Origin of the sequence: Ruixingdingia sedimenti, assembly GCF_031432425.1 — a bacterium.
In the GTDB taxonomy this organism is placed as follows: Bacteria; Pseudomonadota; Alphaproteobacteria; order Rhodobacterales; family Rhodobacteraceae; genus Ruixingdingia; species Ruixingdingia sedimenti.
The window spans coordinates 53,651-107,687 of sequence record NZ_JAVKPH010000013.1 but is presented as its reverse complement, the minus strand read 5'-3'; the positions used below and the strand labels follow the sequence as shown (position 1 = coordinate 107,687).

Sequence of the window (54,037 nt, the reverse complement as noted above, 5' to 3'; positions counted from 1 at the left end):
CCGGCACGATTTCCGACGAACCGGGGGCAAAGGTGATCTCGCCGCGCGACAGAACGGTATTCGCGCGTTCCACGCAGTCGTTCGGCGTCGGCAGCGCCAGCGAGGCGTCCAGCCGTTCCTCATAGGCCACGTCGACCTCGAAATCCGCGCCCTGACCCAGCCGTTCCGACAGGATCCGCGCAATGATTTCCCGTGTTTCCTGCGACCCGGTGGCGCCGCGCACATCCATCCGGTCGGGCTGCACCAGCACCGCGCCGTTGTGCAGTTCCGCCAGCGCCGCCAGCGCCGCCAGCACCCGGACGGACCAGCCCTCGGGCAGCCCCTCGGGGTCGAGCCGCGTGGCCGTGAACACCCGGTCCGCCCCGAACCGCGCGCGGGCATAGGCGTCGACCGCCGTCCGCATCGGCGCATCCGACAGCCGTCCGCGCAGTTCCACCCGCCCGTCCTCTGCCAGAACGGCGGTGAACTGCGCCGGGCCGGGGCCCGCCGTCGCCTCCGGCGGCGGGGTCAGCGTTGCCTTGAGCGAAAAGACCCGCGGCAGCCGCGTCGTCAATTCGCCCACCACGCGGTCGAAACGGTCCTGCGGCACGCCCGCCGCGCCGATCAGGGTCATGTCGGCATCGGTCATGGTCAGCGTGCCCTGGCCCATTTCGGCCAGCGCGGCGATCCCCGCCGCCGCGGCATCCGCCCAGGTGGGCGAGGGCACGCCGAGCCCGATGGTGCAACTGCCCCGCCCCGCCATCCCCGCCGCCGTGCCCGCGCGCAGGATCCGGTCGCGCGCGCGTTCGCTGTCGGCGGAACAGGCATCGAACCGCGCGCCCTCCTCGTCGATGACGAAACGCAGCACGAAGGGCGTGATCACCGGCCGGGGGGCCGAGATGCTGGTTTCCACCACCAGCCCCTCGGGCGTGGCGCGCGTCAGGTCGGCCTCGAACTTGTGTTTCTGCGCCAGACTGTCGGCGATGGCCGTCACCGTCACCTTGCCCGCGTCGATCGAGATCTTGGACCGCGGCAGCAGCCGCAGCGCCTCGATCCCGTAGGTGACGGCGCGCGTCCAGCCCTCGGGTTCCGGGAAGCTCGCGGTCTGGAGCATGTCGGTCACGTCGCCCTCGCTGACCAGCGCATGGATCGCCGCCAGCGCCGGCCGGCTGTCCCAGGACGTCGGCACCAGCCCGATCAGCGAGATGCCGTCGTCGTTGCGCAGCAGCTCGACCGAAAACCGCGGCGCGGTCAGCGCCTTCACCGGCGCGACCTCCATCCCGTCGCGCACGCGGCCCGCATCCACCACCCGCCCGGCGATGGAAATGGCGCGGAACCGCAAGGCCTCGGTCGGTGCGGTGCCGGTCAGGACCACGGTCAGCCCGTCCGCCTCGACCGCTGCCCAGTCAAGGCCGGCGCCGTCCAGAAGCCGCGCCACCGCGCGTTCCGACCGGCCCTCGATCCAGTGGGTGGCCATGGTGGCGGACAGCACGGCAAGCGCCGCGGCAAGGGCAAAGGCGGCAATGACATAGAATATGGATGTGGGGCGCATCCCGTCGGTATCCTCTCGAACGGTCGCCCTTCACTAGGCGAGCACCGCCGGCCGCGCAATCACAGCGCGGCCGCAACGGCAAGAAACAGCGCAAGGATCAGCCCCGCGTCGCGGTTGGACCGGAACAGCCACAGACAGTTGGCCGGGTCGTCGATGTCGAGCCGCGCCAGTTGCCAGCCCAGATGCGCGCCGAAGATCCACACCCCCGCCAGCCCCGCGACCATCGCCGCCACGCCCTGCGCCGCCAGCAGGACCGCCAGCATCAACAGCAGTACCGACACCGCCATGAACCCGCGCAGCCACGCCACCGTGCGGTCGCCGAACAGCCGGGCGGTGGACCGCACGCCGATCAGCGCGTCGTCCTCCTTGTCCTGATGGGCATAGATCGTGTCGTAGAACAGCGTCCAGGCGATCCCCCCCAGCCAGGCCAGCAGCGCGGGCCAGCCGGCCCTGCCGTCATGCGCCGCATAGGCCAGCAGCGCCCCCCAGTTGAAGGCGAGGCCCAGAAACACCTGCGGCCACCAGGTGAACCTTTTGGCGAAGGGATAGACCGCCACCAGCGCCAGCGAACCCACGCCGAGCATGATCGCCAGCTGCGGGAACGTCAGCAGGATCAGCCCGGCCACCAGCGCCTGCGCCACCATCCACGCCACCGCGCCCCGCAGCGTCACCTGACCGGACGGCAGCGGGCGCGACCGGGTGCGCGCCACGGCGGCGTCGAAGTCGCGGTCGGTGATGTCGTTCCAGGTGCAGCCCGCCCCGCGCATCAGCATCGCGCCCAGACCGCAGCCGAGGACGACCCACAGGTCCCACCACCCCCAGCCCGCCGGATCGCCCGCCGCCGCCAGCGCCACCCCCCACCAGCAGGGCAGCAGCAGCAGCCAGGTGCCGATGGGCCGGTCCGCCCGCGACAGGCGCAGATAGGGCCGCGCCCGGGCCGGGGCGTAAAGGTCCACCCAGTTGCCGCGCGGGGCATCCGCGACCGTGCCGGGGCCGGGGCCAGATCCGGGGCCGGTTCCGGGGCGCGCGGGCTCTGGCGTTCCTCCGGTCTCGGGCATAGATTTTCCTCATGGATGCGAAGATACGGCTTCATCTAGACCAGCACCTCGCCCCGGGGCAACCGCTTCCGCTGACGCGGGATCAGGCGCATTACCTGTTCGGGGTGATGCGGCTGGCAGAGGGCGCGCGCGTGCTGGTGTTCAACGGGCGCGACGGCGAATGGCTGGCAGAGGTCACGGGCACGGGCAAACGGGGGGGCGAACTGACCTGCCGCGAACGCACCCGCCCGGTGCGGATGCCGCCCGACCTGTGGCTGGTCTTCGCCCCGATCAAGAAGGCGCGCACCGATTTCATCGTGGAAAAGGCGACCGAACTGGGCGCCGCGCGCATCCTGCCGGTGCAGACCGATTTCACCAATGCCGAACGCATCCGGCAGGACCGCCTGCAAGCCCATGCGGTCGAGGCCGCCGAACAATGCGGCGGCACCTATGTACCCGAGGTCGAGGATCTTCAGCCCCTGTCCCGCCTGCTGGCGGGCTGGAACCCGGCCCGCCGGATCCTGTGGTGCGATGAATCGCGCGTCGGCGCCCCCGCCGCGCTGCACGGCGCCGAACCCGGCCCCTGGGCGATCCTGATCGGGCCCGAGGGCGGGTTTTCCCCCGCCGAACAGGCCCGGCTGCGCGCACTGCCCTTCGTGCTGCCCGTCAGCCTCGGCCCCCGGATCCTGCGCGCCGATACCGCCGCGGTGGCCGCGCTGACGCTGTGGCAGGCCACGCTCGGGGATTGGGGGTGAGCCTGATCCGGCCCGAACTGCGTGCGGCCTTTCACCGCTGGCGCGAGGTCATCGCGGCCGGCGCGGTGGCGGCGGCGGGGCTGTGGCTGATCGGGCTTGGCGGCTATCTGTTCCACACGCTCGGCGTGCTGGTGGTTCTGGGGGGCCTTGCGCTGGCCCGGGGCGGCTGGCGGCGGCTGCGGTTCGCCCGCGCCGCCACCGCCCCCGGCGTGGTCGAGGTGATCGAGGGGCAGGTGGGCTGGTACGGCCCCGGCATCGGCGGTTTCGCCGCCCTGCCGGAACTGGCCGAACTGGGCCTCGTCACCGTTGCGGGGCTGCGCTGCTGGCGGCTGCGCCAGCATGACGGGCAGGTGCTGCTGATCCCCGTCGCCGCCACGGGGGCCGAAAAACTGTACGACGCCTTCGGCGCCCTGCCCGGCCTCGACCCCGCGGTGCTGCTGGCGGCGCTCGACGATCCCGCCGACCGGCCGGTGATCTGGCGCCACCACCCGCGCCCGCTGTTGCCGCGACAGCCTTGACTTGCCCGTTTCCAGCCTGCACCTGTGTCAGCCGGAAGTTTCGGCAGATCGGAGAAGCGCATGTCCATCCCCCAATCCGGCGGCGGCCCGATCGAGCATTTCGATCAACTGGCGGAATATATCGCCTCGGGCTGCAAGCCGGCGGCGGATTGGCGCATCGGCACGGAACACGAAAAGTTCGGCTTTCTGGCCGACACGCTGGCCCCCCTGCCCTATGACGGCCCCCGGTCGGTGCGCGCGGTGCTGGAAGGGCTGCGCGACCGCTTCGGCTGGACCCCGGTTCTGGAACAGGGGCATATCATCGGCCTCACGCGGAACGGCGCGAATGTCTCGCTCGAACCCGGGGGGCAGCTGGAACTGTCGGGCGCGATGCTGGACGACATCCACACCACGCGGGCCGAAATCGACAGCCATCTGGCAGAGGTGCGCGCGGTGGCCGATCCGCTTGGCGTGCGGTTCATGGGCCTTGGCGCCGCGCCCATCTGGCGGCACGAGGACATGCCGGTGATGCCCAAGGGCCGCTACCGGCTGATGACCGACTACATGGGCCGCGTCGGCACGCATGGCACGCAGATGATGTACCGCACCTGCACGGTGCAGGTGAACCTCGACTACGCGTCCGAGGCCGACATGGTGAAAAAGCTGCGCGTGGCGCTGGCGCTGCAACCCGTGGCCACGGCGCTCTTCGCCAATTCGCCGTTCTTCGAAGGGCGGCCGAACGGGCATCGGTCGTGGCGTTCGCGCATCTGGCGGGGGCTGGACGATTCGCGCACCGGCATGCTGCCCTTCGTGTTCGAACCGGGCTTCGGGTTTGAGCGCTATGTGGACTACGTGCTCGATGTGCCGATGTATTTCGTCTACCGCGACGGGCATTACATCGACGCGCTCGGCCAGTCGTTCCGCGATTTCCTCGCCGGCCGCCTGCCCGCCCTGCCGGGCGAGGTGCCGACGCTTTCGGACTGGGCCGACCACATGACGACGGTGTTCCCCGAGGCGCGGGTGAAGAAATACATCGAGATGCGCGGGGCCGATGGCGGGGCGGCGGACCATATGACCGCGCTGTCGGCGCTGTGGGTCGGGCTGGTCTACGACACCACCGCGCTGGACGCCGCCTGGGACATAGCCAAGGGCTGGGATACCGCCACGCGCGAGGGGCTGCGCGTCGCCGCATCGGAACAGGGGCTGGCCGGGGTGGTGGACGGCATCGCGCTGCGCGATCTGGCCGCCCGGGTGCTGGAGGTGGCAGAGACCGGGCTGAAGGCCCGCGCGCGCACCGGCGCGGGCGGGGACGAGACCGGCTATCTGGACGTGCTGCGCGAACGTGTCGCCAGCGGCAAGACCGCGGCGGACCGGCTGCTCGACCATTATCACGGCGACTGGCAGGGCGATCTGACGCGCATCTACGACGCCTGCGCCTATTGAAAAAGGGGGCCCGAGGGCCCCCTTTCCGAGTCGTGGGAAACGGGTCAGGTGAAGTACTGGCCGCCGTTCGCGCTGATGGTCGATCCGGTGATGAACCCGGCCTCGTCCGAGGCGAGGAACACCACGCAGCGCGCGATTTCCTCGGGTTCGCCCAGACGGCCCACGGGGATCTGCGGGATGATGCGTTCGTTCAGCACCTTTTCGTCGATGGCCTTCACCATCTCGGTCCCGATATAGCCGGGGCAGATCGCGTTCACGGTGATACCCGCGCGCGCGCCTTCCTGCGCCAGCGCGCGGGTGAAGCCCAGGTCGCCCGCCTTGGCCGCGGAATAGTTCGCCTGGCCCGACTGCCCCTTCTGCCCGTTGATCGAGCTGATGTTGATCACCCGCCCGAACTTGCGGTCGCGCATGCCCGACCACAGCGGATGGGTCATGTTGAACACGCCCGACAGGTTGGTGTCGATCACCTCTTTCCACTGCTGCGGGGTCATGCGGTGGAACATCGCGTCACGGGTGATGCCGGCATTGTTCACCAGCACCTCGACCGGGCCCAGGTCGGCCTCCACCTGCTTGATGCCGGCGGCGCAGGCGTCGTAATCGGCCACCGACCATTTGTAGGTCTTGATCCCGGTTTCGGCGGTGAAGGCGGCGGCGGCCTCGTCATTGCCGGCATAGTTGGCGGCGACGGTATAGCCGGCGTTCTTCAGCGCGACGGAAATGGCGGCGCCGATTCCCCGCGATCCTCCGGTGACAAGGGCGACTCTGGGCATGACTGTTCCTCCAAGGACTTGCTGTTGAAATAGCGTTACCCAACCCGGTTACGGTGCGCAAGATTGTTGCGCACCGTTTTTCGCCGGATCAGCGTTCCAGACACATGGCGACGCCCATGCCCCCGCCGATGCACAGCGTCGCAAGGCCCTTCTTCGCGTCGCGCCGCGCCATTTCGAACAGCAGCGTGTTGAGGATCCGCGCACCCGAGGCGCCGATGGGATGGCCGATGGCGATGGCGCCCCCGTTGACGTTCACGATCGACGGATCCCAGCCCATGTCCTTGTTGACCGCGCAGGCCTGCGCCGCGAAAGCCTCGTTCGCCTCGACCAGATCGAGGTCGCCGACCTTCCAGCCCGCCTTTTCCAGCGCCTTGCGGCTGGCATGGATCGGCCCCACGCCCATGATCGCCGGGTCGAGCCCCGCCGTGGCGTAGGATGCGATGCGGGCCAGCGGTTTCAGGCCGCGGCGTTCTGCCTCTTTGTCCGTCATCAGCAGCACCGCCGCCGCGCCGTCGTTGATGCCAGAGGCATTGCCCGCCGTGACCGACCCGTCCTTGGCGAAGGCCGGGCGCAGCTTGGTCATCGCGTCGATGGTCGCGCCGTGGCGGATGTATTCGTCGGCATCCACCACCACGTCGCCCTTGCGGGTCTTGATGACGAAGGGAACGATCTCGTCGGCGAACCTGCCCGCCTTCTGCGCGGCCTCGGCCTTGTTCTGGCTGGCCAGCGCGAATTCGTCCTGCTGTTCGCGCCCGATCTGCCACTGGTTGGCGACGTTTTCGGCCGTCTGGCCCATGTGATAGCCGTTGAAGGCATCCCACAAACCGTCCTTGATCATCGAGTCGATGAAGCTCAGGTCGCCCATCTTCTGGCCAGCGCGCAGATGCGCGACATGGGGGCTGAGCGACATGTTTTCCTGCCCGCCGGCGGCGATGATCGCGGCATCGCCCAGCTGGATGTGCTGCGCGGCCAGCGCGACCGACCGCAGGCCCGAACCGCAGACCTGGTTGATGCTCCACGCCGCGGATTCCTGCGGCAGGCCGGCCTTGATATGCGCCTGGCGCGCCGGGTTCTGGCCCTGTCCGGCGGTCAGCACCTGGCCGAGGATGGTTTCCGACACCTCGGCCCTGTCGATGCCCGCGCGGGCCACCACCGCCTCCAGCACCGCCGCGCCCAGGTCATGCGCCGGGGTATTGGCGAAGGATCCGTTGAAGCTGCCGACAGCCGTCCGCGCCGCCGATACGATCACCACATTGGTCATGGGTTCCCTTCCCTTCCGCTGGCGCGGCCCCTGCCGCCGCCGCACCCTCTTGGCCTAAGCAATGCGGCGGTGCGGCGCAAGGAAATAGCGTCACCCGCCGGGGGGACAGGCCGAAAGCGCCGCGGCCCCTCAGGCCCGGCGGCGTTCGCCGGTGCGCCAGGGCGGGTGCACGGTGGGCATGCCGAACAGATAGCCCTGAAGGCAGTCCACCCCGTTCGCGGCCAGCCAGGCCGCATCCTCCGGCGCCTCGACCGATTCCGCGACGGTGAACATGTCGAAATGCCGCGCGATCGACACCAGCGCGGCGGTCAGCACCTGATTGTCGGGGTCGCGGGAAACGCCGCGGATGAACTGGCCGTCGATCTTCACGATGTCGAAGAAGAATTCGCGCAGATAGCGGAAGGCGGTGAACCCCGCCCCGAAATCGTCCAGAGCAAAGGCGATGCCGCGCCGCTGCAACCCGTCCATGAACACGGTGACCAGATCGGGCATCAGCATGGCGGAGGATTCGGTGATTTCCAGGATCAGCCGTTCGGCCACCGTGGGGTCGCGGTCCAGCCCCGCATCCAGCACCCGCATCCAGCGCGGATAGCCGATGGACCGCGCCGACATGTTCACCGACAGCCGCAGCCCCGGTTCGTCCGCCAGCGCCGCCAGCCCCAGTTCCAGCGCCGCGCAGTCGATCAACCGGCCGGTTTCGGTGGTTTCCGCCGCCCCCATGAAATCGCGCGCGGGGATCGGGCGGTTGGCCTCGTCCAGAATGCGGATCAGCCCTTCGTGGAACGCCACGCGCCCGGCATCGCCCGCCGTCACCACCGGCTGGAACGCCAGCGCCATCCGCCCCCGCGCCAGCGCGTCGCGCACCATGGCCAGCGTGTCGCGGTCGCGTTCGGCCACCGCGAAGGACAGGGGATCCCCAAGCCCGGCTATCAACTGCGTCTCGTCCATCGCCCGCTCCTTCGCCGACCGGCGACAGAATGCGGCCACAGGGATGAAGGCCGGGTTAACGCGCGCAATTCGCGCTATCGCGCCAGCAGCGCCTCGACCAGCGCCACGGCCGAGGGGCCGGCCCAGTCGGCCTCGCCCACCATCCGCCCGATTTCCCGCCCCTCGGGGTCGAGCACCAGCGTCACCGGCAACCCCAGCACCCCCGAATCGCGCGCCAGCGCCGATTTGGCATCCAGCAGCACGGGCAGGTTCTTCACCCCCGCCTCGGTGAAGAACTTGTCGATGCCGGGCAGGGTATTGCGCCCGGTGGCGATGGTCAGCACCGCGAACCGCCCGCCCCCGTACCGCGCCTGCAACGCATCGAGCGCGGGCATTTCCTTGCGGCAGGGCGCGCACCATGTGGCCCAGAAGTTCACCACCAGATGCCGCCCGCGCCAGTCCGCCAGCCGGTGTTCGGCCCCCTGCGGATCGGTGAAGGCCACATCCGACGCCGGGCGCGGGTCGGCATGCAGCACCAGCTTGCGCATGTCGCCTTCCAGCAGCGCGGCAAGGGCCGGGTCGGCATGTGCCGTGTTTGCACCCAGCAGACCTACCGTGTAGACCACGGCGAACAGAAAGCGCAGCATCACCCCTCCGAAGGCAGAGCCATGACCGACACGACCAGCAAGTCCGCCAATGCGATGTGGGGCGGGCGTTTCGCCGCGGGGCCGAGCGCGATCATGCAGGCGATCAACGCCTCGATCGGGTTCGACCAGCGGCTCTATGCCCAGGACATCCGCGGCAGCCGGGCCCATGCCGCGATGCTGGCGGCGCAGGGCATCCTCTCTGATAGCGACGCGCAGGCGATCGGGGAAGGGCTTCTCACGGTGTTGTCAGAGATCGAGGCGGGCGGGTTCGACTTCCGCGCCGATCTGGAAGACATCCACATGAACGTGGAAAACCGCCTGCGCGAACTGATCGGCCCCGCCGCGGGGCGCCTGCACACCGCGCGTTCGCGCAACGATCAGGTGGCGGTGGATTTCCGGCTGTGGGTGCGCGACCAGTGCGATGCGGCGGTAGAGGGGCTGACGGAACTGATGCGCGCCTTTGTCGCGCAGGCAGAGGCGGGCGCGGACTGGGTGATGCCGGGCTTCACCCATCTTCAGACCGCGCAGCCGGTGACTTGGGGCCATCACATGATGGCCTATGTGGAAATGTTCGCCCGCGACCGGTCGCGATTCGCCGATGCGCGGGCGCGGATGAACGAATGCCCCCTCGGCGCCGCCGCACTGGCGGGAACCTCGTTCCCCATCGACCGGCACGCCACCGCCGCCGCACTGGGTTTCGACCGGCCGACGGCGAACAGCCTCGATTCCGTCAGCGACCGCGATTTCGCGCTGGAATTCCTGTCGGCGTCGTCGATCTGCGCCATGCACCTGTCGCGCTTTGCCGAGGAACTGGTGATCTGGTCCAGCGCGCAGTTCCGTTTCGTGCGGCTGTCGGACGGGTTCACCACCGGGTCCAGCATCATGCCGCAGAAGAAGAACCCCGACGCGGCCGAACTGATCCGGGCCAAGATCGGGCGGATTCTCGGGGCAACCGTGGCGCTGTTCACCATCATGAAGGGCCTCGCGCTGACCTATTCCAAGGACATGCAGGAAGACAAGGAACAGGTTTTCGACGCCGCCGACAGCCTGATGCTGTCGCTGGCCGCGATGACCGGCATGGTCACGGACATGAGCGCGAACCGTGCCGCGCTGGCCGCCGCCGCCGGGTCGGGCTTTTCCACCGCCACCGATCTGGCCGACTGGCTGGTGCGCGAACTGGGCCTGCCGTTCCGCGATGCCCATCACGTCACCGGCACGCTGGTGAAGCTGGCGGAGGACAAGGGCTGCGACCTGCCGGACCTGACGCTGGCCGACATGCAGGCCGTCCATGCGCGGATCACCGCCGAGGTGTTCGGGGTTCTGGGGGTTGAAAATTCCGTGCGTTCGCGCACTTCTTACGGCGGCACGGCGCCCGATCAGGTCCGCGCCCAGATAGCACGTTGGAAGGAACTTCTCGCATGAAACTGATCCGCATCGCCGCCTTCGCCCTGCCGCTCGGCCTTCTGGCCGCCTGCGGCGCCGAAGGGCCGCCGACCCATCCGCAGGCGCAGGATGGCGTGACCGTCAGCGGCGAGGCGCGGATGGGCGTCCAGATCCGCAAGTGATCCCCCGGCTGCGCCCGGTCTGGCTGGTCTTGGCCGCGGCGGGCGCGGCGCATGCATGGTGGCTGTGGGCCCAGGGCGGCGAATGGGCCCCGGCCGGCGGCGACATGGCGATCGCGGCACTGACGCTCAGCCTCTGGGCCCTTGCCGAAACCGCCGTCCGCCGCAACTGGGAGGCGCTGGCCGCCATCCCCGCCGTCTGGCTGATCGGCCCGGGATGCGGGCTGCCGCTCTATCTGTTCCTGCGCGCGCGGCCTGTCCGGTAGGGTGGTTCGACCCTGGACAACGGCCCGATCCACCGGGCGCACCTAATTGCACCCCCTTGCGCATCTGCTATACCGCCCCCGGCCGACCGCAGCGAAAGGGGCGCGTGATGGATCATTTCCTGTACCGGGGCGGTATCCTGCATGCCGAGGACGTGGCCATCCCCGACATCGCGGCGGTGGTGGGTACGCCCTTCTACGTCTATTCCGCCGCCACGCTGACGCGCCATTACCGCCTGTTCACCGAGGCGCTGTCGCCCCTGCCCCATCTTGTCTGCTTCGCCATCAAGTCGCTGTCCAACGTCGCGGTGCTGAAGCTTCTGGGCGATCTCGGCGCGGGGATGGATGTGGTCTCGGGCGGCGAATACCTGCGCGCCAGGGCCGCGGGTGTACCGGGCGACCGCATCGTCTTTTCCGGCGTCGGCAAGACGCGGGCGGAAATGCGGCTGGCGCTGGAAGGCGGGATCCGGCAGTTCAACATCGAATCCGAACCCGAAATGCGCGCCCTGTCCGAAGTCGCGGCCGCGATGGGCGTCACCGCCCCCGTCACCGTGCGGGTCAACCCGGACGTGGACGCGAAAACCCACGCCAAGATCGCCACCGGCAAGTCGGAAAACAAGTTCGGCATCCCCATCGCCCGCGCATCCGAGGTCTATGCCGAAATCGCCCGCCTGCCCGGCCTGCGCGCCGTCGGCATCGACGTGCATATCGGCAGCCAGCTGACCGACCTCGCCCCGTTCGAGGCCGCCTTCACCAAGCTGCGCGAAACCACGCTCGCCCTGCGCGCCGAAGGGCACGACATCCGGCGGCTCGACCTCGGCGGGGGTCTGGGGATCCCCTATACCCGCGGCAACGAGGCGCCGCCGCTGCCCACCGACTATGGCGCGATGATCCACCGCGTGCTCGGCGATCTGGACTGCGAGATCGAGATCGAGCCGGGGCGGCTGATTTCCGGCAATGCCGGGCTGCTGGTCGCCGGGGTGATCTATGTGAAGAACGGCGAGGGACGGGATTTCCTGATCCTCGACGCCGCCATGAACGATCTGGTGCGCCCGGCGATGTACGAGGCGCATCACGACATCGTGCCGGTGATCGAGGGCGCCCCCGGCGGCCCGACGCAGCCCTTCGACGTGGTGGGCCCGGTCTGCGAAACCGGCGACACCTTCGCCCGCGCGCGCGAACTGCCGCTGCTGGCCGAGGGCGATCTGGTCGCCTTCCGCAGCGCGGGGGCCTATGGCGCGGTGATGGCCAGCGAATACAACACCCGCCCGCTGGTGCCCGAGGTGCTGGTGCAGGGCGATCACTTCGCCGTCATACGGGCACGGCCGACGTTTGACGAAATCCTCGGGCGCGATACGATCCCGGAGTGGCTGTGACCCGGCAGCCCGCCCTTAGGGGAAGGCCGCATGACCGCTGACACGTCCCATATCCGTCCGCCTGCCCGCCTGCGCCGTGCGCTGGCGTTGACGCGTGCGGGCATGGTGGCGGAACGGCTGGCGCGCGCCTTCTGGCCGGCATGGACGGTGGCGGTGGCGGCGCTGGCGGCGCTGGCCTTCGGCGCGCAGGATGCGCTGTCGCCGCAGGCGGGAACGGCGGTGTTCGGCGCGGCGGGGCTGGTGGTGCTGGTGCTGGCGGCGCGCGGGGCGTGGCGGTTCCGCTGGCCCCGGGCGGCAGAGGCGCGCGCGCGGCTCGATGCCACGCTGCCGGGCCGGCCGCTGGCGGCGATGGCCGACCGGCAGGCGATCGGCGCGGGCGATGCGGCATCGGCCGCCGTCTGGCAGGCACATGTGGACCGCATGGCCGCCCGCGCGGCGCAGGCCCGCGCCCCCGCACCCGACCTGCGGCTGGCCCGGGCCGACCCTTTCGCGCTGCGCTATGTCGCGCTGACGGCGCTGGCGATGGCGGCGCTGTTCGGGGTCTGGGGCCGGGTGGCGGCGGTCACGGCGCTGGCCCCGGGCGCGGGCCCCGCGCTGGCCGGCGGGCCCGCATGGGAAGGCTGGATCCAGCCCCCCGCCTATACAGGGCAACCGACGCTCTACCTCAATGAAGTCGCGGCGGGCGGCCTGCACCTGCCGCAGGGCAGCCGGGTGATGCTGCGTTTCTACGGCGCGCCGGGGGCGTTCGACCTGACCGAAACCGTGTCGCCCCCCGCCCCCGCCGCCACGGATACCCCTGCCACCTCAGCGGCAGAGTTCGACGTGACCCGCCCCGGGCGGATCGAGATCGACGGCCCCGGCGGCCGCGCATGGGACATCGCCCTGCTGCCCGACACCCCCCCCGACATCGCCCCCGAAGGCGTGGCCCATCGCGGGCCTCGGGGGGAATTGCGGCAGGGCTTCACCGCCCGCGACGATTACGGCGTGACCGGGGGCCGGGCGGAAATCGCGCTCGATCTGGCCGCGGTGGACCGCCGCTATGGGCTCGCGGCGGACCCCGAACCGCGCGCGCCGCTGGTGCTCGACCTGCCTCTCCCCTTCCGCGGCGACCGGCGGGATTTCACCGAAACCCTGTCGGACGACGTGTCCAAACACCCCTTCGCCAACCTGCCCGTCACCATCCGCCTGATGGCCGAGGACGCGCAGACCCAGACCGGCATGGCCGACCCCCTGTCCGCCACCCTGCCCGGCCGCCGCTTTTTCGACCCGCTGGCCGCCGCCATCATCGAGGCCCGGCGCGACCTGCTGTGGACCGCCGCCAACGCCCGGCGCACCGCCCAGATCCTGCGCGCCGTCACCAACCGGCCCGAAGGCTTCATCCGCAACGAACGCGCCTTCCTGCGCCTGCGCGTGGCGCTGCGCCGGCTGGAGGCCGCCTCCGACCCGGTGCTCGCCCCCGAGGTGCGCGACGAGATCGCCGAGGTGCTGTGGGACATCGCCCTGCTGGTCGAGGAAGGCGATCTGGCATCCGCGCTGGAACGGCTGAAGCGCGCGCAGGACCGGCTGGACGAGGCGATGAAGAACGGCGCGTCAGAGGACGAGATCGCCGACCTGATGCGCGAATTCCGCGAGGCGCTGGACAACTACATGCGCCAGCTGGCGCAAGAGGCCGAACGCAACCCCGATTCCCAACTGTCGCAGGACATGCAGGGCATGCAGATGACCGGCGACCAGTTGCAGCAGATGCTCGACCGGCTCCAGCAGCTGATGGAGGAAGGCCGCATGGCCGAGGCCGCCGAACTGATGGAGATGCTGCGCCGCCTGATGGAAAACATGCAGGTGACGCAGGGCCCCGGCGGGCAGGGCCAGGGCCAGGGCAACCAGGCGATGCGCGACCTTCAGGAAACCCTGCGCGACCAGCAGGGCCTGTCGGACGAGGCGTTCCGCGACCTGCAGGAGGATTTCAACGGCCAGCCCGGCGAGGGCGAAGGCGAGGGTGCGGACCCCGGCGATCTGGCCGACCGCCAGCGCGCGCTGCGCGACCGGCTGCGGGGCCTCGATCAGGGCCGGCTGCCGGGCGAGGGCAGCGACCGCGGCGATGCGGGCCGGCGCGCCCTCGACCGCGCGGGCCGCGCGATGGAAGAGGCCGAGGAATCGCTGCGCCAGGGCGACCTGCCCGGCGCGCTCGACCGTCAGGCAGAGGCGCTGGAGGCCCTGCGCGAGGGCATGCGCGAATTCAATCAGGCGCTGGCAGAGGATCAGCAGGGCCAGCCCGGCCAGCCGGGGCAGGATTTCGGCAATGCCGACCCGGCGGGGCCGCGCGATCCCCTGGGCCGCCGCGCGGGCGAATCCGGCCGCATCGGCACGGACGAGAACATGCTGGGCGGCGAAAACCCGCACCGCCGGGCCGAGGACCTGCTGGACGAGCTTCGCCGCCGTTCGGGCGAACGCACCCGGCCCGAGGAGGAACTGGATTACCTCCGCCGCCTGCTGGACCGGTTCTGAGGGCGGGGCAGGAAACGCACTGCGCTTCCGCGCCCGTCGCGCGCGGGTGCCGTGAAAATCCGCGATCACATGCGCAAAGGCCAGGCCAGCGCCCGCCCCGCTCCTGGCTGGGGCAGTGGTACCGGGGTCGCGCTGGCGAAGGCACGCGCCTTCGCCAGCCACACGGTAGGGGTGAAAGACTATCCGGCCCTATTCCGCCCGCGGCGCCTCGATCGGCGCCACCAGCCGCCGCACCGCCGCCCGGCCCTGATCCACCGCGCCCACATAGGCCGCCAGCGGCCTGGCCACCGCCGGCACCGTGGCGGCGATGCGCGGTGCGGTCACGTAAAGCACCGCCAGCAGCACCGCGATCAGCACCACGATCAGAAAGCCGCTGCGGAACCCGCTGCGCGCCTCTGCCTGGGTTTCGGGCAGGCGCATCGCCGCCCCCGCCGCGCCGTCACCCGCCGGGCGGGGTTCGGAACTGGCGCGCAGGGTGGAATTGATCTGTTCGATATCCGGCAGCAGGTCGCGCCGTGCCGGGCTGCGCACCGCCGCGGCCGGGCGCGGATGGGCGGGATCCTCGGCCGGAACCGCCCCGCCCCCGGCAGCCATCGCCGCATCCAGCGCCGCCGACACCGCGATATCCGCATCGTCGATGGTCGCGCGCGGCGGGGGTGCGGCGGGGGGCAGGCCCAGATCGGGCTGGATTTCCAGACCCCGGGCACCGGCGCGTTCGGCCTCTGCCCGGCGGGCCTCGGATTCGCGCTCCGCCTCTTCGCGCAGCACGGCCAGCAGGCTTTCATCCAGCGCGCGGCGCACCGGCGCGGGTTCCGGCTCGCCTTCGGCTGCGGGCGGCGGGGCGGGGGGCAGGTCGTCGCGGTCCCATTCCGCCTCGGCCCATTCGGCATCCTCGTCGCGCGGTTCGGCCCCCGGGGGATACTGATACCAGCCATGCCCGCAGTTCGAACATTGCACATCGCGACCCTGCGCCGGGATGGCGCTGTCGTCGACTTCGTAATGCGCATCGCAATTCGGGCAGATCAGCCGCATACCGTTACCATCCTGCGCCCCGCTGCGGCGAGGCAGACCCCACACCTGATCTTGTAACAATTCGCCCCGCATTCTCCAAGTCTTTGTGTCGCCGCCTGCCGCGCCCGATTGAATCCGCCCCCGCCTTTGGCCAGAATGCGCGCCGGAGATTCGGAGACCGCCGTGATCGCATTCGAAAACGTGGGCTACAGCTACGGCGGGGGCGAACTGCTGTCGGGCATCTCGCTGCATCTTGCACCGGGGTCGTTCCACTTCCTGACCGGGCCTTCGGGGGCGGGCAAGACCACCTTCCTCAAGCTCTGCTACGCCGAACTGCTGCCCAGTTCCGGCCGCCTGACGCTGTTCGACCACGAGGTGCGCGGGCTCGACCGCGACGGGGTGGCGGAACTGCGCCGCGAGATCGGGGTGGTGCATCAGGACTGCCAGTTCCTCGACCATCTGCCGATCGCGGCCAATGTCGCGCTGCCGCTGACCGTGGCGGGGCGCGAACCGGATGTGGCCGACCTGTCGGACCTGCTGGCCTGGGTCGGGCTGCGCCCCATGGCCGACGCGCTGCCGCCGCAACTGTCGGGGGGCGAACGCCAGCGCGCGGCGGTGGCCCGGGCGGTGATCATGTCGCCGCAGCTGATCATCGCGGACGAACCCACCGGCAACCTCGACTGGGACATGTCGCTGCGCCTGCTGACGCTGCTGGTGGAACTCAACCGCATGGGCAAGACGGTGATCGTGGCGACCCATGACATGAACCTGATCCGCGCCGCCAAGGCGCAGGTGTCGGCCCGGGTGCTGCGGATCCAGAACCGGCGGGTGCAACTGGCGGGGGCGGACCTGTGAACCTGATGGACCGCCTGCGCACCACCGACACCCCCGCCGACCGGGTGGTGCCGCCCTCGGGCCATACCGCATGGCTGACCAGCTTCACCGCCGGGGCGATGGCCTTTCTGGCGGTCTTTGCGCTGGCGCTGTCGATGGCGTCGGGCCGGCTCGCCGACCGCTGGTCTGAGGCGCTGAGCCGCACCGCCACCATCCGCATCTCGGCCCCGGGCGAACAGATGGAGGCGCAGACCCGCGCGGTGCTGGACCTGCTGGCGACGACCCCGGGCGTGGCCCGCGCCCGCGCGCTGTCGGATGTCGAACAGCGCGCGCTGCTGGAACCCTGGTTCGGCCCCGACCTGCCGATCGAAAGCCTCGCCCTGCCCCGGCTGATCGAGGTGACGGAAGGCGACGGCGGCTATGACGCCGAGGGGCTGCGCCTGCGGCTGGCGGCAGAGGCCCCGGGCGCGGTGCTGGACGATCACACCCGCTGGCGCCGCCCGCTGGCGGTGGCGGCGGGGCGGCTGCGGCTGATCGGCACGGTGTCGATGATCCTGATCGGCACGACGATGGCGGCGATGATCACGCTGGCGGCCAATGCGGCGCTGGCCTCGAACGCGCAGGTGATCCGGGTGTTGCGGCTGGTGGGCGCGCGCGACGCCTTCATCGCCCGCGCCTTCGTGCGCCGCTTTACCCTGCGCGCCTTCGCGGGGGCGCTGGCGGGGGCGCTGGCGGGGATGCTGGCGGTGGCGCTTCTGCCGTCGGCCGATGCGGCGGGCGGGTTCCTGACCGGGCTCGGCTTCCACGGATGGGGCTGGCTCTGGCCGCTGGTGCTGCCGTTTGCGGCGGCCGGGGTCGCATTTGGTGCCACGCGGGCCGCGGCGTTGGCCAAGCTGCGGGAGTTCCAGTGATGTTTCTGGCGCTGCAATATGTCCGCTCGGCCATTTTCATCGTGCTGATGTATGCCACGATGGCGCTTTACGCCGTTTTCTTCACCCCCTGGGCCGTCTTCGACAGGCGCGGCGCCTTTGCCGCCGTTCACGCCTACTGCCGCACGGTGCGGTTTCTGGCGCACTGGCTGGTGGGGCTGCGATCCGAAATCCGCGGCCCCGTTCCGCAGGACGAGGTCATCATCGCCGCCAAGCACCAGAGCTTTTTCGACATCATCCTCATCTGTTCGGTGGTGCCCCGGCCCAAGTTCATCATGAAGAAGGAACTTGTCTGGGCCCCGATCCTGGGCTGGTACGCATTGCGCATCGGCTGCGTTCCGGTGGACCGCGGCCGGCGCGCGATGGCGATCAAGATGATGATGGAGGGCGTCGCAAAGGGTGCGACACTGCCCGGGCAGCTGATCATCTATCCCCAGGGCACCCGCGTCGCCGCGGGCGCGCGGCGCCCCTACAAGATCGGCACCGGCCATCTTTACGCGCAACTGGGCCAGACCTGCGTGCCCGCCGCCACGAACGTCGGCGTGTTCTGGCCCCGTCACGGGATCCTGCGCAAACCGGGCCTTGCGGTGATGGAATTCCTGCCGGGCATCGCGCCGGGAATGCCGGTCGACCGCTTCATGGCCGAGATCGAGCACCGCATAGAGACCGCATCGGACCGGCTGATGGTCGAAGGCGGAATGACGATCCGCCCTCAGTCCTGATCGTCCACCATCTGCGCAGAAAGGATTCGGCCCGGCGCGGCAACGATGACAAGGCGCAGCCCCGTGTAGGGCAGATCGCCGTCGCGCACCCAGCCGATCACGGTCGGGCCATCGACCGGGGCAGGGTTCTCGGGTTTCAGGCCGGTGCCGGCCAGCGCCTCGGTCAGGCCAGTCACCAGCGACCCCGGCGGCACGGCAAAACCGTCGGTTTCCGCGGCCGTTATCAGGCAGAGCCGGCTTGGCACCCAGGAGTCGGTGGTTGCACCCCAGGCGGCCTCGAACCGGCCGTCGGCGATGCGCCGCGCGCCGATGCTCCACTTGCGCATCGGGTCATCGATCAGCATCATTTCGGCGGGTGAGACCGGCTGGCCGACATCGGCAAAGGGCGTCACCGCGTCGGTGACCCATGGCAGGCAATGATCGCGCAGCAGTCCATGCAGCAGCGTGGCCTCGTCCGGTCCGTTAAAGGCGCGGAGGGCCCAGACCCCGGCCAAGGCCACACCGGCACCCGTCGCAAAGGCGACGCCGCGGCGAAGAACCGTCTTCAGGAGATCGGGCAATCCATGACCTCGTGCGCAGGGCAAAAGGGAAACACCGCCACGTTCGCCAACCCCGCTGCCGGGGTCAGCGCCGGATCACGCCGCCAGGCCCTTGCTGCCCATCCCGAGGAATTTCTGCCGGCGATCCTTGACCAGCGCCTCGGGCGTCTTGCCGGCAAGATCCTTCAGCATCGCCTCGATCGCCTTGCCCACGGCCTCGACCGCGGCCGCCGGGTCGCGCTGCGCACCGCCAAGCGGTTCCTTGACGATACGGTCGATCACCCCAAGCTTGAGCAGATCCTGCGCCGTCAGGCGCAGGGCCTCGGCGGCTTCGCGCATCTTTTCGGCGTCCTTCCACAGGATCGACGCGCAGCCCTCGGGGGTGATGACGGAATAGACGGAATGTTCCAGCATCGCGACACGGTTCGCCGTGGCAAAGGCCACCGCCCCGCCCGATCCGCCCTCGCCGATGATGACCGACACCAGCGGCACCCCGATTTCAAGGCATTTCTGGGTCGACCGCGCAATCGCCTCGGCCTGGCCGCGTTCTTCGGCGCCCTTGCCCGGATAGGCGCCGGGGGTGTCGACCAGCGTGATCACCGGCAGGCCAAAGCGATGCGCCAGATCCATCAGCCGGATCGCCTTGCGATAACCTTCGGGGCGGGCCATGCCGAAATTCCGCTCGATCCGCGACTTGGTGTCGTGGCCCTTTTCCTGCCCGATCACCACCACCGGCTGGTCATTGAACCGCGCCAGCCCGCCCATCACCGCATGGTCATCGGCAAAGTTCCGATCACCGGCAAGGGGGGTGTATTCGGTGAACAGCGCCTCGATGTAGTCCTTGCAGTGCGGCCGTTCGGGATGGCGGGCGACCTGGCATTTGCGCCAGGCGCTCAGGTCCTTGTAGAGGTCCTTGAGCATCAGTTCGGCCTTGCGGTCCAGCGCCGCGGCCTCGCGTTCGACATCCATCCCCGCGTTGGACCGCGCCATGGCCCGGAGTTCCTCGGCCTTGCCTTCGATCTCGGCGAGGGGCTTCTCGAATTCGAGGTACTGCATCCGGTTCTCCGCTCTGGCGTCGGGTCTATATGCCTATCCGGCCCCGGATTTGCAACGCCGCGCTGCGCCGCGGTGTTCCCGCAACGGCAACGCCCCGGACGATCCGTCCGGGGCGCGCGCCCCCTTTCGATGCGGCGGGCGGCCTCCTCTTCCCCCCGCCGCGGGGCATCCCTAGCCGCCGATCAGTTCCGCCTGACGCACGATGACCTCTGCCTGCCGCATCGAGGCGATGTCGATCAGCCGGCCCTTGTAGGTGGCGGCACCCTGACCGGCGGCCTTCGCCTCCTCCATCGCGGCCAGGATCTCGCGCGCTTCGGTGACGGCGGCGGCAGAGGGGGTAAAGACCTCGTTCGCCAGGGCGACCTGCTTGGGGTGGATCGCCCATTTGCCGACCATGCCGAGCGTGGCCGACCGCAGCGCCTGTGCGCGGAAACCCTCATCGTCGCTGAAATCGCCGAAGGGGCCGTCGACCGGCAGGATGCCGTGGGTGCGGCAGGCGGCGACGATGGCGGCCTGCGCCCAGTGCCAGGGGTCGGACCAGTGTTTCGCGCCCTGATGCAGCATGTAATAGTTTTCCTGCGTGCCGCCGATGCCGGTCGTCGCCATCCCCATCGAGGCGGCGAAATCGGCAGCGCCAAGGCTCATCGCCTGCAACCGGGGGCTGGAGGCCGCGATTTCCTCGACATGCGCGATGCCGGCGGCGGATTCGATGATGACCTCGAGGCTGATGCGCTTCGCCCGCCCCTTCGCGGCCTCGACCGCCGTCACCAGCGCGTCCACGGCATAGACATCGGCCGCGCAGCCCACCTTGGGGATCATGATCTGGTCGATACGGTCCGACCCCTGTTCCAGCAGGTCCACCACGTCGCGGTACCACCACGGCGTATCCAGCCCGTTGATGCGGATCGACAGGTATTTGTTGCCCCAGTCCACCTCATGCGTGGCCTTGATGATGTTGGCGCGCGCCTGATCCTTGTCGCCGGGCGCCACCGAATCCTCCAGGTCGAGGTTGATCACATCCGCAGCACTCGCCGCCATCTTCTCGAACAGCGCCGGGCGCGATCCGGGCCCGAACAGCTGGCAGCGGTTGGGACGGGCGGGCGCAGGGGGTTGAAGGCGGAAGCTCATGGCAGACTCGCAATGATATTTCAGGATGGTCATCCAATTCGTTATTCTGTTGCGCAGAAAGGTTCAAGCCGGTTTTGCACCGCAGCGTGGCGCTTGACAGCCGGCGCGGCGCGGACTCCATCTGAAGCGACCCGTCCAGCAAGGAAGCGAGCGATGTCCGCCCTGTCCGCCACCCGACCCGTGAACCAGAAGATCCGCATCGCCGCGCTGCGGATCGCGTTCCTGATCGCCCTGCCCTTCGTGATCTTCTCGAAATCCGTGTGGATGGAGACGCATTGGATTTTCGAGATGATGGAGGTCGCGGGGATCGCGCTGATCATCGTCGCCGTTCTGGGGCGGTTCTGGTCGATTCTCTATATCGGGTCGCGCAAGAACAAGGTGGTCATGCAGGACGGCCCCTATTCCATGGTGCGCCACCCGCTTTATCTTTTCTCGACCATCGGCGTGGCGGGCTTCGGGCTGATGCTCGGCTCGGTCGTGCTGACGGTGGTGCTGACCGGGCTGATCTTCGCCATCCTCTCGATCACCGCCGCGAAGGAGGAGGCATTCCTGCGGGCGGAATTCGGCGACGCCTATGGCGACTACGCCGCCCGCGTTCCCCGCATCCTGCCCAATCCCGCCCTGTTCCGCACCGAGGAAAGCGTAACCTTCAACGTACGCACCCTGCGGGTCAATCTTCAGGATGCGCTGGTCTTTCTCGCGCTCATCCCGCTTGCCGACGCGTTCGAGATGATCAAGGGATACGGGCTGATACCCACCTTTCCGCTTTACTGACCGATGATCACGCTTTCGCACGATCGCTTTCCGCTTGCCCGGGTCTTCACCATCAGCCGGGGTTCCCGCAGCGTGGCCGAGGTGCTGACCGTCACCATCACGCGCGACGGCCACCGGGGGCGCGGCGAATGCGTGCCCTATGCGCGCTATGGCGAGACGATGGACAGCGTGGCGGCGCAGATCGCGGGCCTGCCGGGGGACGTCGGCCGCGCGGCGTTGCAGCACCTGTTGCCGCCGGGCGCCGCGCGCAATGCGGTGGACTGCGCGCTGTGGGATCTGGAGGCGAAACAGACCAACCGCCGGGTGTGGGACCTGGCCGGCCTGCCCGCGCCGCACCCGGTGCTGACGGCCTTTACCCTGTCGCTCGACACGCCCGCGGCGATGCGGGCGGCGGCGGAACGGCAGGCGCGGCGGCCGCTGCTGAAGATCAAGCTGGGCACCCCCGACGACATGCCCCGGCTGGAGGCGGTGCGCGCGGGTGCGCCGCAATCGCGCATCATCGTGGATGCGAACGAGGGCTGGACGGCGGAAATCTATGCCGACCTCGCCCCGCATCTGGCCCGGCTCGGCGTCGCGCTGGTGGAACAGCCGCTGCCCGCGGGTGCCGATGCGGCGCTGGAAGGGCTGCCGCGCCCGGTGCCGGTCTGCGCCGACGAAAGCTGCCATGACCGCGCCAGCCTGCCCGCGCTGGCCGGGCGGTACGACATGGTGAACATCAAGCTCGACAAGGCCGGCGGGCTGACAGAGGCGCTGGCGCTGCGGGCGGCGGCGCATGCGGCGGGGTTCGGGGTGATGGTCGGCTGCATGGTCGCCACCAGCCTGTCGATGGCGCCCGCCCTGCTGGTCGCGCAAGAGGCGGCGGTGACGGATCTTGACGGCCCGCTTCTGTTGGCACAAGACCGCCCGCACCCCCTGCGCTACGACGCGGGCGAGGTCCACCCGCCGGAGCCCGCGCTATGGGGCTGACCGGCCCCACCGAAGGAGACGGCCCATGACCCGCATCGTCTATGTGAATGGCGAATACCTGCCCGAAGCAGAGGCGCGGGTGTCGGTCTTCGACCGCGGCTTTCTGATGGCCGATGGCGTCTATGAGGTGACGAGCGTTCTGGACGGCAAGCTGGTGGATTTCGCGGGTCACACGCAGCGGCTGGCGCGGTCGCTGGCCGAACTGGGGATCGAAAACCCGATGGGCGCCGAGGAATGGCTGGCCGTGCACCGCGAACTGGTGGCCCGCAACGCCCTGACCGAGGGGATGGTCTACCTTCAGGTCACGCGCGGCAACCCCGGCGACCGCGATTTCGCCTTTCCCGACCCTGCGGTGACGAAACCCACGGTGGTCCTGTTCACCCAGTCGAAGCCGGGGCTGGCCGACAATCCGGCGGCGAAGGCGGGGATGAAGGTGATTTCCATCCCCGACATCCGGTGGGGCCGGCGCGACATCAAGACGGTGCAGCTTCTCTACCCCTCGATGGGCAAGATGATGGCCAAGGCCGCCGGCGTGGACGACGCCTGGCTGGTCGAGGACGGTTTCGTGACCGAGGGCACGTCGAACAACGTCTATATCGTCAAGGGCGGGCGCATCGTCACCCGGCCGCTGTCGAACGACATCCTGCACGGCATCACCCGCGCCGCCCTGCTGCGCTATGCCGCAGAGGCGCAGCTGACGGTCGAGGAACGCCCCTTCACCGTCGACGAGGCCAAGGCGGCGGACGAGGCGTTCTTCACCTCTGCCTCGGCCTTCGTGATGCCGGTGGTGGAAATCGACGGCGCCAAGGTGGGCACGGGCGCGCCCGGCCCGGTGGCCACCCGCCTGCGCGAGATCTATCTGGACGAAAGCCGCAAGGCCGCCGTGTAAGGCAGGGGCGCGGCGGGCCTCAGCCCGCCGCCGCCAGCCGCGGGCGCAGCCGCGCCAGTTGCCCCACAAGCGCCAGCATCAGCGCACAGAGCACGCTCAGCAGCACCAGCGGCACCACGAAGCCGCCCGACAGGTCCGACACCAGCCCGAACGCCGCCGGCCCCATCACCCCGCCGATTTCCGCCGTGGTGAAGAAAAGCCCCCCGGCCAGCCCCAGCCGTTCCTTGGGCACGTCGCGCGATTCCATCAGCAGCATGATCGCCACCGTCATCATCGTGCCCCGCGCGATGCCCTGCAGCACCAGCCCCGCGACCAGCAGCGGCCCCGGCACCAGTTGCAGCAGCAGCGTCGCGCACAGCATCGACACGAACAGCCCCGCCATGATGCCCACCTGCCGGTCGGGCGTGGCGAACCGCGGCACCGTCAGCGCACCGAGGATGCCCACCGCCGTCGGGATCGCGGCCCAATAGCCCGCCGCAGCCGCGCTCAGCCCCCGCGCCTGCAACACGGTGGGCAGCCAGTTGTTCAGCGCATGGTTGACGGCGAAGATCCCGATGGCCACCGCAAGGATCGTCTGCACCTCGCGCGAACGCACGACATCGCGGAAGGCCGCGGGGTCGAACTTGCCGCTCTTGCCCGCGGGTCCGGTCAGCGGCCGGGCGGCGGGCAGCGTGGCGATCACGACCCAGACCAGCCCCGCCGCCAGGATCAGCCCGCCATGCAGCGCCATCACCCCGCGCCAGTCGCCCCCCGCCAGCGGCAGGAAAACGCTGTTCGTCAGGCTCAGCGCCAGGATGCCGCCCAGATAGGGGCCGGTGACATAGATCCCCATCGCCGTGCCGCGCGCACGGCCCGCGTAAAGCTGCGCGATCAGCTTGGGCGCACCGACAGAGATCAGCGGCCCGCCCACCCCGAACAGCGCCACGGCCAGCGCCAGTTGCAGCGGCGTGTCCACCACCCCGCGCAGAAAGGCCGAGGCCGCCATCACCGCCACCGCGATCAGAAGGCCCCACCGCGCCCCGATCCGGTCCAGCATCGCCCCCCCGGGCAGGGCGGCGGCGATATAGGTCAGCGGCCAGGCGCCGAGGATCAGCCCCATCGCGCCATTGCCCACGCCCAGTTCGGCCGCGATCGGGGGGACCAGCGGCGCAAGGCTCGCCGCCGTCAGGCCGAAGACGAGGTAGATCAGCCAGACCCCGGCCAGCAGCAGCGCGCGGATGAGGAACGGGGCCGGGGGGGCGGGGGCGGCGCTCATTGCCGCGCCCCCGTGCTTGCGGGTGAAAGGGCGTTGGGGGGATGGGACATCGGGCTTTCTGCGGTATCGGCGGGTTTCGGACAGGCGCAGGAAGCGCCGCACCCGCCACTATGTCAGCCCCTGCCGCAGGGACAAGCCCCCCGGATCGCCCGCCGCAGGCATCACCGAGGCGGGAATGCCGGGGCAGGCCCCCGCCTGCATGACCCGCATCCCCCGGGAACGGGTCGCCCCTTCGCCCCGGGACTCTTTCCGGCAAAACCTTCCCGCCCTCCGCCTGCGTCTTGCGCTGCGGGAGAACCCGGCCCCATGAACGCGGATCGAGTTTCACCCGCGCTCTATCTGGCGAAGGCGCATGCCTTCGCCATAGCGATGCCCTCTACCGCTGCCCCGGCCGGGGGCCCAAAGCCCCCGGCCAGCGCCCGCCGGGGCAGGCGCTGGCCTCTCGGGTCTGAGGCGTCAGGGTTTCCAGTGGCACCGCCGCGCAACAGGCGGGGGAAACGCAGTGCGTTTCCTGACCCCACCCGGCGCGGCGGCGGGCTGAATGTCGATCCAACCTCCCCGTCACGGGCGCGCGCGCCATCGCGTGGCCGAGGGCGCCTCGTTCTTCCCGCCCGCCCGCACCGGGCAAGGCGCGAGTGGCTGCGACGATTCGTGCCTTGGCCCCGAAGGCTGCGGTTGCCATGCTGCGCCCCGCATCCTGCCCCTTTCCAGACGCCGAGGCCGCCATGTCCACCCGCGCCGAGCTTCCCCTCGTCTATTCCTGTTCGGGCTGTTCCAGCGCGGCGCAGATGGCGAACTACCTTGCCGTTTCGCTGGACCGGCGGGGGCTGGCCGAAATGTCCTGCATCGCGGGCGTGGGCGGCGATGTGCCCCGGCTGGTGCGGGTCGCGACATCGGGCCGCCGGATCGTGGCGATCGACGGTTGCGCGCTGGCCTGCGTGCGCAATTGCCTCGCCCGCCACGGGGTCGCGCCGTCGCAATATCACCTGCTGTCCGATCACGGCGTGCGCAAGCGGTACCGCACCGATTTCGACCCGGCAGAGGCCGACCGCGTGCTGGAGGATCTGGCGCGGTCGCTGACCGCACCGCCCCTCGATAACCCGGCCCTGTGAACAGGTCAGGGCGTGCGGGTGGCGGGTTTGTAGTCGACGACCAGGCAGCCGCTCGACGCCTCGAAATCCCGGTTGGGGCGCAGCACCTGCGGCCGTTCGAACCCGGCGCAGAGGCGAAAGCTGGTGTCCGAACTGCGCTCGTAACGGTAGGGCGTGCCGTCGAAGGGGTCGTTCAGCACGATGTCCTGATTGCAGGCCGGATCGGGGTGGATCGCCTCGGGCAGGCGGCCCCCGGCGGCATTCGCGACGCATTGCACATGCCCCGCCAGCCCCCGCAGGTTCATCATCCGCTCGCTGTCGCGCCGTTCGGCCCGCGCGGTCCCGGGGCCCCCGGACGCCACCAGGCCCAACACCACCGCCGCCGCCAGCAGCGCCACGAACAGCCACAGCGTCAGGCGGTCAGCGCGCATGGGCATCCCCTTCCGCATCGCGGCGGAACAGCGCCAGCACCACCCCGGCCACCGCCGCCACCACCAGCGCCTTGAGCAGGAAGCGCAGCGTCAGGTCGCCCGACAGGAAGGCATAGACCACCGCGATGAGGTCGCCCAACAGCGAGCAGGCCGCCAGAAACAGCGCCAGATACCCAACCCATCGCCGCACCACCGACCGCCCGCGCCCCGGATCCGCCGCCTGCGCCCGCGCGGCGCGGGCATGCAGCCACAGGAACAGCGGCCCGAACACCACCAGCGCCGCCACCGCCCACCGGATCGACGAACTTGCGCCGTAATAGCGCCAGTCCTCGCGCCCGTTGTCGGGCAGCCACATGTCGATCAGCGCATGGAAGAGCGAGACCAGATGCCACGCGGTCATGGCGAGGCTGGCGAACAGCAGCGCGTAGAAGAACGCCTCGCCCGCCGACACATAGGGCCGCGGGCGCGGCACCGGCGGCAGGCCGGGGGCGGCATGCCAGGCGTCGAGAGCGGCGGCGATTTCCGGCGCGCTCCACCCCGCGGCGGTCAGGGCGGCGGCGATCTCTTCCCGCCCCCGCCCGGCGGCCAGCGCCGCCTGTACGAAAGCCGTCAGTTGATCCGCTGCGCGCATGGGCCCCTCCGTCGCCTTTGGGGGCAGGATAGCGCAGGGGGCCGGGGGCTGGAATGGGATTTCGGCCGCGCGCCGTCAGCCCGCGCGGGGCAGATCGGCCGGGCGGGTGCTGTGCTGCGGCAGGGGGGCGGAAAGCGTGAACAGCCGGTCCAGCCCGCTGAAGTCGAAACGGGGGCCGCCCTTCGCCGCGGCCTCGGCCAGTTTTCGGTGCAGGTCACTCTCTACGTTCACAATGCCCGGTCCGTTCAAGCCCGTTGTCCAGCCCGCCGCGACGCAGCCTGCCATGGAGGTGCCGTTTTCGCCCCCATCCTGTCAAGAATCGGCCACATTCCGTTTCCGCCCGCGCAACCCGGATGCCGCGCAGGGCCGGATTGTTGCCGGTCAGCCCGCATCGCCCACATTGCGGCGGAACGCCTCGGCAAAGGCGGCCTGCTGTTCGGGGGTCGATTCGGTCTGGTGGCGGGCGCGCCAGTCCTCGTAGGGCATGCCGTAGACGATGGCGCGGGCCTCGTCCTTGGACAGCGCGATGCCGCGTTCCGCCGCGGCCTCCTGATACCAGCGCGACAGGCAGTTGCGGCAAAAGCCGGCCATGTTCATCAGGTCGATGTTCTGCACATCGGGCCGCTTGTCCAGCAGGTGATGCATCAGCGCACGGAAGGTCGCGGCCTCGATCTCGGTGCGGGTGGTGTCGTCCATGGCGGGTCCTCCTGCGCTCAAGCTTCGGCCGCTGTCAGCGCGGCGTCAAGCATGGGGGCCAGCCGCGCGGCCCATGCCGCCTGCGCGTCGGGGGTGGCGATCAGGTCGTTCCGCACCTCGACCAGCGTGTTCTGCCGGCCCGGGGCCAGCGCGTGGCGGTCGATGGAATCGCCGGGCAGATGGCCGCCGTAGGGTTCGTTGTCGCCCACGCACAGGTCGGGTTCGGCCCGCAGCAGCGCCAGCAGGGGCCCCGACAGCCGCATGTCGTCGGCATGCAGCACGCCGACATGCCAGGGCCGGGGCGGGCGACCGCGCAGGCAGGGGGTGAAGGAATGCACGGCGAGGATCACCACATCCGCCCGCCGCGCCGCCAGCCGCGCCAGCGCCGCGTGATAGGGGCGGTAGAGGGTTTCCAGACGCCGTTCGACCTCTGCCCCGTCCACATCGCGGTTGGCGGGGATGATGGTGCCGTCGTAAAGCTTCATCACCAGCGTCGGGTCGTCCTCGCCCCGGTTCGGGTCAATCACCAGACGGCTGAAATCCGACAGGATCGCGGGGCTGTCCAGCCGTTCCGCCAGCGCCGATGCAAGCCCCGCCGCGCCCACGTCATAGGCGATGTGGCGGGCCATGTCGGCGGCCCCGATCCCCAGATCGCCCCCGCCCACATCCGCCGGCACCCGGTTCGTCGCATGATCGCATGTCACCAGCCAGCGGCCCGGGCGCGCCTCGCCCTCGATCCGGTAAGGAAGTGTTGTCATCTGCCTGCCACCCTGCCGTTGCAAGACCCCCATAGCCTTGCCCGCGGCCCGGCGCCAGTTGCCGCGGCCCGGGAATTCCGCGATAACCCGGAAAGGCCCGCAAAGGGGCGCACAGGAAAGGACACCGGCCGATGAGACGCATGCGCAACATCAAGATCGTCGCGACGCTCGGCCCGGCTTCGTCCGACCACGCCACGATCCGCGCGCTGTTCGAGGCAGGCGCCGACGTGTTCCGCCTGAACATGAGCCACGGCACCCATGACGACATCGCCGCCCGCCACGCCATCATCCGCGCGGTGGAGGCCGAATGCGGCCGCCCCATCGCCATCCTCGCCGACCTTCAGGGCCCCAAGCTGCGCGTGGGCACCTTTGCCGACGGCCCGGTGGAACTGGCCGAGGGCGCGCGCTTCCGGCTCGACCTCGACCCGGCCGAAGGCGGGGCGGCGCGCGTCTGCCTGCCGCACCCCGAGATTTTCGCCGCGCTGGAACCGGGGGCGGACCTGCTGGTCAACGACGGCAAGATCCGCCTGCGGGTGGATGATTGCGGCCCCGATTTCGCCGATTGCACCGTGGCCGTGGGCGGCACGATTTCCAACCGCAAGGGCGTGAACGTGCCCGACGTGGTGCTGCCGCTGGCCGCGCTGTCGGAAAAGGACCGGCGCGATCTGGAATTCGTCTGCGATCTGGGGGTGGAATGGCTGGCGCTGTCCTTCGTCCAGCGGCCCGAGGATGTGGAAGAGGCCCGCGCGCTGGCCCGGGGCCGGGCGGCGGTGATGTCGAAGATCGAGAAACCGGCGGCGGTGAAGGCGTTCGACGAGATCCTCAAGGTATCCGACGGCGTGATGGTGGCGCGGGGCGATCTGGGGGTGGAACTGCCGGTCCATGCCGTGCCGCCGATCCAGAAGCGGCTGGTGCGCCGCTGCCGCGCGGCGGCAAAGCCGGTGATCGTGGCGACACAGATGCTGGAAAGCATGATCGAATCGCCCGTGCCCACGCGGGCAGAGGTGTCGGACGTGGCAACGGCAATCTATGAGGGCGCCGATGCGGTGATGCTGTCGGCCGAAAGCGCCGCCGGGCAATACCCGGTGGAGGCCGTGCGCACCATGAACAACGTCGCGCAGGAGGTCGAACGCGACCCGACCTATCGCGAGGTCATCGAATCGAGCCGCCGCGCCAACCGCTCCACCGTCGCCGACGCCATCGTCGCCGCCGCGCGCGAGATCGCGGAAACCACCGACATCCGCGCCATCTGCTGCTTCACCCAGTCGGGCAACACCGTGTCGCTGGTCGCACGCGAACGCCCGCGCGTGCCGATCATCGCGCTGACGCCGCTCGGCGGCACGGCACGGCGGCTGTGCCTGACCTGGGGCGCGCATTGCGTGGTGGTGGAACCGCAGGAACGCTTCAAGGGCGCGGTGCTGTGCGCGGTGCAGATCGCGCGCGAGGCAGGCTTTGCCCGGCAGGAGGACCAGGTGGTCGTGATCGCCGGCGTGCCCTTCAACGTGCAGGGGTCCACCAACATCCTGCGCATCGCGCCTTGCGACGAACGCCTGATCTATCGTGCCGGTCCCGAGTAACACGTCAACGCGTACAGGAGTAAGTGGTTGGACAGTGACCTGATGCTGGTGGTGGGGGTCGGTCTCGGCCTGCTGGCCATCCCCGCCCTGATCGGCGCCTTTTCCGAAAGCCGCCCGCCCCGCGCCGCGGCGATTCTGGTGATGCTGGCCTCGGGCCTGATCGTCGCCGCGGTGTGGCAGAAACCCTCGGGCTATTCGATTTCGGATGTGCCTTCGGCCTTCGAACGGGTGATCGGCCGCTTCATCCGTTGAATCGCCCCCATCCCCCTTGCAACCCGCGCCCGGGCCGTGTATCGCCCGGGCCTCTATGGCGCGTCCGGCCGGTGTGGCATGCCGAGTCGCGTTCCGACCACCCGAATGAGGAGATGGAAATGCCCAAGATGAAGACCAAATCCGCCGCGAAGAAGCGTTTCAGCTTCACCGCGACCGGCAAGGTGAAGGCCGGCCCCGCCGGCAAGCGCCACGGCATGATCAAACGCTCGACGAAATTCATCCGCGACGTCACCGGGACGATGATCCTGTGCGACGCCGACGAGAAGATCGTCAAGAAATACATGCCCTACAACCGGTAAGGAGAGCATCAGATGTCCCGCGTCAAATCCGGTGTCGTGACCCACGCCCGTCACCGCAAGGTGATCAAGGCCGCGAAGGGCTATTACGCCGCCCGCTCGACCAACTTCCGCACCGCGACCCAGGCCGTCGACAAGGCCAACCAGTACGCGACCCGCGACCGCAAGACCCGCAAGCGCAACTTCCGCGCGCTGTGGATCCAGCGGATCAACGCCGCCGTGCGCCTGTTCGATGCCGAAATGACCTATTCGCGCCTGATCAACGGCCTGAACAAGGCCGGGATCGAGGTGGACCGCAAGGTCCTGGCCGATCTGGCCGTGCACGAGCCCGAGGCGTTCAACGCCATCGCCGCACAGGCCCGCGCCGCCGTCGCCTGACCCGCACGGGCCCGCAACAGCGAAAACCCCGCCGGCCCGGCCGCGCGGGGTTTTTTCATGCCGCACGCCACCGCTTGCATTCGCGGGGCGCGCCCGCTAGCACCCCGCAGGACAGGCCGCAAACCGGAGGCATCGCAATGGACGGGCTCGACACGCTACGCGCCAAATATCTCGGCGGCATCGCCGGCGCCGGCAGCGAGGCCGCGCTGGAGGAATTGCGGCTGGCCGCGCTTGGCAAGAAGGGCGAGGTCTCGGCGCTGATGCGCGGCCTCGGGCAGATGTCGCCCGAGGAACGCCAGACCGCGGGCCCGGCGCTGAACGCGCTCAAGGACGAACTGGATGCGGCGCTGCGGGCGCGCAGGGCATCGCTGGCCGATGCGGCGCTGGAAGAACGGCTGCGCGCGGAATGGCTGGATGTCACCCTGCCCGGCCGCCCCCGCCCGCGCGGCACCATCCACCCGGTCAGCCAGGTGACCGAGGAATGCACCGCCATCTTCGCCGACATGGGCTTTGCCGTCGCCGAGGGGCCGCAGATCGAAACCGACTGGTACAATTTCGACGCGCTGAACATCGCCCCCGAACATCCCGCCCGGCAGGAACACGACACGTTCTTCATGCACCGCGCGGCAGGCGACGACCGCCCGCCGCATGTGCTGCGCACCCATACCAGCCCGGTGCAGATCCGCGCCATGCAGGCCCAGGGCGCGCCGATCCGCGTCATCGCGCCGGGCCGCGTCTACCGCATGGACATGGACCAGACCCACGCCCCCATGTTCCACCAGATCGAGGGCATGGCGATCGACCGCGACATTTCCATGGCCAACCTGAAATGGGTGCTGGAAGAATTCTTCACCGCCTATTTCGGCACCAAGGTGAAGACCCGCTTCCGCGCCAGCCACTTCCCCTTCACCGAACCCTCGGCAGAGGTCGACATCCAGTGTTCCTGGGTCGGCGGCCAGCTGCGCGTGGGCGAAGGCGACGGCTGGCTGGAGGTGCTGGGATCGGGGATGATGCACCCCAAGGTGCTGCGCGCCGGCGGGATCGACCCCGACCAGTGGCAGGGCTTCGCCTTCGGCATGGGGATCGACCGGATGGCGATGCTGAAATACGGCATCCCCGACCTGCGCGCCTTCTTCGAATCCGACCTGCGCTGGCTGCGCCACTACGGCTTCGGCGCGCTGGACATGCCGAGCACGCACGCCGGCTGAGATCAGCCCCCGGCGGCGGTTCCGGCGGGCGGCGGCGGCATATCCGCCACACCCGCCTGCCACACGGCCAGCGCCAGCAGCAGCAACACCCCGGCAAGCGCCCCGAGCGCCCTGCGGCGCGCGGCCCTGCGGCCGTCGCCGCGTTCGGACAGGCATTTCGCCACCGGCCCCCCGGTCGCGCCATGGCCCCCGGCCACCCGGCAGGCTGCGGTTCTGGTCATCTGCATCATGGCCTCCGCTTCGATATGCCTACAAGAATATATCGACCGCGCGCCGCCCGGTCCACCGCCAGATTGCCGCGCCGATATGTCTCGGCGGAAATATCCCTTGCCATCCGCGATGACCCGGCGATACTTCCGACGAAACATATCGAAACCGGAGGCCCCATGCCCGCATCCCCCGCCCCGCGCCGCCTGGCGCTTGCCGCAGCACTCGCCGCCCTGCTGCCGCTGCCCGCCGCCGCAGAAGAGGTCGTGGTCTTCGCCGCCGCCTCGCTCAAGAACGCGCTCGACGCCGTGGCGCAGGACTTCGAGGCCGCCACCGGCCATAGGGTGACGATCTCCTACGCCGGGTCCAACGCGCTCGCCCGCCAGATCATCGAAGGCGCGCCCGCCGACATCTTCATCTCGGCTGCCGTCAACTGGATGGACGAGGTGGAAAAGGCCGGGCTGGTGGTCGCGGATACGCGGGCCGACATTCTGGGCAACACGCTGGTGCTGGTCGGCCACGGCGCCGATGCCGCGCCGGTCGCGATCGACGCGACGCTCGACCTGCCCGCGCTGCTGGATGGCGGCAAGCTGGCCATGGCGCTGGTCGACGCGGTTCCCGCGGGGCAATACGGCAAGGCGGCGCTGACCGCGCTCGGCCTGTGGGATGGCGTTGCGCCCTCGGTCGCGCAGGCCGACAACGTGCGCGCGGCGCTGGCGCTGGTGTCCTCGGGCGAGGCGCCCTATGGCATCGTCTATGCGACCGACGCCGCAGCGGACAAGGGCGTGACCGTGGTCGGCGCCTTCCCGGCCGCCACGCATCCCGCGATCCTCTATCCCGCCGCCCTGCTGACCGGCGCCGCCGACGCCGCCGACCGCGCCTTCTTCGAGGCGCTGACGGCCGACGCCGCCGACGCCCATTTCGCCGCCGAAGGCTTCGCGATCCTGAACTGAGCCCCCACCCCCGCCGGTCCGCGCGCCGAGAGGTCGGCGGCCTCCGGCGGGAGTATTTTTGAAAAGATGAAGCCGCGGGCGCATTCCCTTCCCCGCAAGGGCGCGCCCGTTTTCACTTTCTGTCCATAAATATCCCGGGGGCGCGGGGGCTGGCCCCCGCCGCGCCAGAACCCCTGCGCGCAACAGCGGAAACAAGGCCCCGCCACAGCCGCCTTCCCCTTTCCCCCGAATTGCGCTAGGCCCCGGGGCGACCAACCGCGCCGCGCCCAAGGACCCAGACCGATGAAATTCACCCTCTCCTGGCTCAAGGACCATCTTGAAACCGATGCGCCGCTCGACGCGATCCTCGAGGCGCTGACCGACCTCGGGCTGGAGGTCGAGGGGGTGGAGGATCCGGCGCGCATCTTGGGCGCCTTCCGCATCTGCCGGGTGATCGAGGCGCAGCCGCATCCCAATGCCGACCGGCTGCGGCTCTGCCGGGTGGAAACATACCCCGACGGCCCCGGCGGGCGGGTGGAAGAGGTGCAGGTGGTCTGCGGCGCGCCCAATGCGCGCACCGGGCTGGTGGGGGTGTTCGCACCGGTCGGCACGCATGTGCCGGGCACCGGGGTGGACCTCAAGCCTGGGGTGATCCGGGGGGTGGATTCCAACGGCATGCTCTGTTCGGAACGCGAACTGATGCTGTCGGACGATCATGACGGCATCATCGACCTGCCGACGGACGCGCCGCTCGGCGCGCGGTTCATCGACTGGCGCGGGCTGAACGACCCGATGGTCCATATCAAGATCACCCCCAACCGCCCCGATGCGCTCGGCGTGCGCGGGATCGCGCGGGATCTGGCGGCGCGGGGCCTCGGGCGGCTGAAACCGCTGGAAATCGCGCCGGTGCCGGGCACCTTCGCCAGCCCCGTCCGGGTGGAAATCGACCCGGCGCTGAAGGACAAGGGCTGCCCGCTGTTCGCCGGCCGCGTCATCCGCGGCGTGACGAACGGCCCCTCGCCCGACTGGCTGCAACGGCGGCTGAAGGCGATCGGGCTGCGGCCGATTTCGGCGCTGGTGGACATCACCAACCTTTTCACCTTCGATCTCAACCGGCCGCTGCATGTCTTTGACGCCGACAAGGTGGCGGGCGGGGTGCTGCGCATCCATCCGGCCGCGGGGGGCGAGGAGCTGCTGGCGCTCGACGGCAAGACCTATCGCTTCCAGCCGGGAATGATGGCGATTTCCGACGCCGGGGGGCCGGAAAGCATCGGCGGCATCATGGGAGGCGAGCATTCGGGTTGCACCGGGGGCACGGTGAACGTGTTCCTCGAATCCGCGTACTGGGATCCGATCACCATCGCCGCCACGGGCCGGGCGCTGAAGGTCAATTCCGACGCGCGCTATCGGTTCGAGCGCGGGGTGGACCCGGAATTCACCCTGCCGGGGCTGGAGGCCGCGACGCGGATGATCCTCGACCTTTGCGGGGGCGAGGCGTCCGAGGTGGTGGTGGACGGCGCGGTGCCGGATACCGCGCGCAGCTACCGTTTCGACCCCGCGCGGGCGAGCCGCCTTGTGGGCATGGACATCCCCGAGGCCGACCAGCGCGCGACGCTCGCCGCGCTCGGCTTCCGGGTGGAGGGGGATCGCGCCTTCCCGCCGTCATGGCGCCCCGATGTGCAGGGCGAGGCCGATCTGGTCGAGGAAGTGGCGCGCATCGCATCCCTGACCCGGCTGGAGGGCAAGCCGATGCCGCGCACCCGTGCCGGTGTGCCCGCGCCGATCCTGACCCCGGGGCAGTTGCGCGAGCGCACCGCGCGGCGGACACTGGCGGCGCTCGGCTACAACGAATGCGTGACCTATTCGTTCATCGACGCAGGCGCGGCGGCGCTGTTTGGCGGCGGCGGCGATGCGGTGCGGATCGAGAACCCGATTTCCTCGGAAATGACCCATATGCGCCCCGACCTGCTGCCGGGTCTCTTGCGGGCGGCGGCGCGCAATCAGGCGCGGGGGTTCATGGATCTGGCGCTGTTCGAGGTCGGCCCCGCCTTCAGCGGCGGCGAGCCGGGGGAACAGGCGGTGCAGGCGGCGGGGCTTCTGGTCGGCGCCTCGGCCCCGCGCGATCCGTTCGGGTCGCGCCGGGCGGTGGACCTTTACGATGCCAAGGCGGATGCAGAGGCGGTTTTGGCCGCGCTTGGCGCGCCCGCGCGGGTGCAGATCGGCCGCAAGGTGCCGGGCTGGTTCCATCCGGGGCGGGCCGGTGTCGTCGCACTCGGCCCCAATACGCTGGCGGTGTTCGGCGAGATCCACCCCCGCATCCTGCGCGAGATGGATGTGAAGGGTCCCGCGGTGGCCTTTACGGTCTGGCCCGCCAACGTGCCGCAGCCCAAGGCGAAATCCGCCAGCCGCCCGGCGCTGGCGATGTCGGACCTGCAAGCGGTGGAACGCGATTTCGCCTTCGTCGTGGACAGCGGGGTCGAGGCGCTGGCGCTGGTCAGCGCGGCGCAGGGGGCCGACAAGGCGCTGATCGAAAGCGTGCGGGTGTTCGACCAGTTCGCGGGCGACAAGGCCGAGGCACAGATGGGCGCGGGCAAGAAATCGCTGGCGATCACCGTGCGGCTGCAACCGCAGGACAAGACCCTGACGGAAAAGGACATCGAGGCCGTCAGCGCGAAGATCGTGGAAAAGGTGCAGAAGGCCACCGGCGGCACCCTGCGGGCGTAAGGCGCGCCGGGGCAGGCCCCGGCCTGCATCTTGGCGTCAGCATCAGGCGCGGGGATCGCGGGCCGGGGCTTGCCCCGGCCCCCCTCCTCAGCCCGTCACCCGCAGCACGATCTTGCCGATATGGCCCGCGCTTTCCAGCCGCGCATGGGCGCCCGCCGCATCCTCCAGCGGGTATTCGCTGTCCATCACCGGCGCCACCCGGCCCGCGGCCAGCAAGGGCCAGACCTGCGTTTCCAGCGCATCCGCGATGCGGGCCTTGGCGGCGTCGGATTGCGGGCGCAGGGTGGACCCGGTCAGCGTCAGGCGGCGGGTCATCACCTCGACAAGGTTCAGGTCCGCCTTGGGGCCTTGCAGGAAGGCGATCTGCACCATCCGCCCGTCATCGGCCAAGGCCCGGATATTCCGCTGGATATAGCTGCCCCCCACCATGTCGAGGATCAGGTCCGCCCCGCCCTCTGCCTTCATCACCGCCACGAAATCCTCGTCGCGGTAATTGATCGCCCGTTCCGCCCCCAAGCCTTCGCAGGCGGCGCATTTGTCGGCCGATCCGGCGGTGGCGAAGACGCGCGCGCCGAAGGCGCGGGCCAGCTGGATCGCGGTGGTGCCGATGCCGCTCGACCCGCCATGGACCAGAAACCGCTCGCCCGCCTTCAGCCCGCCGCGCATGAACACATTGCCCCAGACGGTGAAGAACGTCTCGGGCACGCAGGCGGCCTCGCGCAGGGCCATGCCTTCGGGCACCGGCAGGGCATGGGCGGCGGGGGTGACGACATATTCGGCATAGCCCCCGCCCGGCAGCAGCGCGCAGACGGCATCGCCCGGCTGCCAGCGCGCCACCCCGGGGCCCACGGCGGCGACATGGCCCGCGCATTCCAGCCCCGGCAGGGGCGAGGCGCCGGCCGGCGGCGGGTAAAGCCCCGCGCGCTGCGCCGCATCGGGGCGGTTCACCCCCGCCCAGGCCACGCGGATCAGGATCTGGCCATGGCCCGGCACCGGTACGGGCGCGGTGACGGGGCGGAGCACCTCGGGCCCGCCGGGGGCAGAGATTTCGACGGCGCGCATGGTTACGGGCAAGGTCTGCGGCAGTTCCATCACATCCGCCCCCCGCCCATGCGGCCCGGCAGATCCTCCACCCCCCGCGGTTTGTGCACGCGGGCGGCCAGCCAGTCCTGCCCCGCCATGAAGGGCCGCGTCAGCGGGTTCGCCCGCAGCCGGGCCTTGGCACCCTCGAAAGCCATCACGCCCTCGATCCGGCGGTCCAGAAATTCCCACGTCGCCTGATGGCCGGGGCTGTCGTCGCCCAGCCAGTAAAGCACCGTCGAGGCATAGACCGCCGACAGGCTGGCGCGCTTGGTGTACCAGTTCAGGTCGTCAGAGCTATCGCCGAGCGCGGTCCAGATCGCATCCGCCGTGCCCCAGATCGCCTTGGCACCATCGGCGGCATGTTGCGGCAGCGCGAACAGCGCCGCACCCCGGCGCACCGCCTCGCGGTCCTCCACCGCCTCCAGCCGGAAACGAATCGCCGCCGCCACACGGTCGCGGAACCGCAGCGCCGACAGGTCGGTTTCCGCCAGCCGCACCAGCATCGCGGCATCGCCCGCCGCATGGAAGGCCAGCGCCAGATCCACCGCCCCGCGCGGGCAATGCGCACGCGCCAGCGCGGGATCCACCCCCAGATCGGCGCAGGCGGCGCGGAATGCGGCTTCGGACCAGCCGTCGAAGGGCACATGCACCAGCGCCGCCCGCATCAGCCGCGTCCTGAGGTCGGTTTCCGGTTCGGTCATCGCGTTCTCCTTCGTGGTCCGCACAAGGTAGACAGGGCCGCCGCATTTTGCTATGCCCCGCCGGCCTGCACATTTGTGCAACTCTAGCTTAGGAAGGTGGTGACAACCACATGCAGGTCAGCGTTCGTGACAATAACGTCGATCAGGCTCTTCGGGCCCTGAAGAAAAAGCTCCAGCGCGAAGGCGTGTTCCGGGAAATGAAGCTCAAGCAGCATTTCGAGAAACCGTCGGTAAAGAAAGCGCGGGAGAAGGCCGAGGCCGTCCGCCGTGCGCGCAAGCTCGCGCGCAAGAAGGCGCAGCGCGAAGGCGCGCTCTGATCGACGGGGTGCCATCGGCGCCCGGCGATGCTGGGCGGGGCGACCCGCCGCACGATCAACCCCCGGGGCCTGGCCCGCGGGGGTTTTTCATTTGCCCCGGCCTACACCGTGATCGCCGTGGTCTTGAACACCGTGCGCAGGGCAAAGCTCGAATGCATCTGCGCCACGCCGGGCAGCCGCGTCAGGTACTGGCGGTGGATGCGGGCGAAATCCTCGGTGTCCTGCGCGAGGATCTTCAGCAGGTAATCCGCCGTCCCCGCCATCAGATGGCATTCGAGGATGTCGGGCACGCGCGCCACCTCGCGCTCGAACGCATCCAGAAGTTCGTCCGCCTGCCCTTGCAGGGTGATTTCCACGAACACCGTCGTCGGCCGCCCCATCTTGCGCGCATCCAGCAACGCGACGTAACCGGCGATATATCCTTCCTCCTCCAGCCGCTGCACGCGGCGGTGGCAGGCCGAGGGCGACAGGTTCACCTTTTCCGAAAGTTCGGCATTGGTGATCCGCCCCTCCTTTTGCAGGACGGAAAGGATTCGCCGGTCGGTGGCATCAAGTTCTGGCGTCACAGGAAATCCTTCAGCAAAAGCCTGTCGTCACGCAAGAATCTATTCACAAAACCGACAAACACCAGCCGAATTTTCATGACTTTTTTCCGCGTTCCACGGCATTCTGCGCGCAGGAAAGAGGGAGACTGCCATGAAGATCGGATGCCCGAAGGAGATCAAGCCGCAGGAATTCCGCGTGGGCCTGACGCCGCATGCCGCGCGCGAGGCCGTCCAGCATGGCCACCGCGTAGTGATGGAAACCGACGCGGGCCTGGGCGCGGGCTTCACCGACGAGGATTACACCGCCGCCGGGGCAGACATCGCCGCCAGCGCGGCAGAGGTCTTTGCCACCGCGGACATGATCGTCAAGGTGAAGGAACCGCAGCCGGCCGAACGCGCCCTGCTGCGCGCGGGGCAGGTGCTGTTCACCTATCTGCACCTCGCCCCCGACCCCGAACAGACGCACGACCTGCTGGCCGCGGGCGTGACCGCCATCGCCTATGAAACGGTGACGGATGCCCGCGGCGGCCTGCCCCTGCTGGCCCCGATGTCGGAGGTCGCCGGGCGGCTCGCCCCGCAGATGGGGGCATGGACGCTGCAAAAGGCCAATGGCGGGCGCGGCGTGCTGATGGGCGGTGTGCCGGGGGTGCGGCCCGCGAATGTGGTCATCATCGGCGGCGGCGTGGTGGGCACGGCGGCGGCGCGGGTCGCCGTCGGGATGGGGGCGAATGTCACCGTGCTGGACCGTTCGGTGCCGCGGCTGTCCTACCTCGACGATATTTTCCAGGGCCGACTGACGACGCAATATTCCTCCGCCGCCGCCATCGCGGAACTGCTGCCGGAGGCAGACATGGTGATCGGCGCGGTGCTGATCCCCGGGGCGGCGGCGCCGAAACTGGTGACGCGGGCGCAGTTGGCGCTGATGCGGCCCGGGGCGGCGATCGTGGATGTCGCAATCGACCAGGGCGGATGTTTCGAGACCTCGCATCCCACCACGCACCAGGACCCGATCTATACCGTCGACGGCATTCTGCATTACTGCGTGGCCAACATGCCCGGCGCGGTGGCGCGCACCTCGACCCAGGCGCTCGGCAATGCGACGATGCCCTTCCTGCTGGCGCTGGCCGACAAGGGCTGGCGCCGCGCCTGCGCCGAGGATCCGCATCTGCTGGCGGGCCTCAACACCCATGCGGGACGGCTGACCTATGCCGCCGTGGGCGCGGCGCTGAACCTGCCCGTGGTCGACCCGGCGGAGGCCTTGCGCCTGTAACGCGAAAGGCGCGCGGGAGGACAGCGCAGGGCCGGGGGCCAGCCCCCGGACCCCCGGGATTATGCCAGCCTGAAGAACAAGGCGATCCTGCGAGACAGAGAGCAAGCCGCCCATCTTCAGGCTGGACCCAAATATCCCCGCCGGAGGCTCCCGTGCCCTCCGCCGGGCCAGCCGCCGGGTTCAGGGACGGCCGCAAAAGCCGCCCCCGGTCTTTCAGCGCACCCGCAGCAGGTCGCGGATTTCGGCCAGCAGTTCTTCCTGCGTCGGGCCTGCGGGGGCTTCGGGCGCGGGGGCCTCGGCGCGCATCACGCTGTCCTTGGCACGGTTCACGCCCTTGACCAGCAGGAACACCACCCAGGCGATGATGAGAAAGTTCAGCACCGCCATCAGGAACGCCCCGTAGGCGAACACCGCCGCCCCGGATTCCCGCGCGGCCTCGAGGCTCGCCCCGGGGGGGACGTCGCCGCTCAGCACCACATACATGTTGGAAAAGTCGATGCCCCCGATGACCAGGCCGATGATCGGGTTGATGAGATCGCCCACCAGCGAGGTGACGATCGCCGTGAAGGCCGCGCCGATGATGATCCCGACCGCCATGTCGAGCACATTGCCGCGGGCGATGAATGTCTTGAATTCGTTAAGCATTCCGGTTCCTCTGCCGTTCCCTCGTTTCAGCGTGCGTCCGTGGGTGTTGCCTGCTGCACAGCGCCGTTCTGGCAAGCCCGAAACTTGCACGGTTTTCCTCGCGGGGAAATGGGGTACGAATGGACCGTTGCAGAAAACGGAGGCTGCGTTGCCCGAACTCGACGATTTCGCCCTCACCCGCCGCTGGCCGCCCCGCACCCCGGGCGCGATCCAGCTTTATTCCTTCCCGACGCCGAACGGCGTCAAGATCTCGATCGCGCTCGAGGAACTGGGGCTGGCCTATGACGCGCATGCCGTGTCGATCGTCAAGGGCGACCAGTTCGACCCCGGGTTCCTCGACATCGCGCCGAACAACAAGATCCCCGCGATCATCGACCCGCAGGGCCCGGGCGGCGCGCCGCTGGCGCTGTTCGAAAGCGGGGCGATCCTGGTCTATCTGGCGGAAAAGGCCGGCCGGCTGCTGCCCGAGGGCGCGGCGCGGTACACCGTGCTGCAATGGCTGATGTTCCAGATGGGCGGCGTGGGGCCGATGTTCGGGCAGCTCGGCTTCTTTCACGTCTACGGCGGCAAAGAGATCGAGGACCCCCGCCCGAAGGAACGCTACCGGGCCGAGGCCGAAAGGCTGCTCAAGGTGCTCGACGGCGCGCTGGCGGGCAAGGACTGGGTGGCGGGCGACTATTCCATCGCCGATATCGCCATCGCACCCTGGCTGCGCGGCCTGCGCGATTTCTACAAGGCCGCAGACATCACCGGCTGGGACAGGCTGGCGAACGTCCCCGCCTACCTCGACCGTTTCCTCGCCCGCCCGGCGGTCCAGCGCGGCCTCGTGCAACCGCCCACCGAATGACCCCGGCCGGCAGGCGCAACCCGCCCCTTGCCCTGCCGCCCGAACCGCGCTAGAGGGTTCCAACTCCTGAACAACGGCGGGTTGGCGGAGAGGTTACGCAGCGGATTGCAAATCCGTGAAGACCGGTTCGATTCCGGTACCCGCCTCCACCCCTCCTCCCCCGCAAGCGCCGCCTACGGCAGGTTCATCGCCGTCCCGACGGCCTCCAGGTGGTCCCGCATCGCCGCCGCTGCGGCCTGCGGGTCGGCGGTGGCGATGGCGGTGACGATGCGGGCGTGTTGGGTGCAGTGGGGGCCGGTGAATTCCGCCGTGCCGATGCGGCGGTAGGTCCGGTCCCATTCCCGCTGCCAGGCCGCGCGGCGGCGGGCGCCGGCGAGGTAGTCGAGCAGGCCCAGAAGGATCGGATTGCGCGCCGTTTCCGCCACGCCGCGGTGAAACGCGGTGTCGAGCGCCTCGCCCTCTGCCCGGGTACGGGCTTGGCGGCCTCGGTCGACCAGCGCGCGCAGATGGGCGATGTCCCGGGGCTGCGCGGCGCGGGCGGCTTCGGCGGCCACCGGGGGCTCGATCATCAGCCGGGCTTGCAGCAACTGGCGGGCCGAGGCCGCCTGCAACAGCACACTGTCGCGCACCGGATGGCCCGGCGGGCGCGGGCCGCGGAAGGTGCCCTGCCCGACATGGCGCCAGATCTCGCCTTCTTCTTCCAGCACCGACAGCGCGGCGCGCAGCGTCTGGCGCGAACATCCCAGATCCGCCGCCAGCACCCGTTCGGCGGGCAGCCGCGCGCCGGGCGCGCCCTCGGCAAGGCAGGCGCGCAGGCGGGTCAGCACGTCCTGGGGGCTTTGGCGGGGCATCGGTCCTCCGGCGGCATGCGGACCAATTTGCATACCAATGCGTGGATCTGCAATGCCCCGGATGCAAAGGAGCACCCCATGCTGTCCACCACCGTCCTGATCCTTGCCGGCCTTGGCGCCGGGGCGCTGAACGCGGTCGCGGGCGGCGGCACCTTCCTGTCATTTCCAGCGCTGGTCTGGATCGGCGTGCCGCCGGTGATGGCGAACGCCACCGCCACGCTGGCCGCCCTGCCCGGCTATATCGGCAGCGCGCTGGCCTTCCGCCGCGACATCCGCACCGGCGAGGGCCCCGGCCTGCGTGCGATCCTGGCGGTGGCGGTCCTGGGCGGGTTCCTGGGTGCGGCGCTGCTGCTGGTGACGCCGCAAGAGGTGTTCAGCGGGGTGGTGCCCTGGCTCCTGCTGTTCGCCACCGCCGCCTTTGCCGCCGGGCCGCTGCTGGTCAAGCGCCTGATGCGGCGGGGCGGGGGGCTGTCGCGCGGGCCGGCGCTGGCGCTGCTGCTGGCGGTGGCGATCTACGGCGGCTATTTCAACGGCGGACTCGGCATCATGCTGCTGGCCGCCTTCGGCGTGGTGGGGCTGAGCGACCTGCACGCGATGAACGGGCTGAAGAACCTGGTGTCGGCCATCCTGTCGCTGGTCTCGGTCACGACCTATGCCGCGGCGGGGCTGATCGACTGGGAACGGGCGGTGATCCTCGGGCTTGCCTGCGCCGCCGGCGGGTACCTGGGGGCAAAAGCGGCGCGGCGCATCACCAACATGGCGGCGCTGCGCGTGTTCATCACGCTGGTGGGGCTTTGCATGGCGGCGGCGTTCTTCGCGCTCTGACCGCTCAGCCCGTCAGCGGCTGGTCGGGCGCCACGGTGATGACCGCCTCGTCCCCCCTGAACTGAAAGCTGAAACGGCGGCGCGGCGGGGGGGCCATGCGCTCTATCCGCTCGGTCTCGGTCGGGATTTCCAGCGCGAGGAACAGCGCGATCAGTTCCTGTTCCAGTTCCCGGTCGGTGCGGAAGAACCGCAGCCGTGCCGACTGCACGCCGCGCAGGTTGCGGGCGACCAGTTGCAGCGTCTCTTCGTCGAGATGCCGGAACGGGGCGGGGGACGTCTGATCGGACACGGGCGCCTGCAACCTTCCTTTGGTGAACCGCCCAGACCCTGCCGCCCCCGGCCGCCCAAGGCGAGAGCCAGATCGCCGCGGCCGCAAACCTGCGCGGCATCCCGCCAAAACCGCGTTTCCGATGCGCGGAATGAGGCCGACGGTCGGTGCCCGGCGCAAAGGGCCGGGGGCCACCGCCAGCCGCTACAGCCGCATGGCCGTGTCCAGCACATGGCGGCAACTGGACACCACATTCTGGATCAGCGGTTCCGACGCACGGCCCTTGCGGCAAAGGGCGACGATGCGCCGTTCCTGCACCGGCGCGTCCAGCGGTATCGCCACAAGGCGGTCGCCGTGATAGGTCGTCGGGTTCGCGGGCTGAAGGGCGCTGAGCGTGAAGCCAAGCCCCTTGCCCACCGCCGAACGCACCAGTTCATAGGACGAGGAACTGAAATGCACCTCGGGGTTCAGCCCCAACCCGCGCAGCGAATCGAGCATCGTCGGCCCCTGCGTGTCATCGGTCAGCTGGACATAGGGCAGCCCCTCCAGATCCGCCAGTTTCAGCCGGCGGCGCTGCGCCAGCGGATGGGTTTCCGCCAGGATCACCTTGGCGCGCACCGTGCCGAGGTCGGTCACGTCCCGCGCCGCGCGGTCGAAGCGGTTGTCGTAGACCAGCATCACGTCGAGATCGCCATGGTCGAGCTGTTGCAGCAGGCTCAGCAGGTTGGTCTGCACCAGTTCCAGCCGCACCTTGGGCCAGCGTTCGCGGTTGCGCATCACGATGGGCAGGCCGAACACATAGGCCAGCGCGTGATAGGTTCCCAGCCGGACATGGCCCGACGCCTCTTCGCGCAGATAGCGGGTGGATTGTTCCCAGTTGCGCGCCGCCGCCAGAACCGTGCGCGCCTCTGCGTCCAGTTGCGCGCCCACGGCGGTCAGCCGCATCCCCTGCGCCGGGAATCGGTCGAACAGGATGCAGCCCGAAAGATCCTCCAGCGCGTCGATCGCCGCCGAAATCGCCGCCGCCGACACCCGCAGCTTGCGCCCCGCGCGGGCGATGCTGCCCAGTTCCGCGGTGGTGGTGAAATAGGTAAGTTGCCGCAAGGTAAAGCGTATCATCCCCGACCCTCCGGCCCGCGCGCCAGATCATCGGATTTTATGATCTATCTGTAAATCATATTCAGTTTTTCCGAACGATCCGCCCGCGCTACCGTTTCCCTGTCACGCAACGGGAGAATCCATGATGGAAGTGATACCGCTGACCGGCGGCCTCGGGGCCGAGATCTTCGGCGCCGACCTGCGCAAGGAGGCCGACTTTCCGCAGATCCAGGAGGCATTCGCGAAATATTCGGTGATCGTGATGCGCGGCCAGACGATCACCCCCGACGACCAGATCCGTTTCGCCGGCCGCTTCGGCCCGGTCAGCCACAACCGCTTTCTGCGCCCGCTCGACGGCCATCCGGGGATCGTGGAGGTGCTGAAGGAAAAACACCACAAGGAAGCGATCGGCGAGGTCTGGCACGCGGATGAGACCTATGACGAGATCCCCTCGCTCGGCTCCATCCTGCACGGGATCGAACTGCCGCCCTATGGCGGGGACACGATGTTCGCCTCGATGGGCGCGGCCTATGAGGCGCTGTCGCCCGCGATGCAGGATTTCCTCCAGGGGCTTTCGGCGTGGCACGGGTCGGCCCATAATTTCGGCAGGGCCAGCGCCGACCGCGAAAGCCGCCGCGACGGACGCATCGGCAATTTCGACCAGGTGAAGGACGACGTGCTGCACCCGGTGGTGATCCGCCACCCGCTGTCGGGGCGCAAATGCCTTTACGTGAACCCGGGCTTCACCCTGCGGATCGAGGGCTTGGAAAAGGCGGAATCCGCGGCGCTGCTGGCCTTTCTCTACGACCATTGCAAACAGCCCGAATTCCACTGCCGCGTGCGCTGGCGGGCGGGCGATGTCACGATGTGGGACAACCGCGCCGTCTGGCACAAGGCGCTGAACGACTACCACGGCTTTCGCCGCTACATGCACCGGATCACGGTGCAGGGCTGCGCGCTGGAACCCGCCCGGGGCGACGCCCGCCGCACGGCGGTGGCCTGAGCCGGCACGAACGGGCGGCCCGGCCCCGGGCCGCCCCACGGACAACATACCAACGGGAGGTGAATTCCATGCGCATGACCATGACGGCGCTTCTGGGCGCCGCGCTGATCGCCCTGATGCCCCATCCATCGCGGGCGGAGGCGCCGCAGGTGCTCAAGCTGTCCTTCGGCTTTTCCCTTGCACACTGGACCTGGACCGAGGGGGCGGGGTATTTCGCCGGGCTGGTCGAACAGCGATCCGGCGGGCGGCTGAAGATCGAGCCCTATCCCGCCAACCAGCTCGGCAAGGAGGCCGGGGGGCTTGTCGGCAAGGGCGTGGCCGAGATCGGGCTGATCGCGACCTCCTATGAACCGGCGCGCTTTCCGCTGTCGTCGGTGGTCGAACTGCCGGGGCTGCACAAGACGTCCTGCGGGGGATCGGCGGGGTTCTGGCACCTGGCGGACGAAGGCGGCATCCTCGCCGATCTGGAATACCGGCCGAACAACCTGCGGGCGCTGGCCGTGAACGTGCTGCCGCCGTTGCAGCTTGTCACCAACCGCAGGCAGGTCACGACGCTCGAGGATGTGGGGGGTCTCAAGCTGCGGGCGAACGGCGCCTCGATGGATGCGACGGTGCGCGCGCTCGGCGCGGTGCCGGTGCGGGTGACGGGGCCGGAACTCTACGACAGCCTGTTGCGCGGCACCATCGACGGCGGGGTCTATCCGATCGGGTCCACCTATGCCGGCGGGCTGGAGGATGTGATCAAGTACACCCTGCAAGGCGCGCAACTCGGCAGTTCGAGCCTGCTTCTGGGGATCAACGCAGATATCTGGCAAAGCCTCGCGCCGGATCTGCAAGCGGTCATGCTGGAGGCGGGGCAAGAGACGCAGGCCCATCTGTGCGCCTATCTCGACGCCCTCGACCTTCAGACCGAGGCAAAGCTGGTGTCCGAAGGGCGGCTGACGGTCAGCAGGCTGACACCGGCAGAGGTCGACCGCTGGCACGCCGCCCTTGCCCCCATCGGGGCGGAATGGGCAAAAGGGATGGAGGCCACCGGCCGCCCCGGCGCGGCGGTGCTGGACGCCTATCGCGGCGCCATGGACAGGGTGACAACCGCGCAGACGCATTGAACGCCCCGGGCCGTGCGCGCGGCCCGGCCATGGTGGCCTTCCGCCCCGCAAGACGGGCACAGGTTCATCCCGAAACGAGGAAGCCGCAGGAACACTTCTTCAAGAAAGAAGAATGCCTGTCCATTTTCTGTCTCTAAATATCCCGGGGGTCCGGGGGCTGGCCCCCGGCCCGCGCTCGCCCCCGGGCCACCCCTCACCGCCCGTGAAACGCCGCTTCCGCCGCGATGGCCGCGTTGTTGATATGTTCCATCGACGCCTGCCGCGCCGCGTCGGGGTCGCGCGCGACGATGGCGGCGAAGATCGCCGTCATCTCGCGCAGGCTTTCGCTGGCCCTGTCCCCCCGCGCCATGGACCGCACGCGCAGCACATTGATGCGCGACACCAGCCCCTGCAACACCTCGTTGATGGTCTGGTTGCCGCTGGCGCGCTGCAACGCATCGTAGAATTCGGCGGTATAGCGGATGCGGCCCTCGCTGTCGTTCGCGGCCGTCGCGGCGGCAAAGGCGTTGAGCGCGGTCTGCATCCGGGCGATGTCGTCATCCGTCGCGTTGCGGGCGCAAAGGGCCGAGGCTTCGCCTTCCAGCAGGGCGCGGACAAGATAGATCTCCTGCGCCTGCGCCCAGGTCAGTTCGACCACGAAGGGGCCCCGGTTGGGCGCGATCACGATCAGCTTTTCGGTTTCCAGCACCCGCAGCGCCTCGCGCAGCGACGGGCGGCTGACGCGCAGCTTTTCGCACAGGTCAGTTTCGACCAGCCGCTGCCCCGGCTTGAACACGCCGCTGACGATAGCGCCGCGCAGTTTTTCGACGGCCTGCCGAAGGACGGTTTTCGGTTCGACTGCAAGTTCCAATTCCGGTCCTCCGGTGTTCAACGCCACTCTATGTTGTCCGAAAGGTCAAAACAAGATTTGCCAGAATGTCTTACAATGAATCCCGCTGCGGCAGATCATCCCGCCGCAGCGTCCCCGGACAACAGCCAATGCGCATGACCGAACAGCCGCGCATCACTGCCATGGCCGGAAAAGATCTGCAATCCCAACGGCATGCCATCATCTTCCAGAACCGGCAGCGACAGCGCCGGCGCCCCCAGAAGCGAGGCCGGCACGTTGAAGGCCGGGTTGCCGGTGTTGACGAAACTCGCCGGCGCCGCCCCCGGCGCGCCGAGTGTGATCACGGCGTCATAGGCGCAGGCCACGTCACGCAGCCGGGCGCGGGCGGTTTCGCGGCGCGACAGGGCGCGGGCATAGTCGGCCTGCGTCATCGCCTCCCCCTGCGCCAGACGGAACTTCATCGCCGCGCTCAGCCCCTCTGCCGCGTCGTCGCGCCATGAAAAGGTGTTGAGCGGCCAGCGCATTTCCCAGACCAGCACCTCCCACGCCAGATCCAGCGCCCCGGCAAGGGACTGTTCCAGCCCCTCGATCAACGGGCAGGTGCGGCGGTCGGCGATCTCGACCCCCGCCGCGCGCAGGGCATCCAGCCGCGCCGCAAGGGCCGCCCGCGCGCCGGGCGTGGCATCGGCCATCCCGTCGGTATCCAGCAGCGCCAGCCGGCCCGGGCGCATCGGCGCGGGCAGACTGTCGGGGCCCAGCACCCCCACCTGCCCCGGGTCGCCGCCGATGCGGCTGGCGATGGCGCGCGTGGCCAGCCACACATCCTCCAGCGCCATGCCGAGCATGCCGACGCAGCTCTGGCTCAGATAGTCGAAACTGCCGCCCCGGTTCAGCCCCCCGGTCGTCGGCTTGTAGCCGATGCAGCCGTTGAAGCTGGCCGGGCGCGTGGTCGAGCCCACCACCTGCGAGGCCAGCGCGAAGGGCAGCATCCCCGCGCCGCAGGCGGCGGCGGAACCGCTGCTCGACCCGCCGGGGGTGCGGTTCGGGTCGTGCGGGTTGCGGGTGGGTTCCAGCAGTTCGGTAGAGGCGAATTCGGTCGTGGTGGTCTTGCCCACCACGATCGCCCCCGCCTCGCGCAGCGCCTGCACCGTCGCCGCATCGCGCCGCGTCTCGCTGCCGCGCCACATCGGGCTGCCCTGCCCGGTGGGAAAATCGGCGGTCTCGATGATGTCCTTGACGCCGATGGGCATGCCGTCCAACGGCGACAGGGGCGCGCCGTTCCGCCAGCGCAGGTCGGCGGCGGCGGCCTGCGCCCGGGCGCGGCCGGGGTCGAGGCAGACGAAGGCGCGCACCCCGGGTTCGCGCCGGGCGATGGTGTCGAGATAGTGTTCCATCACCGCCGAGGGCGAAGTCTCGCCGTGCAGGAAGGCCCGCCCGAGCGCCGCATAATTGGTGATCATCCTGTCCGTCCCCTTCCTTCGCCCGCGCCGCCGCCTTATGCCCGCGCGGCCTGCCTGCGCGCCGTCACGTCCTCATGCGTCAGGCCGCCCACACGCGCGTTCAGCCGCTTGCCCGTGGACACGCAGAAGATCAGCACCAGTTCGTCCGCCTGCGGGCTGCGCGGCACCGATACCGTCATCCCGTCGTAATGCGAACGCACATAGACATCATCGACATGGTTCATCGGAATGTCGATCTTTTCGCCCGGCACCGCCAGTTTCTGGAACGAGGAAATCCACGCCTCGCCACAGCCGAGCGCCTCGCGGATCGGGTTGGCGAAAACGGTGGTCAGCATGGCGTTGGCATGTTCGGCCTCGCCGTTCAGCCCGACAAGGCCGCCCTTGCCATAGCCCTGCACCTCGCGGTCGCCCATCACCTCGCGGATCTTCTCGCCGAAGATCCGCCCCATGTCCCTGCTGGCCTCGATCATCGCCGTCAGGTCGGCGCCCTTGGTGCCGGCCATCGGGTTCTCGATCACGAAGATGATCGCCGCCTTGCGCTGCGGGGTTTCGACGCGCGTCACACCCTCTTCATAGGTATCCTCGATCTGGGTGAGGACACGGCGGATCCTGATTTCCATCTGCTTGCTCGCTCCTTGAAATGACGCCCGGCACCGGCCCGGGCGGCGGTCGCGGCCGCGCGCCCGGGGGCCGCGGCCGCGGGGTGTTCAACGCGCCCGCGCCCTGCCCGGCCCTGCCTCAGCCCTGCCGCGCGCGTTCGATCGCGGCCTTGAGCAGTTCGTAGGTGGCGTTCAGGTTCGCATCGCCCTGCGTGACCTGCGGGCCGACCGGCAACAGCACCTCCATCAGCGCCTTGCGCTGGTCGGCGGTCAGTTCCACCACCTCGCCGCCCTTGGCCACCCAGTCCTTCTTGGACTGTTCGATGTCCGACAGCGAATAGTCATAGACCTGCGTCGTCGCCTCGCGCCCGGCCTCGATCACCATCGGCTGAAGATCGGCGGGAAGTTCCTCGTAGAAATCGCGCGAGATCGCGGCGATGGAGGCGATGACGCCGTGGTTCGTCTCGATGAAATATTTCGCGCCGTCCATGTAGCCCAGACCCTCCAGCACCGGGATGCAGCTCAGCACCCCGTCGAGCGTGCCCTGTTGCAGCGCGGGCAGAACCTCGCTCGGCGGCATCGGGATGGGCGTGCCGCCAAGCGCGCGCACCTGCGCCATCTGCAGATCGGCGGCGCCGACGCGGATCTTGGATCCGGCGAAATCCTCGGGCTTCACCCAGGGGTGCTTGGACGCAAAGGCCGTGGGGCCCGAAATGAACAGGCCGATCCCCATCAGCCCCTGATCGGCGCCAAGGGCCAGAAAGGCGGTGTTGAATTCCGGGTCGTCCAGCGTGCGCTGCGTATGGGCCAAGTCATCGAACAGGCCCGGCGCGGCCAGCGCCTGGAAACGGCTGTCGATACCGGCCAGGAATTCGGGCGGCGTGACGACGCCCTGGATCAGGTTCATCTGCGTCTGTTCGATCATCCGCCCCGAGGCGCCGAGCTGGCTGGCCGGATAGACCTCCACCTTGATCCGGCCCCCGCTTTTGTCGCCGAGGATCCGGGCGAAGGTGTTCATCCATTCGTGCTGCGAATCGTTCAGCGTGCCGGTGCCGAGCTTCATCACGAAGGGCTCTTGCGCCAGGGCCACGGACGGAAGGCAAAGGCTGCCCGCGGCAACCACCGCAGCGGCGAGGAAATTTCTGCGTTTCATGGTCTCTCTGCACTCTCTCTGTTGGCTGGTCGGTCAGGCTGGCGGCGTTCTTGTTCTGCACCGGGCATCCGGCGTGCGTTCCCCTGCACCGCACAGGATTTGCGCAAAGGCTTCGTGCGGGCCGGTCCTGCCGCCGTTATGGTCGCCCGAGGCGGCCCAAAGGGTGGCAGGCGGGCAGAAGCGCCTTACAATTGAAGATTGACATATCGTCTGACGATAAGTCAATCTGGTTTTTGACGGCGCATTCTGGACGGCGCGCAAGCCCGCCGCGCGGCCCGCCGGAACCGGGGCAGAAAGAAAGACATCGCGGATGAAAGTAGCCATCACCAACATCGGCCGCATCCTCAGCGGCGACATCGCCGCGCCGGTCGGCACGGGCGACACGATCGTCATGCAGGACGGCCTGATCACCGCCGTCGGCACCGCCAGCGCGGCAGAGGTCGAGGGCTGCGACGTCATCATCGACGCCGACGGCATGATGGCCTGCCCCGGGCTGATCGACAGCCATGTGCACATCACCTTCGGCGACTACACGCCCCGGCAGAAAACCGTGGGCTTTCTGGAAAGCTATGTCCACGGCGGCGTGACCACCGCGATTTCCGCGTCAGAGGTCCATGTGCCCGGCCGGCCCAAGGACCCGGCGGGCGTCAAGGCGCTGGCGCTGGCGGCGATGAAATGTTTCGAAACCTTCCGGCCCGGCGGCATGCGGGTCTGGGCCGGGTCGCTGATCCTCGAACCCGGCCTGACAGAGGCCGACCTGGCCGAGGTGGCGGCGCAGGGGCTGTGGATGGTCAAGGCGGGCTTCGGCGCCTTCGGCGACCCTTCGGAATATGCGCCGCTGGTGCAGGCGGCGCGGCGGCACGGCATGATCGCCATGGTGCATACGGGCGGATCGTCCATCCCCGGATCGGGCGGGATCTGGGCCGAACATCTGCTGAAGATCGACCCCGACGTATCCTATCACGTCAACGGCGGCCCGACGGCGATCCCCGAGGCGGGATTCGCCCGGCTTGTGAACGAAAGCGGCATGGCGCTGCAACTGTGCACCGCCGGCAACCTGCGCACGGCGCTGCTGGTCACGCGGCTGCTGGCGGAAAAGGGCGAACTGCCCCGCCTGCTGATCGCGACCGACACGCCGACCGGCAGCGGGATCATGCCGCTCGGCATGTGGTACACCATATCCCATCTCGCCGCGCTCGGCGGGCTCGACCCCGAACTGGGGATCGCGGCGGCCACGGGCAACAACGCCCGCGTCTACCGGCGCAATTCCGGCCTGCTGGCCCCCGGGCGCGACGGCGATGTGGTGCTGATCGACGCCTGCGACGGCGGTTCGCAATCCGACGCGCTGTCGGGGCTGCGCAACGGCGACGTGCCCGCCATCGGCGCGGTGGTTTCGGGCGGGGTGCCGCGTTTCGTCGGGCGCAGCCGCAACACCCCCGCCACCATCCGCAAGGCCCGCGTCGCGAAAAGCACGCTGATGCAGACCTTCGACGCCAGCGCACATTGAACGAGACAAGACACAGGGAGCCCACGATGTCTGATGCCCGAAGATCAGACAAGACCGTCCCCGCCGCGACACCGGCCTTTCCGGCGCTGGTCCTGCGCATCGGGGACTTTCTGTCGACGCTTTGCAAGCAGGTCGCCGGCGCCGCGCTGGTGATCATCACGCTGATCTGCACGCTGAATGCGGGCAGCCGCTATCTGTTCAACCACGCCTTCAGCTGGGCCGAAGAGGCGATGGTCTATCTGATGATCCTCGTCGTCTTCGCCGGTTCGGCGTCGGTGACATGGATGGGCCTGCACCTCAAGCTGGACCTGATGTTGCGCAGCCTGCCCGCAACGGCGCAGCGCGTCATCGTCGTCGCGACCTCGGTGGGGTCGGCGGCGCTGCTGGTGCTGTTCGCCACCCAGTCGCAGCGGGTGGTGGAACGGCTCTGGCGCTACAACCAGAAATCGGAGGCGCTCGGGATTCCGATGTGGGTGCCGCAGGGCATCGTGATGGTGGGGCTCTACCTCATCGCGCTGATGCTGATGCTGCGGCTTCTGTCGCGCGATCCCCTGCCGCCGCCAGTGGACTATACCGAAGAGGAACAGGCCCTATGATCGGCGCCATCTTTGCTGCATTGCCGCTGCTGCTGACGGTGGCGGGGGTGCCGATCTTCATCATCCTGCTGGCCGTCACCGCGCTCGGGATCAACCATCTCGGCACCGCCGACCTGCGCATCATCCATACCAGCATCTTCGGCGGGCTCGACAGCTTTCCGATGCTGGCGATCCCGCTGTTCATCTTTGCCGGCGACGTGATGGCGCAGGGGGGCATCGCGCGGCGGCTGATCCGGCTGATCCTGTCGCTGGTGGGCGGGATCCCGGGGTCGATGGGGGTCGCGGCGATCGGGTCGGCCTCTGTCTTTGGCGCCATGTCGGGGTCTTCGGTGGCCTGTGTCGCCGCGATCGGCCGGCTGACGGTGCCGACGCTGATCGAACAGGGCTATGGCCGGCGGTTTTCCGGCAGCCTGATCGCCGCCACCGGCGTGATCGACATCATCATCCCGCCCTCCATCGCCATGATCCTCTATGGCATCACCGCGCAGGTGTCGGTGACGCAGCTGTTCGTGGCTGGTGTCGTGCCGGGGATCATGATCGCGGCGCTGCTGTCGCTTTACGTGATGGTGCGCGCCTCGGTCATGGGGACGGTGCGGTCGGCCCGGCCGCAACTGCCGGTGGTGCTGGGGGCGCTGCGCGACAGCACTTGGGCGATGTTCGCGCCGGTGCTGATCCTCGGCGGGATCTACGGCGGCATTTTCACCCCGACCGAGGCCGCGGGCATCGCCTGCACCTATTCCATCATCGTGTCGGTATTCATCTACAAGGAACTCAGCTGGGCCGACATCTGGCGCATCGCGACCAGTTCCAGCGTGCTGGTGGCGCAGATCATGCTGCTGGTCGCGGCGTCGAGCGCCTTCGGCTGGCTGGTCACGACCTCTGGCCTGCCGCAGAAGTTCATGGCGCTGATCCAGGGGATGAACCTGTCGGTCTGGGCGATGCTGCTGATCTTCAACGTGGTGCTGCTGCTGGTGGGCAGCCTTCTGGACCCGCCGCCGGCGATCCTGATCCTCGTGCCGCTGCTGGCGCCGGTGGTGCAGGCCGCGGGCATCGACCCGATCCATTTCGGGCTGGTGGTGACGATCAACCTTGCCATCGGGATGTTCCTGCCGCCCTTCGGCATCAACCTGTTCGCGGCGAACGCCCTGTTCAAGATACCTTTGGGCGAGCTTTACCGCGGCGTCCTGCCGTTCCTGGTGATCTACCTGATCGTCCTGGGCCTGATCACCTATATCCCGGAACTGACCACCGTTCCCGTGGGCTTCATCATGGGGCTGACGCAGTAGGGCAGCCGGGCCCCACGGCCGGGCCGGGCGGGATCAGGAAACGCACTGCGTTTCCCCCGCCCGTTCGCGCGGCGGTGCCATTGGAAACGGTGGACACACGCGAAAAGGAGAGGCCAGCGCCTGCCCCGGCGGGCGAGTAGCGCCCGCCATGGGCGGGGCGGGCGCT

General features: G+C 69.4%; 59 protein-coding genes and 1 tRNA gene (1 of these 60 only partly in view). 32 read left to right on the top strand and 28 right to left on the bottom strand.

The window, feature by feature from the left end:
• On the bottom strand, positions 1–1,531 hold the 5' portion of the coding sequence (locus RGD00_RS12665; RefSeq protein WP_310457697.1) for an OmpA family protein. Its footprint begins 1,052 nt before the window's first position; the window shows 1,531 of its 2,583 coding nt (coding positions 1–1,531); it begins with the start codon at positions 1,529–1,531; its stop codon lies beyond the left edge, outside the window.
• Between the two features lie 59 nt (positions 1,532–1,590).
• On the bottom strand, positions 1,591–2,589 hold the full coding sequence (gene ubiA / locus RGD00_RS12660; RefSeq protein WP_310457696.1) for a 4-hydroxybenzoate octaprenyltransferase: 999 nt from the start codon (positions 2,587–2,589) through the stop codon (positions 1,591–1,593).
• Positions 2,590–2,600: 11 nt separating this feature from the next.
• Here ubiA and RGD00_RS12655 point away from each other — a divergent pair, with 11 nt between their 5' ends.
• The 3 genes from RGD00_RS12655 to RGD00_RS12645 are packed head-to-tail and all read left to right on the top strand — an operon-like array spanning position 2,601 to position 5,263.
• Positions 2,601–3,323 (top strand): 16S rRNA (uracil(1498)-N(3))-methyltransferase, encoded by a 723-nt coding sequence (locus RGD00_RS12655; protein ID WP_310457695.1) that lies wholly within the window; start codon positions 2,601–2,603, stop codon positions 3,321–3,323.
• Positions 3,320–3,841 carry a hypothetical protein gene (locus RGD00_RS12650; protein ID WP_310457694.1) on the top strand — a complete coding sequence of 174 codons (522 nt, stop codon included), beginning with the start codon at positions 3,320–3,322 and terminating at the stop codon, positions 3,839–3,841. Before RGD00_RS12655 ends, RGD00_RS12650 begins: the two co-directional genes overlap by 4 nt.
• 60 nt (positions 3,842–3,901) lie before the next feature.
• Positions 3,902–5,263, top strand: coding sequence for a glutamate--cysteine ligase (locus tag RGD00_RS12645; protein WP_310457693.1), 1,362 nt, complete (start codon positions 3,902–3,904; stop codon positions 5,261–5,263).
• A gap of 44 nt (positions 5,264–5,307) precedes the next feature.
• Here RGD00_RS12645 and phbB read toward each other — a convergent pair whose 3' ends face one another.
• The 4 genes from phbB to RGD00_RS12625 form a co-directional block, all read right to left on the bottom strand.
• Positions 5,308–6,033 (bottom strand): acetoacetyl-CoA reductase, encoded by a 726-nt coding sequence (phbB, locus tag RGD00_RS12640; protein WP_310457692.1) that lies wholly within the window; start codon positions 6,031–6,033, stop codon positions 5,308–5,310.
• An 88-nt stretch (positions 6,034–6,121) separates the two neighbouring features.
• Complete coding sequence (locus RGD00_RS12635) at positions 6,122–7,294, bottom strand: acetyl-CoA C-acetyltransferase (protein ID WP_310457691.1); 1,173 nt, start codon at positions 7,292–7,294, stop codon at positions 6,122–6,124.
• Between the two features lie 129 nt (positions 7,295–7,423).
• A complete protein-coding gene (locus tag RGD00_RS12630) occupies positions 7,424–8,242 on the bottom strand; it encodes an EAL domain-containing protein (RefSeq protein ID WP_310457690.1) in 819 nt (272 codons plus the stop codon).
• Between the two features lie 74 nt (positions 8,243–8,316).
• A complete protein-coding gene (locus RGD00_RS12625; RefSeq protein WP_310457689.1) occupies positions 8,317–8,868 on the bottom strand; it encodes a TlpA family protein disulfide reductase in 552 nt (183 codons plus the stop codon).
• A gap of 21 nt (positions 8,869–8,889) precedes the next feature.
• On the opposite strand from RGD00_RS12625, the gene argH reads away from it, so the two are divergent.
• The 5 genes from argH to RGD00_RS12600 all read left to right on the top strand — a co-directional run bounded on the left by argH (position 8,890) and on the right by RGD00_RS12600 (position 14,574).
• The gene (gene argH, locus RGD00_RS12620) at positions 8,890–10,290 is read left to right on the top strand and encodes an argininosuccinate lyase (protein WP_310457688.1); all 1,401 of its coding nucleotides are present in this window, start codon (positions 8,890–8,892) and stop codon (positions 10,288–10,290) included.
• Positions 10,287–10,433 carry a hypothetical protein gene (locus RGD00_RS12615; RefSeq protein ID WP_310457687.1) on the top strand — a complete coding sequence of 49 codons (147 nt, stop codon included), beginning with the start codon at positions 10,287–10,289 and terminating at the stop codon, positions 10,431–10,433. Before argH ends, RGD00_RS12615 begins: the two co-directional genes overlap by 4 nt.
• A complete protein-coding gene (locus RGD00_RS12610) occupies positions 10,430–10,696 on the top strand; it encodes a DUF2834 domain-containing protein (protein WP_425603413.1) in 267 nt (88 codons plus the stop codon). Before RGD00_RS12615 ends, RGD00_RS12610 begins: the two co-directional genes overlap by 4 nt.
• Before the next feature lie 107 nt (positions 10,697–10,803).
• The gene (gene lysA / locus RGD00_RS12605) at positions 10,804–12,069 is read left to right on the top strand and encodes a diaminopimelate decarboxylase (protein WP_310457686.1); all 1,266 of its coding nucleotides are present in this window, start codon (positions 10,804–10,806) and stop codon (positions 12,067–12,069) included.
• Positions 12,070–12,099: 30 nt separating this feature from the next.
• A complete protein-coding gene (locus RGD00_RS12600; protein ID WP_310457685.1) occupies positions 12,100–14,574 on the top strand; it encodes a DUF4175 domain-containing protein in 2,475 nt (824 codons plus the stop codon).
• A gap of 189 nt (positions 14,575–14,763) precedes the next feature.
• Here the strand turns inward: RGD00_RS12600 and RGD00_RS12595 are convergent, their stop codons facing one another.
• On the bottom strand, positions 14,764–15,606 hold the full coding sequence (locus RGD00_RS12595) for a zinc-ribbon domain-containing protein (protein WP_310457684.1): 843 nt from the start codon (positions 15,604–15,606) through the stop codon (positions 14,764–14,766).
• A 162-nt stretch (positions 15,607–15,768) separates the two neighbouring features.
• Between RGD00_RS12595 and RGD00_RS12590 the strand changes: the two genes are divergently transcribed.
• The 3 genes from RGD00_RS12590 to RGD00_RS12580 are packed head-to-tail and all read left to right on the top strand — an operon-like array spanning position 15,769 to position 18,070.
• Positions 15,769–16,440, top strand: coding sequence for a cell division ATP-binding protein FtsE (locus RGD00_RS12590; protein WP_310457683.1), 672 nt, complete (start codon positions 15,769–15,771; stop codon positions 16,438–16,440).
• A 5-nt stretch (positions 16,441–16,445) separates the two neighbouring features.
• The gene (locus RGD00_RS12585) at positions 16,446–17,330 is read left to right on the top strand and encodes a cell division protein FtsX (protein ID WP_310457706.1); all 885 of its coding nucleotides are present in this window, start codon (positions 16,446–16,448) and stop codon (positions 17,328–17,330) included.
• Positions 17,330–18,070 (top strand): lysophospholipid acyltransferase family protein, encoded by a 741-nt coding sequence (locus RGD00_RS12580; protein ID WP_310457682.1) that lies wholly within the window; start codon positions 17,330–17,332, stop codon positions 18,068–18,070. The genes RGD00_RS12585 and RGD00_RS12580 overlap by 1 nt, the downstream gene beginning before the upstream one ends.
• Here the strand turns inward: RGD00_RS12580 and RGD00_RS12575 are convergent.
• The 3 genes from RGD00_RS12575 to RGD00_RS12565 form a co-directional block, all read right to left on the bottom strand.
• On the bottom strand, positions 18,061–18,630 hold the full coding sequence (locus RGD00_RS12575) for a hypothetical protein (protein ID WP_310457681.1): 570 nt from the start codon (positions 18,628–18,630) through the stop codon (positions 18,061–18,063). The two genes, RGD00_RS12580 and RGD00_RS12575, sit on opposite strands and share 10 nt — an antisense overlap.
• Before the next feature lie 75 nt (positions 18,631–18,705).
• A complete protein-coding gene (locus tag RGD00_RS12570; RefSeq protein ID WP_310457680.1) occupies positions 18,706–19,665 on the bottom strand; it encodes an acetyl-CoA carboxylase carboxyltransferase subunit alpha in 960 nt (319 codons plus the stop codon).
• A 171-nt stretch (positions 19,666–19,836) separates the two neighbouring features.
• Positions 19,837–20,793 carry an L-malyl-CoA/beta-methylmalyl-CoA lyase gene (locus RGD00_RS12565; RefSeq protein WP_310457679.1) on the bottom strand — a complete coding sequence of 319 codons (957 nt, stop codon included), beginning with the start codon at positions 20,791–20,793 and terminating at the stop codon, positions 19,837–19,839.
• A gap of 153 nt (positions 20,794–20,946) precedes the next feature.
• Between RGD00_RS12565 and RGD00_RS12560 the strand changes: the two genes are divergently transcribed.
• Genes RGD00_RS12560 through RGD00_RS12550 form a run of 3 tightly spaced genes read left to right on the top strand, consistent with a single transcriptional unit; the run spans position 20,947 to position 23,422 of the window.
• The gene (locus RGD00_RS12560) at positions 20,947–21,567 is read left to right on the top strand and encodes a methyltransferase family protein (RefSeq protein ID WP_310457678.1); all 621 of its coding nucleotides are present in this window, start codon (positions 20,947–20,949) and stop codon (positions 21,565–21,567) included.
• Positions 21,568–21,570: 3 nt separating this feature from the next.
• Entirely contained in the window at positions 21,571–22,533 is a 963-nt protein-coding gene (gene dgcA, locus RGD00_RS12555) for an N-acetyl-D-Glu racemase DgcA (RefSeq protein ID WP_310457677.1), read from the top strand.
• 25 nt (positions 22,534–22,558) lie between these two features.
• The gene (locus RGD00_RS12550) at positions 22,559–23,422 is read left to right on the top strand and encodes a D-amino-acid transaminase (protein ID WP_310457676.1); all 864 of its coding nucleotides are present in this window, start codon (positions 22,559–22,561) and stop codon (positions 23,420–23,422) included.
• Between the two features lie 19 nt (positions 23,423–23,441).
• Here the strand turns inward: RGD00_RS12550 and RGD00_RS12545 are convergent, their stop codons facing one another.
• Complete coding sequence (locus RGD00_RS12545) at positions 23,442–24,677, bottom strand: MFS transporter (RefSeq protein ID WP_310457675.1); 1,236 nt, start codon at positions 24,675–24,677, stop codon at positions 23,442–23,444.
• A 680-nt stretch (positions 24,678–25,357) separates the two neighbouring features.
• Here RGD00_RS12545 and RGD00_RS12540 point away from each other — a divergent pair.
• Positions 25,358–25,789, top strand: a complete 432-nt coding sequence (locus RGD00_RS12540; RefSeq protein ID WP_310457674.1) for a putative zinc-binding protein — start codon at positions 25,358–25,360, stop codon at positions 25,787–25,789.
• Positions 25,790–25,794: 5 nt separating this feature from the next.
• Here the strand turns inward: RGD00_RS12540 and RGD00_RS12535 are convergent, their stop codons facing one another.
• From RGD00_RS12535 to RGD00_RS12515, 5 genes are all read right to left on the bottom strand, one after another.
• Positions 25,795–26,199, bottom strand: coding sequence for a hypothetical protein (locus tag RGD00_RS12535; protein WP_310457673.1), 405 nt, complete (start codon positions 26,197–26,199; stop codon positions 25,795–25,797).
• Complete coding sequence (locus RGD00_RS12530) at positions 26,189–26,830, bottom strand: DUF5671 domain-containing protein (RefSeq protein ID WP_310457672.1); 642 nt, start codon at positions 26,828–26,830, stop codon at positions 26,189–26,191. The genes RGD00_RS12535 and RGD00_RS12530 overlap by 11 nt, the downstream gene beginning before the upstream one ends.
• Before the next feature lie 75 nt (positions 26,831–26,905).
• Complete coding sequence (locus RGD00_RS12525) at positions 26,906–27,061, bottom strand: hypothetical protein (RefSeq protein ID WP_310457671.1); 156 nt, start codon at positions 27,059–27,061, stop codon at positions 26,906–26,908.
• Between the two features lie 150 nt (positions 27,062–27,211).
• Positions 27,212–27,526: a DUF1244 domain-containing protein gene (locus tag RGD00_RS12520; RefSeq protein ID WP_310457670.1), complete on the bottom strand. Its 315-nt coding sequence runs from the start codon at positions 27,524–27,526 to the stop codon at positions 27,212–27,214.
• A gap of 17 nt (positions 27,527–27,543) precedes the next feature.
• Positions 27,544–28,284, bottom strand: a complete 741-nt coding sequence (locus tag RGD00_RS12515; RefSeq protein WP_310457669.1) for an N-formylglutamate amidohydrolase — start codon at positions 28,282–28,284, stop codon at positions 27,544–27,546.
• 131 nt (positions 28,285–28,415) lie between these two features.
• On the opposite strand from RGD00_RS12515, the gene pyk reads away from it, so the two are divergent.
• From pyk to pheS, 5 genes are all read left to right on the top strand, one after another.
• A complete protein-coding gene (gene pyk / locus RGD00_RS12510) occupies positions 28,416–29,861 on the top strand; it encodes a pyruvate kinase (protein ID WP_310457668.1) in 1,446 nt (481 codons plus the stop codon).
• A 27-nt stretch (positions 29,862–29,888) separates the two neighbouring features.
• Complete coding sequence (locus tag RGD00_RS12505; protein WP_310457667.1) at positions 29,889–30,113, top strand: hypothetical protein; 225 nt, start codon at positions 29,889–29,891, stop codon at positions 30,111–30,113.
• 119 nt (positions 30,114–30,232) lie between these two features.
• Positions 30,233–30,433 carry a 50S ribosomal protein L35 gene (gene rpmI / locus RGD00_RS12500; RefSeq protein ID WP_310457666.1) on the top strand — a complete coding sequence of 67 codons (201 nt, stop codon included), beginning with the start codon at positions 30,233–30,235 and terminating at the stop codon, positions 30,431–30,433.
• Between the two features lie 12 nt (positions 30,434–30,445).
• On the top strand, positions 30,446–30,808 hold the full coding sequence (rplT, locus tag RGD00_RS12495) for a 50S ribosomal protein L20 (RefSeq protein ID WP_310457665.1): 363 nt from the start codon (positions 30,446–30,448) through the stop codon (positions 30,806–30,808).
• A gap of 137 nt (positions 30,809–30,945) precedes the next feature.
• Positions 30,946–32,016 carry a phenylalanine--tRNA ligase subunit alpha gene (gene pheS, locus RGD00_RS12490; RefSeq protein WP_310457664.1) on the top strand — a complete coding sequence of 357 codons (1,071 nt, stop codon included), beginning with the start codon at positions 30,946–30,948 and terminating at the stop codon, positions 32,014–32,016.
• A 2-nt stretch (positions 32,017–32,018) separates the two neighbouring features.
• On the opposite strand, the gene RGD00_RS12485 is transcribed toward pheS, so the two are convergent.
• Positions 32,019–32,243 (bottom strand): hypothetical protein, encoded by a 225-nt coding sequence (locus tag RGD00_RS12485; protein ID WP_310457663.1) that lies wholly within the window; start codon positions 32,241–32,243, stop codon positions 32,019–32,021.
• A gap of 159 nt (positions 32,244–32,402) precedes the next feature.
• On the opposite strand from RGD00_RS12485, the gene modA reads away from it, so the two are divergent.
• Together modA and pheT are read left to right on the top strand one after the other, a co-directional pair.
• A complete protein-coding gene (modA, locus tag RGD00_RS12480; RefSeq protein WP_310457662.1) occupies positions 32,403–33,176 on the top strand; it encodes a molybdate ABC transporter substrate-binding protein in 774 nt (257 codons plus the stop codon).
• A 282-nt stretch (positions 33,177–33,458) separates the two neighbouring features.
• Positions 33,459–35,879 carry a phenylalanine--tRNA ligase subunit beta gene (pheT, locus tag RGD00_RS12475; RefSeq protein WP_310457661.1) on the top strand — a complete coding sequence of 807 codons (2,421 nt, stop codon included), beginning with the start codon at positions 33,459–33,461 and terminating at the stop codon, positions 35,877–35,879.
• A gap of 87 nt (positions 35,880–35,966) precedes the next feature.
• On the opposite strand, the gene RGD00_RS12470 is transcribed toward pheT, so the two are convergent.
• Together RGD00_RS12470 and RGD00_RS12465 are read right to left on the bottom strand one after the other, a co-directional pair.
• Positions 35,967–36,941 carry an NAD(P)H-quinone oxidoreductase gene (locus RGD00_RS12470; protein WP_310457660.1) on the bottom strand — a complete coding sequence of 325 codons (975 nt, stop codon included), beginning with the start codon at positions 36,939–36,941 and terminating at the stop codon, positions 35,967–35,969.
• A 29-nt stretch (positions 36,942–36,970) separates the two neighbouring features.
• The gene (locus RGD00_RS12465) at positions 36,971–37,663 is read right to left on the bottom strand and encodes a COQ9 family protein (RefSeq protein WP_310457659.1); all 693 of its coding nucleotides are present in this window, start codon (positions 37,661–37,663) and stop codon (positions 36,971–36,973) included.
• A gap of 110 nt (positions 37,664–37,773) precedes the next feature.
• Between RGD00_RS12465 and rpsU the strand changes: the two genes are divergently transcribed.
• Positions 37,774–37,980: a 30S ribosomal protein S21 gene (gene rpsU, locus RGD00_RS12460; RefSeq protein WP_310457658.1), complete on the top strand. Its 207-nt coding sequence runs from the start codon at positions 37,774–37,776 to the stop codon at positions 37,978–37,980.
• Between the two features lie 101 nt (positions 37,981–38,081).
• Here the strand turns inward: rpsU and RGD00_RS12455 are convergent, their stop codons facing one another.
• Positions 38,082–38,546, bottom strand: coding sequence for an Lrp/AsnC family transcriptional regulator (locus RGD00_RS12455; RefSeq protein ID WP_310457657.1), 465 nt, complete (start codon positions 38,544–38,546; stop codon positions 38,082–38,084).
• Positions 38,547–38,676: 130 nt separating this feature from the next.
• On the opposite strand from RGD00_RS12455, the gene ald reads away from it, so the two are divergent.
• The gene (ald, locus tag RGD00_RS12450) at positions 38,677–39,795 is read left to right on the top strand and encodes an alanine dehydrogenase (protein WP_310457656.1); all 1,119 of its coding nucleotides are present in this window, start codon (positions 38,677–38,679) and stop codon (positions 39,793–39,795) included.
• Positions 39,796–40,008: 213 nt separating this feature from the next.
• Here the strand turns inward: ald and mscL are convergent, their stop codons facing one another.
• On the bottom strand, positions 40,009–40,440 hold the full coding sequence (mscL, locus tag RGD00_RS12445) for a large conductance mechanosensitive channel protein MscL (protein WP_310457655.1): 432 nt from the start codon (positions 40,438–40,440) through the stop codon (positions 40,009–40,011).
• Positions 40,441–40,588: 148 nt separating this feature from the next.
• On the opposite strand from mscL, the gene RGD00_RS12440 reads away from it, so the two are divergent.
• Both RGD00_RS12440 and RGD00_RS12435 read left to right on the top strand, forming a co-directional pair.
• Complete coding sequence (locus tag RGD00_RS12440; protein WP_310457654.1) at positions 40,589–41,287, top strand: glutathione S-transferase N-terminal domain-containing protein; 699 nt, start codon at positions 40,589–40,591, stop codon at positions 41,285–41,287.
• 75 nt (positions 41,288–41,362) lie between these two features.
• Positions 41,363–41,436, top strand: a tRNA-Cys gene (locus RGD00_RS12435).
• Positions 41,437–41,460: 24 nt separating this feature from the next.
• Here the strand turns inward: RGD00_RS12435 and RGD00_RS12430 are convergent.
• Positions 41,461–42,138, bottom strand: coding sequence for a FadR/GntR family transcriptional regulator (locus tag RGD00_RS12430; protein WP_310457653.1), 678 nt, complete (start codon positions 42,136–42,138; stop codon positions 41,461–41,463).
• 78 nt (positions 42,139–42,216) lie between these two features.
• Here RGD00_RS12430 and RGD00_RS12425 point away from each other — a divergent pair, with 78 nt between their 5' ends.
• A complete protein-coding gene (locus tag RGD00_RS12425; protein ID WP_310457652.1) occupies positions 42,217–42,963 on the top strand; it encodes a sulfite exporter TauE/SafE family protein in 747 nt (248 codons plus the stop codon).
• A 4-nt stretch (positions 42,964–42,967) separates the two neighbouring features.
• Here RGD00_RS12425 and RGD00_RS12420 read toward each other — a convergent pair whose 3' ends face one another.
• Positions 42,968–43,252 carry a hypothetical protein gene (locus tag RGD00_RS12420; RefSeq protein ID WP_310457651.1) on the bottom strand — a complete coding sequence of 95 codons (285 nt, stop codon included), beginning with the start codon at positions 43,250–43,252 and terminating at the stop codon, positions 42,968–42,970.
• A gap of 183 nt (positions 43,253–43,435) precedes the next feature.
• Positions 43,436–44,350: a LysR substrate-binding domain-containing protein gene (locus tag RGD00_RS12415; RefSeq protein WP_310457650.1), complete on the bottom strand. Its 915-nt coding sequence runs from the start codon at positions 44,348–44,350 to the stop codon at positions 43,436–43,438.
• A 121-nt stretch (positions 44,351–44,471) separates the two neighbouring features.
• Here RGD00_RS12415 and RGD00_RS12410 point away from each other — a divergent pair, with 121 nt between their 5' ends.
• Positions 44,472–45,332: a TauD/TfdA dioxygenase family protein gene (locus RGD00_RS12410; protein WP_310457649.1), complete on the top strand. Its 861-nt coding sequence runs from the start codon at positions 44,472–44,474 to the stop codon at positions 45,330–45,332.
• A 68-nt stretch (positions 45,333–45,400) separates the two neighbouring features.
• A complete protein-coding gene (locus tag RGD00_RS12405) occupies positions 45,401–46,441 on the top strand; it encodes a TRAP transporter substrate-binding protein (protein WP_310457648.1) in 1,041 nt (346 codons plus the stop codon).
• Positions 46,442–46,634: 193 nt separating this feature from the next.
• On the opposite strand, the gene RGD00_RS12400 is transcribed toward RGD00_RS12405, so the two are convergent.
• The 4 genes from RGD00_RS12400 to RGD00_RS12385 all read right to left on the bottom strand — a co-directional run bounded on the left by RGD00_RS12400 (position 46,635) and on the right by RGD00_RS12385 (position 50,482).
• Positions 46,635–47,291 (bottom strand): GntR family transcriptional regulator, encoded by a 657-nt coding sequence (locus RGD00_RS12400; RefSeq protein ID WP_310457647.1) that lies wholly within the window; start codon positions 47,289–47,291, stop codon positions 46,635–46,637.
• Between the two features lie 95 nt (positions 47,292–47,386).
• Positions 47,387–48,730 (bottom strand): amidase, encoded by a 1,344-nt coding sequence (locus RGD00_RS12395; protein ID WP_310457646.1) that lies wholly within the window; start codon positions 48,728–48,730, stop codon positions 47,387–47,389.
• A gap of 35 nt (positions 48,731–48,765) precedes the next feature.
• Positions 48,766–49,350, bottom strand: coding sequence for an amino acid synthesis family protein (locus RGD00_RS12390; protein ID WP_310457645.1), 585 nt, complete (start codon positions 49,348–49,350; stop codon positions 48,766–48,768).
• A 118-nt stretch (positions 49,351–49,468) separates the two neighbouring features.
• Entirely contained in the window at positions 49,469–50,482 is a 1,014-nt protein-coding gene (locus RGD00_RS12385; protein WP_310457644.1) for a TRAP transporter substrate-binding protein, read from the bottom strand.
• 310 nt (positions 50,483–50,792) lie between these two features.
• On the opposite strand from RGD00_RS12385, the gene RGD00_RS12380 reads away from it, so the two are divergent.
• From RGD00_RS12380 to RGD00_RS12370, 3 genes are read left to right on the top strand one after another with little or no spacing between them, the layout of a single operon-like run.
• Entirely contained in the window at positions 50,793–51,989 is a 1,197-nt protein-coding gene (locus RGD00_RS12380) for an amidohydrolase family protein (RefSeq protein WP_310457643.1), read from the top strand.
• A gap of 26 nt (positions 51,990–52,015) precedes the next feature.
• Positions 52,016–52,585, top strand: coding sequence for a TRAP transporter small permease (locus tag RGD00_RS12375; protein WP_310457642.1), 570 nt, complete (start codon positions 52,016–52,018; stop codon positions 52,583–52,585).
• On the top strand, positions 52,582–53,871 hold the full coding sequence (locus tag RGD00_RS12370) for a TRAP transporter large permease (RefSeq protein WP_310457641.1): 1,290 nt from the start codon (positions 52,582–52,584) through the stop codon (positions 53,869–53,871). Before RGD00_RS12375 ends, RGD00_RS12370 begins: the two co-directional genes overlap by 4 nt.
• Positions 53,872–54,037: the final 166 nt, after the last annotated feature.

Bases quoted from the DNA above. Each gene is read 5' to 3' on its own strand.
- ubiA (WP_310457696.1), bottom strand. From the start codon at position 2,589: ATGCCCGAGACCGGAGGAACGCCAGAGCCCGCGCGCCCCGGAACCGGC.
- RGD00_RS12655 (WP_310457695.1), top strand. From the start codon at position 2,601: ATGGATGCGAAGATACGGCTTCATCTAGACCAGCACCTCGCCCCGGGG.
- RGD00_RS12645 (WP_310457693.1), top strand. From the start codon at position 3,902: ATGTCCATCCCCCAATCCGGCGGCGGCCCGATCGAGCATTTCGATCAA.
- phbB (WP_310457692.1), bottom strand. From the start codon at position 6,033: ATGCCCAGAGTCGCCCTTGTCACCGGAGGATCGCGGGGAATCGGCGCC.
- RGD00_RS12635 (WP_310457691.1), bottom strand. From the start codon at position 7,294: ATGACCAATGTGGTGATCGTATCGGCGGCGCGGACGGCTGTCGGCAGC.
- RGD00_RS12630 (WP_310457690.1), bottom strand. From the start codon at position 8,242: ATGGACGAGACGCAGTTGATAGCCGGGCTTGGGGATCCCCTGTCCTTC.
- RGD00_RS12625 (WP_310457689.1), bottom strand. From the start codon at position 8,868: ATGCTGCGCTTTCTGTTCGCCGTGGTCTACACGGTAGGTCTGCTGGGT.
- argH (WP_310457688.1), top strand. From the start codon at position 8,890: ATGACCGACACGACCAGCAAGTCCGCCAATGCGATGTGGGGCGGGCGT.
- RGD00_RS12615 (WP_310457687.1), top strand. From the start codon at position 10,287: ATGAAACTGATCCGCATCGCCGCCTTCGCCCTGCCGCTCGGCCTTCTG.
- lysA (WP_310457686.1), top strand. From the start codon at position 10,804: ATGGATCATTTCCTGTACCGGGGCGGTATCCTGCATGCCGAGGACGTG.
- RGD00_RS12600 (WP_310457685.1), top strand. From the start codon at position 12,100: ATGACCGCTGACACGTCCCATATCCGTCCGCCTGCCCGCCTGCGCCGT.
- RGD00_RS12595 (WP_310457684.1), bottom strand. From the start codon at position 15,606: ATGCGGCTGATCTGCCCGAATTGCGATGCGCATTACGAAGTCGACGAC.
- RGD00_RS12585 (WP_310457706.1), top strand. From the start codon at position 16,446: ATGGACCGCCTGCGCACCACCGACACCCCCGCCGACCGGGTGGTGCCG.
- RGD00_RS12580 (WP_310457682.1), top strand. From the start codon at position 17,330: ATGTTTCTGGCGCTGCAATATGTCCGCTCGGCCATTTTCATCGTGCTG.
- RGD00_RS12570 (WP_310457680.1), bottom strand. From the start codon at position 19,665: ATGCAGTACCTCGAATTCGAGAAGCCCCTCGCCGAGATCGAAGGCAAG.
- RGD00_RS12565 (WP_310457679.1), bottom strand. From the start codon at position 20,793: ATGAGCTTCCGCCTTCAACCCCCTGCGCCCGCCCGTCCCAACCGCTGC.
- RGD00_RS12560 (WP_310457678.1), top strand. From the start codon at position 20,947: ATGTCCGCCCTGTCCGCCACCCGACCCGTGAACCAGAAGATCCGCATC.
- dgcA (WP_310457677.1), top strand. From the start codon at position 21,571: ATGATCACGCTTTCGCACGATCGCTTTCCGCTTGCCCGGGTCTTCACC.
- RGD00_RS12550 (WP_310457676.1), top strand. From the start codon at position 22,559: ATGACCCGCATCGTCTATGTGAATGGCGAATACCTGCCCGAAGCAGAG.
- RGD00_RS12545 (WP_310457675.1), bottom strand. From the start codon at position 24,677: ATGAGCGCCGCCCCCGCCCCCCCGGCCCCGTTCCTCATCCGCGCGCTG.
- RGD00_RS12540 (WP_310457674.1), top strand. From the start codon at position 25,358: ATGCTGCGCCCCGCATCCTGCCCCTTTCCAGACGCCGAGGCCGCCATG.
- RGD00_RS12535 (WP_310457673.1), bottom strand. From the start codon at position 26,199: ATGCGCGCTGACCGCCTGACGCTGTGGCTGTTCGTGGCGCTGCTGGCG.
- RGD00_RS12530 (WP_310457672.1), bottom strand. From the start codon at position 26,830: ATGCGCGCAGCGGATCAACTGACGGCTTTCGTACAGGCGGCGCTGGCC.
- RGD00_RS12520 (WP_310457670.1), bottom strand. From the start codon at position 27,526: ATGGACGACACCACCCGCACCGAGATCGAGGCCGCGACCTTCCGTGCG.
- RGD00_RS12515 (WP_310457669.1), bottom strand. From the start codon at position 28,284: ATGACAACACTTCCTTACCGGATCGAGGGCGAGGCGCGCCCGGGCCGC.
- pyk (WP_310457668.1), top strand. From the start codon at position 28,416: ATGAGACGCATGCGCAACATCAAGATCGTCGCGACGCTCGGCCCGGCT.
- rpmI (WP_310457666.1), top strand. From the start codon at position 30,233: ATGCCCAAGATGAAGACCAAATCCGCCGCGAAGAAGCGTTTCAGCTTC.
- rplT (WP_310457665.1), top strand. From the start codon at position 30,446: ATGTCCCGCGTCAAATCCGGTGTCGTGACCCACGCCCGTCACCGCAAG.
- pheS (WP_310457664.1), top strand. From the start codon at position 30,946: ATGGACGGGCTCGACACGCTACGCGCCAAATATCTCGGCGGCATCGCC.
- RGD00_RS12485 (WP_310457663.1), bottom strand. From the start codon at position 32,243: ATGCAGATGACCAGAACCGCAGCCTGCCGGGTGGCCGGGGGCCATGGC.
- modA (WP_310457662.1), top strand. From the start codon at position 32,403: ATGCCCGCATCCCCCGCCCCGCGCCGCCTGGCGCTTGCCGCAGCACTC.
- pheT (WP_310457661.1), top strand. From the start codon at position 33,459: ATGAAATTCACCCTCTCCTGGCTCAAGGACCATCTTGAAACCGATGCG.
- RGD00_RS12470 (WP_310457660.1), bottom strand. From the start codon at position 36,941: ATGCGCGCCGTCGAAATCTCTGCCCCCGGCGGGCCCGAGGTGCTCCGC.
- RGD00_RS12465 (WP_310457659.1), bottom strand. From the start codon at position 37,663: ATGACCGAACCGGAAACCGACCTCAGGACGCGGCTGATGCGGGCGGCG.
- rpsU (WP_310457658.1), top strand. From the start codon at position 37,774: ATGCAGGTCAGCGTTCGTGACAATAACGTCGATCAGGCTCTTCGGGCC.
- ald (WP_310457656.1), top strand. From the start codon at position 38,677: ATGAAGATCGGATGCCCGAAGGAGATCAAGCCGCAGGAATTCCGCGTG.
- mscL (WP_310457655.1), bottom strand. From the start codon at position 40,440: ATGCTTAACGAATTCAAGACATTCATCGCCCGCGGCAATGTGCTCGAC.
- RGD00_RS12430 (WP_310457653.1), bottom strand. From the start codon at position 42,138: ATGCCCCGCCAAAGCCCCCAGGACGTGCTGACCCGCCTGCGCGCCTGC.
- RGD00_RS12425 (WP_310457652.1), top strand. From the start codon at position 42,217: ATGCTGTCCACCACCGTCCTGATCCTTGCCGGCCTTGGCGCCGGGGCG.
- RGD00_RS12415 (WP_310457650.1), bottom strand. From the start codon at position 44,350: ATGATACGCTTTACCTTGCGGCAACTTACCTATTTCACCACCACCGCG.
- RGD00_RS12410 (WP_310457649.1), top strand. From the start codon at position 44,472: ATGATGGAAGTGATACCGCTGACCGGCGGCCTCGGGGCCGAGATCTTC.
- RGD00_RS12405 (WP_310457648.1), top strand. From the start codon at position 45,401: ATGCGCATGACCATGACGGCGCTTCTGGGCGCCGCGCTGATCGCCCTG.
- RGD00_RS12395 (WP_310457646.1), bottom strand. From the start codon at position 48,730: ATGATCACCAATTATGCGGCGCTCGGGCGGGCCTTCCTGCACGGCGAG.
- RGD00_RS12390 (WP_310457645.1), bottom strand. From the start codon at position 49,350: ATGGAAATCAGGATCCGCCGTGTCCTCACCCAGATCGAGGATACCTAT.
- RGD00_RS12385 (WP_310457644.1), bottom strand. From the start codon at position 50,482: ATGAAACGCAGAAATTTCCTCGCCGCTGCGGTGGTTGCCGCGGGCAGC.
- RGD00_RS12380 (WP_310457643.1), top strand. From the start codon at position 50,793: ATGAAAGTAGCCATCACCAACATCGGCCGCATCCTCAGCGGCGACATC.
- RGD00_RS12375 (WP_310457642.1), top strand. From the start codon at position 52,016: ATGTCTGATGCCCGAAGATCAGACAAGACCGTCCCCGCCGCGACACCG.
- RGD00_RS12370 (WP_310457641.1), top strand. From the start codon at position 52,582: ATGATCGGCGCCATCTTTGCTGCATTGCCGCTGCTGCTGACGGTGGCG.